This window comes from Mesorhizobium loti (genome assembly GCF_003148495.1).
Lineage (GTDB): Bacteria > Pseudomonadota > Alphaproteobacteria > Rhizobiales > Rhizobiaceae > Mesorhizobium > Mesorhizobium loti.
Genome location: NZ_QGGH01000008.1, coordinates 1 through 57,174, shown reverse-complemented (window position 1 = coordinate 57,174; position 57,174 = coordinate 1). Strand labels below are relative to the sequence as shown.

52 protein-coding genes and 1 pseudogene (1 of these 53 only partly in view) are annotated in these 57,174 nt (G+C 62.3%); 33 read left to right on the top strand and 20 right to left on the bottom strand.

Features of this window, described 5'->3' with window-relative positions; all coding sequences use genetic code 11:
* On the bottom strand, positions 1–88 hold the beginning of the coding sequence (locus tag C8D77_RS25090) for a glycerophosphodiester phosphodiesterase (protein ID WP_109669354.1). 641 nt of this gene lie to the left of the window's left edge; only the first 88 of its 729 coding nucleotides appear in the window; it begins with the start codon at positions 86–88; the stop codon falls past the left edge of the window.
* 14 nt (positions 89–102) lie between these two features.
* Positions 103–567: a RidA family protein gene (locus tag C8D77_RS25085; RefSeq protein WP_109669061.1), complete on the bottom strand. Its 465-nt coding sequence runs from the start codon at positions 565–567 to the stop codon at positions 103–105.
* 138 nt (positions 568–705) lie between these two features.
* Between C8D77_RS25085 and C8D77_RS25080 the strand changes: the two genes are divergently transcribed.
* The 5 genes from C8D77_RS25080 (at position 706) to tsf (ending at position 5,307) form a co-directional block, all read left to right on the top strand.
* Positions 706–1,533 carry a cell envelope integrity EipB family protein gene (locus C8D77_RS25080; protein WP_109669059.1) on the top strand — a complete coding sequence of 276 codons (828 nt, stop codon included), beginning with the start codon at positions 706–708 and terminating at the stop codon, positions 1,531–1,533.
* Positions 1,534–1,649: 116 nt separating this feature from the next.
* Positions 1,650–2,948, top strand: coding sequence for a lysophospholipid acyltransferase family protein (locus C8D77_RS25075; RefSeq protein ID WP_109669056.1), 1,299 nt, complete (start codon positions 1,650–1,652; stop codon positions 2,946–2,948).
* A 58-nt stretch (positions 2,949–3,006) separates the two neighbouring features.
* Positions 3,007–3,285, top strand: a complete 279-nt coding sequence (locus C8D77_RS25070) for a DUF4031 domain-containing protein (protein WP_109669352.1) — start codon at positions 3,007–3,009, stop codon at positions 3,283–3,285.
* 203 nt (positions 3,286–3,488) lie between these two features.
* Complete coding sequence (gene rpsB, locus C8D77_RS25065; protein ID WP_023812937.1) at positions 3,489–4,277, top strand: 30S ribosomal protein S2; 789 nt, start codon at positions 3,489–3,491, stop codon at positions 4,275–4,277.
* Between the two features lie 109 nt (positions 4,278–4,386).
* Entirely contained in the window at positions 4,387–5,307 is a 921-nt protein-coding gene (gene tsf / locus C8D77_RS25060; protein WP_109669054.1) for a translation elongation factor Ts, read from the top strand.
* 21 nt (positions 5,308–5,328) lie between these two features.
* Here tsf and C8D77_RS25055 read toward each other — a convergent pair whose 3' ends face one another.
* Positions 5,329–6,255: a LysR family transcriptional regulator gene (locus tag C8D77_RS25055; protein WP_109669052.1), complete on the bottom strand. Its 927-nt coding sequence runs from the start codon at positions 6,253–6,255 to the stop codon at positions 5,329–5,331.
* Positions 6,256–6,368: 113 nt separating this feature from the next.
* Between C8D77_RS25055 and C8D77_RS25050 the strand changes: the two genes are divergently transcribed.
* From C8D77_RS25050 to lpxB, 12 genes are all read left to right on the top strand, one after another.
* Entirely contained in the window at positions 6,369–7,475 is a 1,107-nt protein-coding gene (locus tag C8D77_RS25050) for an aldo/keto reductase (protein ID WP_109669050.1), read from the top strand.
* Positions 7,476–7,624: 149 nt separating this feature from the next.
* The gene (gene pyrH / locus C8D77_RS25045; RefSeq protein ID WP_091574801.1) at positions 7,625–8,347 is read left to right on the top strand and encodes a UMP kinase; all 723 of its coding nucleotides are present in this window, start codon (positions 7,625–7,627) and stop codon (positions 8,345–8,347) included.
* A 107-nt stretch (positions 8,348–8,454) separates the two neighbouring features.
* Positions 8,455–9,009: a ribosome recycling factor gene (frr, locus tag C8D77_RS25040; RefSeq protein WP_013531759.1), complete on the top strand. Its 555-nt coding sequence runs from the start codon at positions 8,455–8,457 to the stop codon at positions 9,007–9,009.
* Positions 9,010–9,043: 34 nt separating this feature from the next.
* Complete coding sequence (locus tag C8D77_RS25035; RefSeq protein ID WP_109669048.1) at positions 9,044–9,778, top strand: isoprenyl transferase; 735 nt, start codon at positions 9,044–9,046, stop codon at positions 9,776–9,778.
* Complete coding sequence (locus tag C8D77_RS25030) at positions 9,775–10,590, top strand: phosphatidate cytidylyltransferase (RefSeq protein ID WP_109669046.1); 816 nt, start codon at positions 9,775–9,777, stop codon at positions 10,588–10,590. The genes C8D77_RS25035 and C8D77_RS25030 overlap by 4 nt, the downstream gene beginning before the upstream one ends.
* A 104-nt stretch (positions 10,591–10,694) precedes the next feature.
* Positions 10,695–11,837 (top strand): RIP metalloprotease RseP, encoded by a 1,143-nt coding sequence (gene rseP, locus C8D77_RS25025; protein WP_109669044.1) that lies wholly within the window; start codon positions 10,695–10,697, stop codon positions 11,835–11,837.
* 217 nt (positions 11,838–12,054) lie between these two features.
* Positions 12,055–14,418: an outer membrane protein assembly factor BamA gene (gene bamA, locus C8D77_RS25020; protein WP_109669041.1), complete on the top strand. Its 2,364-nt coding sequence runs from the start codon at positions 12,055–12,057 to the stop codon at positions 14,416–14,418.
* Between the two features lie 75 nt (positions 14,419–14,493).
* Positions 14,494–15,552: a UDP-3-O-(3-hydroxymyristoyl)glucosamine N-acyltransferase gene (gene lpxD / locus C8D77_RS25015; protein ID WP_109669039.1), complete on the top strand. Its 1,059-nt coding sequence runs from the start codon at positions 14,494–14,496 to the stop codon at positions 15,550–15,552.
* Positions 15,545–16,012 (top strand): 3-hydroxyacyl-ACP dehydratase FabZ, encoded by a 468-nt coding sequence (fabZ, locus tag C8D77_RS25010; RefSeq protein WP_027036657.1) that lies wholly within the window; start codon positions 15,545–15,547, stop codon positions 16,010–16,012. The genes lpxD and fabZ overlap by 8 nt, the downstream gene beginning before the upstream one ends.
* A 13-nt stretch (positions 16,013–16,025) precedes the next feature.
* On the top strand, positions 16,026–16,859 hold the full coding sequence (gene lpxA, locus C8D77_RS25005) for an acyl-ACP--UDP-N-acetylglucosamine O-acyltransferase (RefSeq protein ID WP_109669349.1): 834 nt from the start codon (positions 16,026–16,028) through the stop codon (positions 16,857–16,859).
* The gene (locus tag C8D77_RS25000; protein WP_109669037.1) at positions 16,831–17,748 is read left to right on the top strand and encodes an LpxI family protein; all 918 of its coding nucleotides are present in this window, start codon (positions 16,831–16,833) and stop codon (positions 17,746–17,748) included. The genes lpxA and C8D77_RS25000 overlap by 29 nt, the downstream gene beginning before the upstream one ends.
* Positions 17,741–18,913 carry a lipid-A-disaccharide synthase gene (gene lpxB, locus C8D77_RS24995; protein ID WP_109669034.1) on the top strand — a complete coding sequence of 391 codons (1,173 nt, stop codon included), beginning with the start codon at positions 17,741–17,743 and terminating at the stop codon, positions 18,911–18,913. The genes C8D77_RS25000 and lpxB overlap by 8 nt, the downstream gene beginning before the upstream one ends.
* A gap of 31 nt (positions 18,914–18,944) precedes the next feature.
* Here lpxB and gltA read toward each other — a convergent pair whose 3' ends face one another.
* Complete coding sequence (gene gltA / locus C8D77_RS24990) at positions 18,945–20,273, bottom strand: citrate synthase (RefSeq protein WP_109669032.1); 1,329 nt, start codon at positions 20,271–20,273, stop codon at positions 18,945–18,947.
* 184 nt (positions 20,274–20,457) lie between these two features.
* Entirely contained in the window at positions 20,458–21,882 is a 1,425-nt protein-coding gene (gene gltX, locus C8D77_RS24985; protein WP_109669347.1) for a glutamate--tRNA ligase, read from the bottom strand.
* A gap of 102 nt (positions 21,883–21,984) precedes the next feature.
* Here gltX and C8D77_RS24980 point away from each other — a divergent pair, with 102 nt between their 5' ends.
* Positions 21,985–24,450 carry a ComEC/Rec2 family competence protein gene (locus C8D77_RS24980; RefSeq protein ID WP_109669030.1) on the top strand — a complete coding sequence of 822 codons (2,466 nt, stop codon included), beginning with the start codon at positions 21,985–21,987 and terminating at the stop codon, positions 24,448–24,450.
* Here the strand turns inward: C8D77_RS24980 and lexA are convergent.
* The 4 genes from lexA to C8D77_RS24960 form a co-directional block, all read right to left on the bottom strand.
* Complete coding sequence (gene lexA, locus C8D77_RS24975) at positions 24,444–25,181, bottom strand: transcriptional repressor LexA (protein WP_109669027.1); 738 nt, start codon at positions 25,179–25,181, stop codon at positions 24,444–24,446. The two genes, C8D77_RS24980 and lexA, sit on opposite strands and share 7 nt — an antisense overlap.
* Positions 25,182–25,618: 437 nt before the next feature.
* The gene (kynU, locus tag C8D77_RS24970; RefSeq protein WP_109669025.1) at positions 25,619–26,866 is read right to left on the bottom strand and encodes a kynureninase; all 1,248 of its coding nucleotides are present in this window, start codon (positions 26,864–26,866) and stop codon (positions 25,619–25,621) included.
* A gap of 81 nt (positions 26,867–26,947) precedes the next feature.
* Positions 26,948–27,784: a tryptophan 2,3-dioxygenase gene (gene kynA / locus C8D77_RS24965; protein WP_109669023.1), complete on the bottom strand. Its 837-nt coding sequence runs from the start codon at positions 27,782–27,784 to the stop codon at positions 26,948–26,950.
* The gene (locus C8D77_RS24960; protein ID WP_109669020.1) at positions 27,781–29,406 is read right to left on the bottom strand and encodes an AMP-binding protein; all 1,626 of its coding nucleotides are present in this window, start codon (positions 29,404–29,406) and stop codon (positions 27,781–27,783) included. The genes kynA and C8D77_RS24960 overlap by 4 nt, the downstream gene beginning before the upstream one ends.
* A 310-nt stretch (positions 29,407–29,716) precedes the next feature.
* Here C8D77_RS24960 and C8D77_RS24955 point away from each other — a divergent pair, with 310 nt between their 5' ends.
* Positions 29,717–30,547, top strand: coding sequence for an alpha/beta hydrolase (locus C8D77_RS24955; RefSeq protein ID WP_109669018.1), 831 nt, complete (start codon positions 29,717–29,719; stop codon positions 30,545–30,547).
* A 48-nt stretch (positions 30,548–30,595) separates the two neighbouring features.
* On the opposite strand, the gene C8D77_RS24950 is transcribed toward C8D77_RS24955, so the two are convergent.
* Genes C8D77_RS24950 through C8D77_RS24930 form a run of 5 tightly spaced genes read right to left on the bottom strand, consistent with a single transcriptional unit; the run spans position 30,596 to position 36,001 of the window.
* Entirely contained in the window at positions 30,596–31,801 is a 1,206-nt protein-coding gene (locus C8D77_RS24950; RefSeq protein WP_109669015.1) for a molybdopterin molybdotransferase MoeA, read from the bottom strand.
* Entirely contained in the window at positions 31,801–32,283 is a 483-nt protein-coding gene (gene moaC / locus C8D77_RS24945; protein ID WP_109669013.1) for a cyclic pyranopterin monophosphate synthase MoaC, read from the bottom strand. The genes C8D77_RS24950 and moaC overlap by 1 nt, the downstream gene beginning before the upstream one ends.
* A 2-nt stretch (positions 32,284–32,285) precedes the next feature.
* On the bottom strand, positions 32,286–33,098 hold the full coding sequence (gene trpC / locus C8D77_RS24940; protein ID WP_109669011.1) for an indole-3-glycerol phosphate synthase TrpC: 813 nt from the start codon (positions 33,096–33,098) through the stop codon (positions 32,286–32,288).
* Between the two features lie 3 nt (positions 33,099–33,101).
* Positions 33,102–34,112, bottom strand: coding sequence for an anthranilate phosphoribosyltransferase (gene trpD / locus C8D77_RS24935; RefSeq protein WP_109669008.1), 1,011 nt, complete (start codon positions 34,110–34,112; stop codon positions 33,102–33,104).
* Positions 34,109–36,001, bottom strand: a complete 1,893-nt coding sequence (locus tag C8D77_RS24930; protein ID WP_109669006.1) for a SurA N-terminal domain-containing protein — start codon at positions 35,999–36,001, stop codon at positions 34,109–34,111. Before C8D77_RS24930 ends, trpD begins: the two co-directional genes overlap by 4 nt.
* 144 nt (positions 36,002–36,145) lie before the next feature.
* Here C8D77_RS24930 and tpiA point away from each other — a divergent pair, with 144 nt between their 5' ends.
* The 5 genes from tpiA (at position 36,146) to C8D77_RS24905 (ending at position 41,318) form a co-directional block, all read left to right on the top strand.
* Positions 36,146–36,913, top strand: coding sequence for a triose-phosphate isomerase (gene tpiA, locus C8D77_RS24925; protein ID WP_109669004.1), 768 nt, complete (start codon positions 36,146–36,148; stop codon positions 36,911–36,913).
* Positions 36,914–37,083: 170 nt separating this feature from the next.
* Positions 37,084–37,554 (top strand): preprotein translocase subunit SecG, encoded by a 471-nt coding sequence (gene secG, locus C8D77_RS24920; protein WP_109669002.1) that lies wholly within the window; start codon positions 37,084–37,086, stop codon positions 37,552–37,554.
* 211 nt (positions 37,555–37,765) lie between these two features.
* Entirely contained in the window at positions 37,766–38,893 is a 1,128-nt protein-coding gene (locus tag C8D77_RS24915; RefSeq protein WP_109668999.1) for a L,D-transpeptidase, read from the top strand.
* A gap of 137 nt (positions 38,894–39,030) precedes the next feature.
* Positions 39,031–40,668, top strand: a complete 1,638-nt coding sequence (locus C8D77_RS24910; RefSeq protein WP_109668997.1) for a CTP synthase — start codon at positions 39,031–39,033, stop codon at positions 40,666–40,668.
* Positions 40,669–40,772: 104 nt separating this feature from the next.
* Positions 40,773–41,318: a DUF1697 domain-containing protein gene (locus C8D77_RS24905; protein WP_109668994.1), complete on the top strand. Its 546-nt coding sequence runs from the start codon at positions 40,773–40,775 to the stop codon at positions 41,316–41,318.
* A 61-nt stretch (positions 41,319–41,379) separates the two neighbouring features.
* Here the strand turns inward: C8D77_RS24905 and C8D77_RS24900 are convergent, their stop codons facing one another.
* Both C8D77_RS24900 and C8D77_RS24895 read right to left on the bottom strand, forming a co-directional pair.
* Positions 41,380–42,837: an NCS1 family nucleobase:cation symporter-1 gene (locus C8D77_RS24900; RefSeq protein WP_109668992.1), complete on the bottom strand. Its 1,458-nt coding sequence runs from the start codon at positions 42,835–42,837 to the stop codon at positions 41,380–41,382.
* 257 nt (positions 42,838–43,094) lie between these two features.
* Positions 43,095–43,997: a LysR family transcriptional regulator gene (locus C8D77_RS24895; RefSeq protein ID WP_109668990.1), complete on the bottom strand. Its 903-nt coding sequence runs from the start codon at positions 43,995–43,997 to the stop codon at positions 43,095–43,097.
* Between the two features lie 237 nt (positions 43,998–44,234).
* Here C8D77_RS24895 and C8D77_RS24890 point away from each other — a divergent pair, with 237 nt between their 5' ends.
* The 8 genes from C8D77_RS24890 to C8D77_RS24855 all read left to right on the top strand — a co-directional run bounded on the left by C8D77_RS24890 (position 44,235) and on the right by C8D77_RS24855 (position 52,791).
* Positions 44,235–45,749 (top strand): leucyl aminopeptidase, encoded by a 1,515-nt coding sequence (locus C8D77_RS24890; RefSeq protein ID WP_109668988.1) that lies wholly within the window; start codon positions 44,235–44,237, stop codon positions 45,747–45,749.
* A gap of 54 nt (positions 45,750–45,803) precedes the next feature.
* Complete coding sequence (locus tag C8D77_RS24885) at positions 45,804–46,709, top strand: proline iminopeptidase-family hydrolase (RefSeq protein ID WP_109668986.1); 906 nt, start codon at positions 45,804–45,806, stop codon at positions 46,707–46,709.
* A gap of 18 nt (positions 46,710–46,727) precedes the next feature.
* Positions 46,728–48,389: an ABC transporter substrate-binding protein gene (locus C8D77_RS24880; RefSeq protein ID WP_109668984.1), complete on the top strand. Its 1,662-nt coding sequence runs from the start codon at positions 46,728–46,730 to the stop codon at positions 48,387–48,389.
* 22 nt (positions 48,390–48,411) lie between these two features.
* Positions 48,412–49,428 (top strand): ABC transporter permease, encoded by a 1,017-nt coding sequence (locus C8D77_RS24875; RefSeq protein ID WP_109668982.1) that lies wholly within the window; start codon positions 48,412–48,414, stop codon positions 49,426–49,428.
* Complete coding sequence (locus C8D77_RS24870) at positions 49,428–50,399, top strand: ABC transporter permease (RefSeq protein ID WP_109668980.1); 972 nt, start codon at positions 49,428–49,430, stop codon at positions 50,397–50,399. Before C8D77_RS24875 ends, C8D77_RS24870 begins: the two co-directional genes overlap by 1 nt.
* Entirely contained in the window at positions 50,396–51,355 is a 960-nt protein-coding gene (locus tag C8D77_RS24865) for an ABC transporter ATP-binding protein (protein ID WP_109668977.1), read from the top strand. Before C8D77_RS24870 ends, C8D77_RS24865 begins: the two co-directional genes overlap by 4 nt.
* Positions 51,356–51,363: 8 nt before the next feature.
* Positions 51,364–52,350 (top strand): ABC transporter ATP-binding protein, encoded by a 987-nt coding sequence (locus C8D77_RS24860; RefSeq protein ID WP_109669345.1) that lies wholly within the window; start codon positions 51,364–51,366, stop codon positions 52,348–52,350.
* Positions 52,351–52,488: 138 nt separating this feature from the next.
* Positions 52,489–52,791 (top strand): DUF982 domain-containing protein, encoded by a 303-nt coding sequence (locus tag C8D77_RS24855; protein ID WP_109669342.1) that lies wholly within the window; start codon positions 52,489–52,491, stop codon positions 52,789–52,791.
* Between the two features lie 169 nt (positions 52,792–52,960).
* Here C8D77_RS24855 and C8D77_RS24850 read toward each other — a convergent pair whose 3' ends face one another.
* The 4 genes from C8D77_RS24850 to C8D77_RS24830 all read right to left on the bottom strand — a co-directional run bounded on the left by C8D77_RS24850 (position 52,961) and on the right by C8D77_RS24830 (position 56,755).
* On the bottom strand, positions 52,961–53,608 hold the full coding sequence (locus tag C8D77_RS24850) for a helix-turn-helix domain-containing protein (RefSeq protein WP_109668975.1): 648 nt from the start codon (positions 53,606–53,608) through the stop codon (positions 52,961–52,963).
* Between the two features lie 147 nt (positions 53,609–53,755).
* Complete coding sequence (locus C8D77_RS24845) at positions 53,756–54,202, bottom strand: pyridoxamine 5'-phosphate oxidase family protein (RefSeq protein ID WP_109668972.1); 447 nt, start codon at positions 54,200–54,202, stop codon at positions 53,756–53,758.
* Between the two features lie 395 nt (positions 54,203–54,597).
* Positions 54,598–55,212: a response regulator FixJ gene (gene fixJ, locus C8D77_RS24835; protein WP_109668969.1), complete on the bottom strand. Its 615-nt coding sequence runs from the start codon at positions 55,210–55,212 to the stop codon at positions 54,598–54,600.
* A complete protein-coding gene (locus tag C8D77_RS24830) occupies positions 55,202–56,755 on the bottom strand; it encodes a PAS domain S-box protein (RefSeq protein WP_109668967.1) in 1,554 nt (517 codons plus the stop codon). Before C8D77_RS24830 ends, fixJ begins: the two co-directional genes overlap by 11 nt.
* A 191-nt stretch (positions 56,756–56,946) precedes the next feature.
* Here C8D77_RS24830 and C8D77_RS24825 point away from each other — a divergent pair.
* Positions 56,947–57,174, top strand: a pseudogene (locus C8D77_RS24825) (universal stress protein); the annotation flags it as partial.

Genomic DNA, 57,174 nt, shown 5'->3' with positions numbered 1-57,174 from the left:
AAAGCGTGTTTTCCCAGCGCGTCTTGTTCATGTCGTGAAAGCCGCGATGGGCGACGGGCCGGGCGGTCAGCCAGGATATGTCGGTCATGATCGTCCCCTGGCTCATTCGACTTCGAAGATGGCTTCGATTTCCACTGCGGCATTAAGCGGCAGGCAGGCCGTGCCGACAGCGGAACGGGCATGCTTGCCGCGCTCGCCAAGTGCCGCGACCAGGAAGTCTGAGGCGCCGTTGGCAACCAGATGCTGCTCGACAAACTCAGGTGTCGAGGCGACGAAAACGGTGATCTTCACCAGCCGGCGGATCTTCTCGAGGTCGCCGAGCGCTGCCTTGGCCTGCGCCAGGATGTTGATCGCGCAGTACTTTGCGGCGTCCTTGCCGCCTGCCGTGTCGACATCGCGGCCAAGCAGCCCGCTCGCCTGCAGCTTGCCGTCCTTGAGCGGCAATTGGCCGGCGGTGAACAGCAAATTGCCGGTCCTGCAATAGGGCACGTAGTTGGCGGCGGGCGCGGCGGCGACAGGAAGCGCCACGCCCAGATCGCTTAGCCGCTTTTCGATTGTTTCACTCATGGTATTTCCCTATTGCTTGGTGACGCCGCGCGGGCCGGGCCGAAATTGCTATTTTTGCCTCGCTTCCGCCACGACTTTTTTTAAGCTGGACCATCTTTCCCTGCGGCTTGCCATTAGCCGCGACGATCGGAGTACCTCATGCGCGCAACGCGCCTTGCATTCCATGCCGTCCTGTTGTCGGGGGTCTTCTCGATAGGCCCAGCCTTTGCCGTGCCGGCGCTGCAAGCCCACCGCGCCGTTTACGACCTTACCCTCAAGAAGGCGTCCGATCAGTCCGGCATCACAGGCATATCCGGCCGCATGGTCTATGAGTTCAACGGCTCGGCCTGCGAAGGCTATACGGTGAAATTCCGCTTCGTCACCCAGATCGTCACTGCCGACAACACTAGGCTGACGGATCAGCAGACGACCACTTTCGAGGACGCTGAAGGCAAGACGTTTTCATTCGTGACGAAATCCTTCGTCGACCAGAACCTCGACAAGGAGGTCAAGGGCGTCGCCACGAAAGAGACCAAGGGCCTGAAGGTCGATATCGACAAGCCTGAAAAGAACAGCGTCGAGCTGGCGAGCACCCAATTCCCGACCCAGCACCTAGTCGAACTGATCGGCAAGGCCGAAAAGGGCGAGAACTTCTACGAAACCAACCTGTTCGACGGTTCCGAAGACGCCAACAAGGTGATGACCACCACCGTCGTCGTCGGCAAGAAAACCAATTCCGACAAGGCCGACCCGGAGGCTCCGGCACTGGCGAAGCTCGCCACCGACAAATACTGGCCGGTCGACATCGCCTATTTCGACGACACCGACAAGACAGGCGAAGAGGTGCCGGAATACCGCATCAGCTTCAAGCTGCATGAGAACGGCATCACCCGCGATCTCGTCATGGACTATGGCGACTTCTCGATGACCGGCAAGCTGGTCAACCTGTCGCTGTTCGACCAGACGAAACCCTGCCCGGCAAAATAGGGCTTCATCCGGCCGGTTGATTAACCTCGGCACGGCGTGGCCGTGTCGAACGACTTGAACGTGCCGCAATCGTCTCTCAACCTCTATCCCAGCGTCCAGGCGCAAGGGGGAGCAGCTTGAGCAAGATCGATGTCTTCGTGGCGCCGCGGCCCAACCCGGCACTGATCAGAGCCATGACATCCGTCAACCGGATCGTCATGCTGCACGGCATTCCCGGATTTCGTGATCTGTTGCCGTTCAACCGCCTGGCCGGTCTGCGCGGCGTCGCCAATGTCCGTCACATCGCCTTTCCCGACGCTGACCTCGAACGGCTGAAGGCCAGTTGCGGGGCAGGGAAGGCGACTTTCATCACGCCCAACCATCCCGAATTCTTCACCGACTGGATGATCGACAAGGAGATCGTGTCGCAGGTCAGCCCGCTCACTGCCTCCTGGGCGACGAACGGTGTCGTCAACGGTCTCGGCCGGCTGATGCAGAAATTCTGGCTGGCCAACAACCTGATCGCCCAGATTCCCGGCAACAGCGGGGCAGCCAAGGAACACTCCGTCGCCTGGGCCTTGAAAGGTCATGGCGTGCTGCTGCATCCCGAAGGCGGCGTTGGCTGGCACGCCAATATCGTCGCGCCGTTGCTGTCGGGTGCCGTCGAGATGGGGCTTGAGGCCCTCAAGCGCGGCCGGGCCACGGATCCCGATTTCAAGGTCTGGATCGCGCCAGTCGTCTGGAAACTTGCCTTCACCGGGAATGTCGAAGCGGCGCTGGCGAAGGAATGCGCCTATGTCGAGAAAAGCCTGAACATAGAACGCCACGCGACCGACACGCTGCCGCAGCGCATCCACCATATCTATTCGACGCTGCTGACCCGCGACGAAGCCGCATGGGGCATGCCGTCTGACGAAGGCCAGACCTATGCCGAGCGCCAGCAGGGGTTGATCATCGAACTCGCCCGCCGGCTCGGCGAAAGTATCTCACCCGAAGCTGCCATCACCGACACCACCGAGCTTCTGCGGCGGGCGCGTCGCTGGCAGCGCGAAAACACCGGCGATGCGGAAGGGCAAAAGCAGGTCCGCACGCTCGCCGACGCGGTCCAGAGGTTGCAACGTGTTGGGCCCTGGGCCTCGGCCAACCCGCGCATCACCCAGGAGGAGATCGCCGAACACCTGAAGCGTATCCGCAACGACTATTGCCGGGGCGGACTGCGCGACACGATGAACCGGTTCATTCCGCAGCCGGCCGGGCCGCGTTGCGCCTATATCCGGGTGCCGGAGGCGATCGGCCTGCATGCCTATGCTGGCTCGATCGACGATGCGGTTGCCGAGCTGCACCGTCGCATGCAGGAAACCGTCACCAGCACCGTGACCGAGCTTGCAGCCAAGGGCAGCTTCATTTTCTATCCGAATCCATTCTATCGTCGCTGACATCCGACGGGCCATGTGGCCGACTGTCGTGACGGATGGAAGGCAGACAGCAAGCTTCATGGCAGTCTATGTCGACGCAGCGATCTGGAACTGGGCCGGCCATCGCTGGTGCCATCTGTTGGCCGACGACACCGACGAGTTGCATCGCTTTGCCGCACAGCTCGGTATCAAGCGTTCATCCTACCAGGGGCCGCCCAAGACATCGGCGCCGCATTATGACATAACCGGCTTCGAGCGCGACCGTGCGGTGCGGCTTGGCGCCACCGAATGCAGCCGCGAGGAGATCGTCGCGGTCTTCCGGCGGGTTCGGGTGCCGAACGGGAAGATAAAGCGCTGACAGCAGGGTGCGGATCGTCGCACGCGGCACTACAGATCCCGTGGCGCTTGCGTTTGTTGCGCATCCCCTCTATATGCGCGCTCATTCCACACACGGACTTTGGTGTCTGCCCGGGAGAAATCCGGCTGAAACCTCCGGTGGCGTTCGAGGACAAAGTCCAAAAATGCCTGTGTCCGTGGAGGCTAACCGGAAAGGAACTTTGAATGGCACTGCCTGATTTCAGCATGCGCCAGCTTTTGGAAGCTGGCATTCACTTCGGCCACCAGACCCACCGCTGGAACCCGAAGATGGCGCCCTACATCTATGGCGCCCGCAACAACATCCACATCATCGACCTCTCGCAGACGGTGCCTTTGCTGCACCAGGCGCTGAAGCAGGTTTCCGACACCGTCGCCAAGGGCGGCCGTGTGCTGTTCGTCGGCACCAAGCGCCAGGCGTCCGACATCGTCGCCGATGCGGCACAGCGTTCGGCCCAGTACTATGTCAACTCGCGTTGGCTCGGCGGCATGCTGACCAACTGGAAGACGATCTCGAACTCGATCCAGCGCCTGCGCAAGCTCGACGAGATGCTGGCCGGCGAAGCCCAGGGCCTGACCAAGAAGGAGCGTCTCAACCTCGACCGCGAGCGCGAGAAGCTCGACAAGGCGCTGGGCGGCATCAAGGACATGGGCTCGACGCCCGACCTGATGTTCGTCATCGACACCAACAAGGAAGCGATCGCCATCCTCGAGGCCAAGCGCCTCGGCATCCCGGTTGTCGCCATCATCGATTCGAACTGCGATCCGGACAAGATCGACTTCCCGATCCCCGGCAATGACGACGCGGCCCGCGCCATCCAGCTCTATTGCGACCTGATCGCCAAGGCTGCGATCGACGGCATCGCCCGCCAGCAGGGCGCGCTCGGCGTCGACATCGGCGCTTCGGTCGAAGCTCCGGTCGAACCTGCGCTCGACCCGGCCCCGGCCCCAGCGTCGGAAGCCCCCGAAGCTTGATAATCGAAGGCCGGTTGCGGCCTTCATCTTTCTCATATTTTGGCACGCTAAACAGACGCACCATCGAACACCGATGGTGCGTCGGTGCATTTAAAACAAAGAGGCGACAATGAGCATTTCGGCTGCACAGGTCAAAGAACTCCGCGACTTGACCGGCGCGGGCATGATGGACTGCAAGGCGGCGTTGACCGAGACCAACGGCAACATGGAAGAGGCCGTCGACTGGCTGCGCAAGAAGGGTATTTCCAAAGCCGACAAGAAGGCTGGACGCACTGCAGCGGAGGGCCTGATTGGTGTTGATTCCGGCGTTCGCGAAGCGGCCGTCGTAGAAGTAAATTCCGAGACCGACTTCGTTGCTCGCAACGCCGCGTTTCAGGAAATCGTCGCCAACGTTGCCAAGGTCGCTCTGGCCTATGGCACGACAGAGGCTGTAGCCGCCGCAAAGTATCCCGGTTCGGACAAGTCGGTTGCCGACACCATCAAGGACGCTGTCGGCACCATTGGCGAAAACATGGGCTTCCGCCGCTCTGCCAAGTTGACCGTTCCGCACGGTGCCGTCGCGACCTATGTCCACAACGCGGTTGCCGATGGCCTTGGCAAGCTCGGTGTTCTGGTCGCCATCGAGACCACGGGCAACGAGCATGCGGCCAATGCCTTCGCTCGTCAGGTCGCCATGCATGTCGCTGCCACCAATCCGATGGCGCTGACCGCAGAGCAGATCGATCCGGCCGCGGTCGAACGCGAGAAGGCGATCTTCTCCGACCAGGCGCGCCAGTCCGGCAAGCCGGAAGCCATTATCGAGAAGATGGTCGAAGGCCGTCTGCGCAAGTTCTACGAAGAGGTTGTGCTCCTGAAGCAGGCCTTTGTGCTCAATCCCGACATCACCGTCGAGAAGGCGCTGAAGGATGCCGAGAAGGACATCGGCGCGCCGGCCAAGATCACCGCTTACCTGCGCTTTGCGCTGGGCGAGGGCATCGAGAAGGAAGAAACCGATTTCGCGGCGGAAGTCGCGGCTGCGGTCAAGAAGTAAGCCGCCAACCGGCTTTTCGGCTCAGGCAACTCGGCCGGGCGCTCGCAAGGGCGTCCGGCCGATTTCTTGTGCGATGTCGACAAAGGCGCGCAGCTTCGGCGCCATCGCCGCCCGGCGCGGAAAGTAGAGAAACAGGCCTGGTTCCTCGATTGCCGACTGCGGCAGCACCTGGACAAGTCGACCGGCGGCCAGGTCGGCGCGCACCAGCGGCTCGAACACATAGGCCAGTCCCATCCCCGACAGCGCCAGGTCGATGGCGGCAAGGGAGTCGGTGACGACGGCGGTGCCGCGCGTTTCCACGGCCACGTCCTTGCCGTCCTCCGTCAAATCCCAACGATAGAGCGCGCCGGATCGCACCAGGCGGTAGCCGATGCAATTGTGGGCGGCGAGATCGGCCAGGCTGCGCGGGCGACCACGCCGGCCGATATAGGCTGGCGAAGCGACGATGATTACCTGGAAGGGCGGTGTCATCCGGATCGCGATCATGTCCTGCGCGATCATTTCGCCAAGTCTGATGCCGGCGTCAAAGCCTTCGCCGACAATATCGACCAACCCTTCGTTGGCAAAGATTTCCACCGTCACATCCGGATAGCGCTCCGCCATGGCCGTCACCACTGGCGTCACCGCCATCGGGACGGCGACATGCGAAACGTTGATTCTGAGCAGTCCGGCCGGGCGACCCTTGATGCCGCGGATACGCTCCATCCGCTCCGCGATATCCTGCAGCGCCGGCTCCGCCGTCGCGACAAGCGCCTGACCGGCCTCGGTCAGTGAGACGCTCCGCGTCGTGCGGGCAAAAAGCGGCTGGCCGATGCGCTCCTCCACCAGTCTGACCGCATGGCTGACCGCCGAAGGGCTCATGCCAAGCTCTGCCGCCGCGGACGCAAAGCCGCCGCGTCGGGCCACGGCAACGATGACGGGAAGATGGCCCAGCAGATCGCGATCCATTCATGCATGATATCGCATAGTTCATGCAGATAATGCAACATTATCAAACGAAGTGAGCTGGGGCATCTAACGCTGCATCAACGCCGTTTGGCGAAGCAGCAAGGAGACGTTCCATGACCATGTCCTACTACACCCTTGGCAGCAGCGGGCTGCGTGTCACCCGGTTGGCGCTCGGCACCATGACCTTCGGCACCGAATGGGGCTGGGGCGCCGACAAGGATACGGCACGCGTCCTGGTCGATGCCTATGTCGAGGCAGGCGGCAATTTCTTCGATACGGCCGACGCTTATACCGGCGGTACCTCCGAGACCTGGCTTGGCGAGTTCATTGCCGAACGCGGCCTGCGCGGCAAGGCGGTGATCAGCACCAAGTTCAGCATGAATCTGGAGCAGGGCAATCCGAATGCCGGCGGCAACGGCCGCAAGAACATCATCCGCGCCGTCGAAAGCTCGCTGAAACGGCTCGGCACCGATTATATCGACCTCTATATCCTGCATGCCTGGGACAGGCTGACTTCACCGGAAGAGGTGATGCGGACGCTGGACGATCTGGTGCGCGCCGGAAAGATCCGGCATGTCGGCCTCTCCGACGTCCCCGCCTGGTACGCAAGCAGGGCGCAGTCCATCGCCGAACAGCGCGGCTACGAGCCGGTTTCGGCGCTGCAGCTCGAATATTCGTTGGCCGAGCGCAACATCGAGCATGAATTCGTGCCGTTCGGCACGCGCTACGGCGCCGGCATCATGGTGTGGAGCCCGCTGGCCAGCGGCTTGCTGAGCGGCAAATATCGTTCAGATACAATCAGCAAGGCGGGCGGGCGACTGGAGACGATGCGCGGTTCGACCAATCCCGGTTTCCAGAAATTCACCGCCCGCAACTGGGCAATCGTTGCCGAACTGGAAAAAATTGCCGGTGAGCTTGGCCGCGGCATGGCCCAAATCGCCTTGAACTGGGCCGCCACACGGCCCGGTGTCGCTTCGGTGATCATCGGTGCGACGAGACTCGATCAGCTCAAGGACAATCTCGGCGCGCTCGATTTCGAGGTTCCCAAGGAGCTTTTGGCAAGGCTCGACGCTGTCAGCCAGCCGGTCACGCCGTTCCCGTACTCGTTCTTCGGCCCGGAAATCCAGGGCGGCCTCACCGGCGGTCAGGCGGTCGGCGACAAGCCGGCGGGCTACTTCCCGGACCTGCTCATGGAAGGTGCTTTTGCCGGCGTGAGTTGACAAAAGGCGAGGGAATTCCGGGTCGGGCGCCGCGTGACATCGCGGCGCCCTTCGTGTATCGGAACACGGCATCGCGCCATTGTTTCGGGGCGGCGCCTGCGCGAGGGTAGCCACCCGGAACGCGCCACATGCAAAATGAAGAGGCCCAGATGACGGTGAAGCCCCTCTACCGACGTGTTTTGCTGAAAGCGTCGGGCGAAGCATTGATGGGCGAACAGCATTTCGGCATCGACGTTTCGGTCGTCGATCGCATCGCCGGCGACATCGCCGAGGCGCGTGCACTGGGCATCGAGGTTGGCGTCGTCATCGGCGGCGGCAACATTTTTCGCGGCGTGGCCGTTGCCTCCAAGGGCGGCGACCGTGTCACCGGCGATCACATGGGCATGCTTGCCACGGTGATCAATTCGCTGGCGTTGCGCACGTCATTGAACAAGATCGGTGTCGACGCCGTGGTGCTTTCGGCGATCGCCATGCCCGAACTTTGCGAGAGCTTTTCGCAGCGCCAGGCGACTGCCTACATGAACCAGGGCAAGGTGGTGATCTTTGCCGGCGGCACCGGCAATCCGTTCTTCACCACTGATTCGGCCGCCGCACTTCGTGCGGCTGAGATCGGCGCCGACGCGCTGTTCAAGGGCACTCAGGTCGACGGCGTCTACTCGGCGGACCCGAAGAAGGACCCGAATGCGACGCGTTTCGAGCGCATCAGCCATGGCGAAGTCATAAAACGTGGTCTTTCCATCATGGATACGGCAGCGATTGCACTTGCGCGCGAAAACAACATTCCGATAATCGTTTACTCGATCCACGAAAAAGGTGGTTTCGGCGATATTCTGAGGGGCGGCGGCCGCTGCACGGTCGTCGCGGACGATTGATCGAGGGCCTGATCCGGAAAGGGAAGCCGGTTTTCGAAAGTCAGGCTCGAATACGGGGCCTTGCCCCGAAGCATTGAACCCGCGTTAGACGGGTCGAGGAGATAGAGATGAGTGGTGAGTACGACGATCTCAAGCGGCGCATGGATGGGGCGATCGCCGCGTTCAAGCATGATCTGGCTTCGCTGCGGACCGGTCGCGCCTCCAGCAATCTGCTCGATGCGATCCAGGTGCAGGCCTATGGCACCACCATGCCGATCAATCAGGTCGCCAACGTCTCGGTGCCGGAGCCGCGCATGATCTCGGTATCGGTTTGGGACAAGTCGATGGTCGGCGCGGTCGACCGCGCTATCCGCGAATCCAATCTGGGTTTCAACCCGATCGTCGACGGAACCAACCTCAGGATTCCACTGCCTGAACTCAACGAACAGCGCCGCAAGGAGCTGGTCAAGATCTCGCACACCTACGCCGAGAATGCCCGGGTCGCCGCGCGCCATGTGCGCCGCGACGGCATGGACTTTCTGAAGAAGGCGGAGAAGGACGGCGACATCAGCGAGGACGATCAGCGCAAGCGCTCGGATCAGGTCCAGAAACTCACAGACGAAACGATCAGCACCATCGACCACCTGCTTTCCGATAAGGAAGCTGAAATCATGCAGGTTTAGGGTCTTGGCCAGCGGCTGACCCGAAAGCGAGAACATGGCAACGCCCGCGCATGTCGCGATCATCATGGACGGAAACGGACGCTGGGCCAAGGCGCGTGGCATGCCTCGTCTTGCGGGCCATCGTGCCGGTGTCGAGGCGCTGCGCAAGACGGTGCGCGCAGCACCCGGACTCGGCATCTCCTACCTGACCGTCTACGCTTTCTCGTCGGAGAACTGGTCGCGGCCGAAGTCCGAGGTCAGCGACCTGATGGGTCTCCTGAAAATGTTCATCCGCCGCGACCTGGCCGAATTGCACCAGAGCGGCGTGCGGGTCAGGATTATCGGCGACAGGGCAGGGCTGCAGTCCGACATCAGGGGCCTGCTCGACGAGGCCGAATCGCTGACTGCCGCCAATGAATCACTGACGCTGGTGATCGCCTTCAACTACGGCGGACGCGACGAGATCGTTCGCACGGCGCAAAAGCTTGCGTCGGCCGTGGCGCGTGGCGAACTCGACAGCGAGGCGATCACCGCCGAGAGTTTTGCCGGCGCTCTCGACACGCATGGCATTCCCGACCCGGAGCTTGTCATCCGCACCAGTGGCGAACTCCGGCTGTCGAACTTCCTTCTGTGGCAGGCCGCCTATAGCGAGCTCGTCTTCCTGCCTTGCTACTGGCCCGATTTCAGCCGCGAGCACCTTGCCGAGGCCTTGCGCGAATTTGCCAGCCGCGAACGCCGTTTCGGCGGACTTGGGACCCAGGCCGTTGCTTCGCGACCGGCCGCAGGATGAGCAATCTCCAGCTGCGTGTCATTTCGGCTGTCGTGCTTGCCATCATCACCCTTGGTTTGACCTGGCTCGGCGGTCTGCCGTTCCGGCTGCTGTGCGCCGCAATGGTGGTGGTGATCTTCTATGAATGGACCCGTATGTCGCGCCCGACCGGGGCCGCGGGTCTGGGTTTCCTGCCGGAAGCGCTGCTGGTTGTCTTCATTGGCGTCTTGCTTGCCGGCCTTGCCACCTCCTGGCTGCTGCCGCTTGTCGTGGTCATGGTTGCCGCAACGGCGATTGCCGCCTCGGTTCGCAAGACTGGGCAGTGGGATGCGAGCGGCCTTGCTTATGCCGCGGTCTCAGGCCTGTCGCTCGCCTTGCTGCGCGATGGCGACCGCTCGGGCCTCATTGCCATCCTGTTCCTGTTCGCGGTCGTCTGGGCCACCGATATCTTTGCCTATTTCGTCGGCCGAGCGGTTGGGGGACCGAAGCTGGCGCCGGCGATCTCGCCTGGCAAGACACGCAGCGGCGCGCTCGGCGGCGCTGTTGGTGGCGTCGTCGCGGGGCTGGTCCTCGCTGCCGCTGCTGGTGTCGGCAATCTGGCATTGCTCGGCCTTGTGGCGCTCGTGCTATCGATTGTCTCCCAGGCCGGTGACCTGTTTGAATCCTGGGTCAAGCGCCGCCACGGCCGCAAGGATTCGGGTGCGCTCATCCCAGGCCATGGCGGCGTCATGGATCGTGTCGATGGGCTTGTCGCGGCGGCTTTCGCCCTATACGTCATCGGTTGGATCTCGGCGACCGCCGATCATCCGGCGCAGGGGCTGTTTCCCGTTTGAGTGGTGCCATTTCAGGGTCCGATGCGCGGTGCGCCTTGGATTCGTCCGGATTGGTGTCACAGTCACGGCACACTCTGCGCCGTGGAAGAATTTGAGGGTTTGTCTTGAACGAGATTCTTCACGCGCTTTTCAGCACAGAAGGCTTTGTCCTCGGAACGCTCGTGCCGTTCGTGTTTGTGCTGACCGTGGTCGTGTTCGTCCATGAAATGGGCCATTACCTTGTCGGGCGCTGGTGCGGCATCGGCGTCAAGGCCTTCTCGATAGGCTTCGGCCCGGAACTCTTCGGCTTCAACGACAGCCACGGCACGCGCTGGAAACTGTGCGCGATACCGCTTGGCGGCTATGTCAAATTTGTCGGCGACATGAATGCCACCTCGAGCCAGCCCACTTCGGCAGAGATCGAAACGCTGACCGAGGCGGAGCGCAAGGTCGCCTTTCACACGCAGCCGATCTGGAAGCGCGCGGCGACCGTGGTGGCCGGGCCGCTGTTCAATTTCCTGCTGACGATCGTCGTCTTTGCCGTGCTGTTCACCACCTATGGCCGTTATGTCGCGGAGCCCATGGTGGCCGAGGTGACCGCCGACAGCCCGGCGGCGAAGGCCGGCATCCTGCCCGGTGACCGATTCGTCAGCGTCGACGGCAACAAGGTCGAAACCTTTGGCGACGTCCAGCGCCTGGTCTCGGGCCGCGCCGACGACACCATCACCTTCGTCATGCTGCGCGACGGCAAGGAGGTCACGGTGACCGCGGCGCCGCGGCTGATGGAACAGGAAGACGCGCTCGGCAACAAGGTCAAGGTCGCCGTGATCGGTGTCGTCAACAACAAGGAACTCGGCCAGCCGCGGCTCATCACCTACACGCCGGTCGGAGCGGTCGCGGCGGCGGTCGAGGAAACCGGTCACGTCATCCAGCGCACGGGCCAGTTCCTGCAGCGCTTTGTTGTTGGGCGCGAGGACAAATGTCAGCTGGGCGGCCCGGTGAAGATCGCCGACATGGCCGGCAAGGCGGCGAAACTAGGGTTCGAATGGCTCGTGCAACTGGTCGCAATGCTGTCCGTTGGTATCGGGTTTCTAAACCTTTTGCCGATTCCCCCCCTCGACGGCGGCCATCTCTTGTTCTACGGGGTGGAGGCCGTCATTCGCCGTCCAGTGTCGGAACGGATGATGGAAATGGCCTATCGGGCCGGGTTGCTTCTGGTGCTGTGCTTCATGGGGTTCGTTTTCTGGAACGATCTGTTTGGGTGCTGAAATCATGAAGAAATTTGGCTTCCGCATGGACGATGTTGAGACACCGTTTACCATGCACGGGGATATGAGTGACGCGAAAGCCACGCCGCAGGGTTAAGTAAATACAAATTAACCAGAAGCCTTGCGTGTAGGGAAAATCCGGTTAATACGGTAGGGGAAATTACCGCACGTCCGGTTTTCTCGCCGTGGGGACTACGAGAAAAGGTTATTAAGCCCGATGAAGGCAGCATCCAAGTTTCTGAGCGCCGCGTCCGCGGTGACCCTGTCCGCGGCTCTTGTCGTGCCAGGCGCGCTCGCAGTGCAGTTCGTTGCCACATCGGCGGCCGAAGCCGCTGTCGTCAGCAGAGTTGAAGTGAGCGGCAACCAGCGTATCGACGCTGACACCATCCGCAATTACATTGCCATCAAGCCGGGCAAGGCCTTCTCCAGCTCCGATATCGACAGTGCGGTCAAGGCGCTGTTCGGCACCGGCCTGTTCTCGGATGTGCAGATCAACCAGGTCGGCTCGACACTGGTGGTTAAGGTTGCCGAGTACCAGGTCGTCAACCAGGTGCTGTTCCAGAACAACAAGAAGCTCAAGGACAACGCGCTTGCGGCGGCGGTGCAGCTGAAGCCGCGCGGGACGTTCTCGCAGGCGACACTCGATGCCGACGTCGAATCGGTCAAGGCTGCCTACAAACGCATCGGCCGCGACGATGTGACTGTGACCACGCAGGTCATGCAGCTTGGCGACAACCGCGTGAACGTGGTCTTCAACATTACCGAAGGCGATCGCACGCAGATCGCGGCGATCAATTTCGTCGGCAACAGCGCCTATTCCAGCCGCCGCCTGTCGGATGTCATCAATACCAAGCGTTCGTCCTGGCTTTCCTTCGTCCTGCGCGACGACGTCTATGACGACGACAAGCTGCGCGCTGACCAAGAGCTGCTGCGCCGCTTCTATTACAATCACGGTTACGCCGATTTCCAGGTCGTATCCGCTGTCGGCGAACTCGACAGCGCGACGAACAAGTACACGGTCACCATCACCGTCCAGGAAGGCGACCGCTACACATTCGGTGACGTCAGCGTCGAAAGCACGATCCCGGAAGTCGACAGCAAGTCGCTGGAATCTGTGGTCGAGACCCAAAAGGGCGACGTCTACAACGCCAAGGACGTCGAGGATTCCATCATCGCCCTGACCGAGAAGGTGGCCGGTTCCGGCTACGCCTTCGCGCAGGTGACGCCACGCGGCGACCGCAATTTCGAGAACCACACCATTTCTGTGGTCTACACGGTCGACCAAGGCACCAAGGCCTATATCGAGCGCATCGAGATCCGCGGCAACGACCGCACGCGTGACTATGTCATTCGCCGCGAGTTCGACGTCAGCGAAGGCGATGCCTTCAACCAGGTGCTCATCCAGCGCGCGAAAAAGCGCCTGGAAGCCCTCAATTACTTTGACAAAGTCGATATTTCGACAGTGCCGGGCTCGCAGCCCGACCAAGTCGTGCTGGTGGTTGACGTGGTCGAGAAGTCGACCGGTGAATTCTCGGTCGGCGCCGGTTATTCGACCGGTGGCGACACGGCCGGTCCGTCGGTCGAAGGATCGATCACCGAGCGCAACTTCCTCGGCCGTGGCCAGTTCATCAAGCTGTCAGCTGGCGGTGGCAAGAATTCGCGCGACTACAGCATTTCGTTTACAGAGCCCTATTTCCTCGGACGGCGCATCGCCGCCGGCTTCGACGTCTTCAAGCAGACGAGAAATTACGATCACTACGACAGCGATACCCTGGGTGCGACGGTGCGCTTCGGCCTGCCGATCACCAACAGCATCTCGACCCAGCTTGCGTATAATATTTCGCAAGAGAAGTATAAGCTGGATGATGGCTGCGTAACCGCCGGCGTCTATGATCCCTCAAAGTGTAGTGTTTCTACAGCCATCCTAGATGGTATAGAGCAAAGTCCGTGGATCAAGTCGTCGATTAGCCTTGGGCTGGTCTACAACACAATCGACGACATGAAGAACCCACACGAAGGCATTTACGCCACTACAACGGCTGAATTTGCAGGTCTCGGCGGCGATGCCAAGTATGTGAAGGTGACCGGACGCGGCAGTATCTACCAGACGCTGTCAGAACAGTTTGACTTGGTGGGCCTCATTTCGGCTGGCGCAGGACATGTGCAAGGCTACGGCAGCGACGGCGATCTGCGTATCTTCGATCAGTTCCAGAGCACCGACCGCATGATCCGTGGCTTTGCTTATGGTGGCATTGGCCCTGTGGATCCTCTCACGGGTGACCATCTCGGCGGCACCACCTATTTCAATGCCTCCGCGGAAGCCCAGTTCCCGCTGCCGGTCATTCCGGAAAGCTTTGGTCTGCGCGGCGCCGTGTTTGCCGACGCGGCTACACTCTACGGCAGCAAGATCACGAGCGTTGCTCAGGAGTCGACCGACCTGAAGTTGCGCGCCTCGGTCGGCCTCGGCCTGATGTGGGCGTCGCCGTTCGGCCCGATCCGTATCGACTATGCGATCCCGGTCAAGAAGGAAGCGCGCGACGACGTGCAGGAATTCAACTTCGGCATATCGACCCGCTTCTGATCGGCGGTTAACGATGCTCCCGGGTCTTTCAGGTCCGGGAGAAATGTTCCGACCTAGCTGGATATAGCTTCTGGAATGACCGATCCGGTGTTCTTCGCGCCATCACGCCGGTACACGGCGGGCGAAGTCGCGAATCTGACCGGCTCGGTGCTTGTCGATTCCGGCCACTCCGATATTTCGATCGAGGCACTCGCGCCAGCGAGCGATGGCGGCGAGAATGCGCTGGTCTTTGTCGACGGCAAGCGTAATTCCGCGCTGATGCCGTCGCTGCGGGCGGCCGCGGTCCTGTGCCCGGCGGAATTTGCCGGCAAGGCGCCGGCCGGCGTTGCCGTTCTGGTTCATCCGCGTCCGCAACAGGCCTTCGCATTTGTCGGGCGCCTGCTGTTTCCAAGGGCGGCGACGCCAGGGCCGATGACCAGCGAAACCGGCGTCTCGCCGCATGCTCATGTCGATGTGACCGCACATGTCGAATCCGGTGCCGTCATCGAGGCCGGCGCGGTCATCGGGCCGGGTGCTTCGATCGGCAGCGGTACCGTCATCGCGCCCAATGCCGTCATCGGCCAGTCCTGCCAGATTGGCCGTGACGGCTATGTCGGTCCGGGCGCCAGCATCCAGTATGCCTTGATCGGCAACCGCGTCATCATCCATGGCGGTGCCAGGATCGGCCAGGATGGTTTTGGCTTCGTCGGCGGCGCCAAGGGACCCGAACGCGTGCCGCAGATCGGCCGTGTCGTCATTCAAGACGACGTCGAGATCGGCTCCAACACCACCGTCGATCGCGGCGCCATGTCCGATACGATCATCGGCCAGGGCACCAAGATCGACAATCTCGTACAGATCGCCCATAACGTCCGCATCGGCCGCAATTGCATAATAGCCGGGCTTTCGGGTATTTCGGGTTCCGTGGTCGTGGGTGACAATGTCACCATGGGCGGCGGCGTCGGGCTTGCGGATCACCTGACCATCGGGTCCGGGGCCAAGCTTGCCGCCAGAAGTGGATTTATGAGCAATGTCCCTGCAGGCGAAATCTGGGGCGGTTATCCGGCACAGCCGATGGCGGAAGCGATGCGGGAGATAGCCATGCTGCGCAGGCTCGCCAGGACCCGCAAACAGGGCGAGGGAGGCAATGGCTGACATGATCGCGTCGACGACGCTGGAAGCGGTCGACATTATGGGGCTGATGAAGCTCCTGCCGCACCGCTATCCGTTCCTGATGATTGATCGCATCGTCGACATCGACGGCGACGAGTCCGCTGTCGGCATCAAGAACGTGACCATAAACGAGCCGCATTTTCAGGGCCATTTCCCCGAGCAGCCGGTCATGCCGGGTGTGCTCATCGTCGAGGCGATGGCGCAGACCGCCGGCGCCATCTGCATCCGCAGCCTGGGCACTGAAAAGCCGTCGCTGGTCTATTTCCTGACCATCGACAACGCCAAATTCCGCAAACCGGTCGTTCCCGGCGACCAGTTGAAGATCTATGTGAAGAAAATCAAGAAACGCGGCAACCTGCTCAAATTCGCTTGTGAAGCCATGGTCGACGGCGCCAAGGCGGCCGAGGCCGAGATTTCAGCCATGATGGTCACCAGCGACTGACGATCGAATGCTTATGAAAATCAAGACATCCATCCATGCTTCCTCCGTTGTGGAGGAAGGCGCCCAAATCGGCCAAGGCGTGCGCATCGGACCGTTCTGTCACGTCGGCGCCGATGTGGTGATCGGCGATGACGTCGAACTGGTCAGTCATGTCTCGGTGATGGGCGCGACATCGATCGGTGCCTCGACCAAGGTCTACCCGATGGCAACATTGGGCGCACCGCCGCAGAACACCAAGCACAAGGGCGGTCGCACCACCCTGGTCATTGGCAAGAACTGCACGATCCGCGAAGGCGTGACCATGCATCTCGGTACCGATTCCAGCCGCGGCGAAACGACGGTCGGCGACAATGGCAATTTCCTCGCCTACGCCCACATTGCCCATGATTGCGTCGTCGGCAACAACGCGACCTTCGCCAATGGCGCGACACTGGGCGGCCACTGCGAGGTCGGCAACAACGTCTATATCGGCGGCCTGACCGCTGTGCATCAGTTTGTCCGCATCGGCGACAACGCCTTTCTGGGTGGCTGCTCCGCGATCGTCGGCGATGTCATTCCCTATGCCATCGCGGTCGGCAACCGCGCCAGCCTGCGCGGCCTCAACATTATCGGCCTGAAGCGCTCCGGCCTGCCGAGGTCCGAAATCCTTGTGCTGCGCAAGGCTTACAGGATGATCTTCGATCGTTCCCGCACCGTTGGCGAGAACATCGAGTTCGCCAAGGCGGAGTTCGCGTCGTCGCCGACCGCCATGAAGATCATCGATTTCATCACCAGTCGCGGCAAGCGGCACTATGCTGTGCCGTCGCTCAAGGGCGGCGATGGCGACGATGTCGATGACGAAGACTGAGGCAGCGGCAGCGCGTCTTGATCTCTCGCCGGGCTCCAGGGTCGGCATCATCGCCGGCGGCGGCAGTCTGCCGGTCGAAGTCGCGGCCGGTTCGGCTGAACAAGGCTATCCGCCCTTTGTCATCGTGATGGAAGGCGAGGCCGACCGGATGGCGGAGCTCTCCCGGTATGAGCATGAAAGCCTCGCCCTGGAAGGTATCGGCTCGCTGATACCGTTGCTGAGGCGGCACCGGATCACCCATCTGGTGCTTGCCGGCGAGATCAAGCGCCGGCCAAGACTGACCCAGCTCCGTCCAAGTCTCAGCCTGCTCGCAGTGATACCGGTTGTTGTCGCGGCGCTGGCGCGTGGCGACGATGGCCTGCTGAAGGTCCTGGCGCGAGGTCTCGAATCGCGTGGAATAAAGGTCGTCGGCGCCCACGAAATCGTGCCGAACCTTGTCGCCACCGAAGGCGTCCTGACCAAAGCCATCCCGCGGAAATCGGACTGGCGCGACATCGAGGCAGGCCTTGCAGCGGCAAAGGCCATCGGCGCGCTGGATATCGGCCAGGCGGCGATTGCGGTCGGCGGTCGAACGATCGCGCTGGAAGGCATCGAGGGGACGGCCGGACTGCTCGACCGTGCGAAGCTGCTGCGCGGCCATGGCCGTATTGCGGGGAAGACCCGCGGCGTTCTGGTCAAGTGCGCCAAGCCTGGTCAGGAACTGCGCGCGGATCTTCCTTCCATCGGCCCGCAAACGGTCGAAGCCGTGCATGCGGCCGGGCTTGCCGGCATTGCCGTCGAGGCGGGACGTTCGCTGATTCTCGAAGGCCCCGAAACCATCGCGCGCGCCAACGCACTCGGTCTGTTCGTCATTGGTCTGCCTGCCGCGACGGAGCCACACAATGGCTGACAGGGCATTGAAGATCGCGATCGTTGCCGGAGAGGAGTCTGGCGATCTGCTCGGCGCCGACATCGTGCGTTCGCTCAAGCAGGCTACCGGGCGCGAGGTGCAACTCGTCGGACTCGGCGGCCGCCATTTGCAGGCGCTGGGACTGGCCTCGCCATTCGATGCCGGCGAGATCGCCCTGATGGGGTTCAGCGCCATCTTGCGCGACCTGCCGCGCCTGATGCGGCGGATCAGTCAGCTGGCCAGGACCGTTGAGGACGAAAAGCCGGACTGCCTCGTCACCATCGACAGCCCGGACTTTTCGCTGCGCGTCGCCAAAAAGGTGCGGGCGGCCAATCCATCGATCCCGATCATCCACTATGTCTGCCCGAGCGTCTGGGCGTGGCGGCCGGGCCGGGCGGTGGCGATGAAGCCCTATGTCGACCATATCCTCTGCATCCTGCCGTTCGAGGTGAAGGAGCTCGAGCGGCTGGGCGGCCCACCGGGCACCTATGTCGGGCATCGCCTGACCCATGATGCTGGCGTGCTCGCCGCGGCCAAGGCGCAGGACCTGCCGCGCGACCTTTCTCCTGATCGCGTCAAGACCCTGCTTGTCCTGCCCGGTTCGCGGCGCGGTGAGGTGCGGCGCCTGCTCGACCCGTTCGGCGAGACGGTGTCGATGCTGCGCGCGCGTGGACATCGCCTGCGCCTGCTGCTGCCGACGGTTCCGCATGTCGCCGACCTGGTCAAATCCTCGGTTAACCGCTGGGATGAGAAGCCTGAGGTCATCGTCGATTCCCAGCGCAAATGGCAGGCCTTCGGCAAAGCCGATGCCGCGCTGATCGCGTCCGGGACAGTATCGCTGGAGCTGGCGCTGGCCGGCGTGCCGATGGTCTCCTGCTACAGGCTCGATCCCGTCGCCCGAGTCGTGGCGCCTTACCTGCTGTCCGTCTGGTCGGCGCTGCTGCCCAATCTGATCTCGGATCGAGCCTTAATTCCGGAATTCTACAATGAGTATGTCAAGCCGAACAATCTGGCCCGGCAATTGGAAGCGCTGTTTGCAGACAGTGGGATGCGCGCCTGGCAGGAGCAGGGCTTCGCCGAGATCACGCGGCGCATGGCGACCAACAAGCCTTCAGGCGAGATCGCGGCGGGCGTTGTGCTGCGTCACATAAAAAAGGCGCCCTGACGGGCGCCTTTTTCAATCCAGAAAGCCTCGATCACCGCTTTGCGATCGGCACATAGTCACGCTCCGGCGCACCGGTATAGAGCTGGCGCGGGCGGCCGATCTTCTGGCGTGGGTCCTCGATCATCTCCTTCCACTGCGCGATCCAGCCGACGGTGCGGGCGACCGCGAACAGCACGGTGAACATGGTGGTGGGGAAGCCCAGCGCCTTCAGCGTGATGCCGGAATAGAAGTCGACGTTCGGGTAGAGCTTCTTCTCGATGAAATAGGAATCTGTCAGCGCGATCTTTTCCAGTTCCATGGCGATGTCGAGCAGCGGATCGTCCTTGATGCCAAGCTCGCCCAGAACCTCGTGCGCGGTCTTCTGCATGATCTTGGCGCGCGGATCGTAGTTCTTGTAGACACGGTGGCCAAAGCCCATCAGCCGGAACGGGTCGTCCTTGTCCTTGGCGCGGGCGATGAACTCCGGGATGTGATCGACATGGCCGATCTCGCCCAGCATGTTGAGCGCCGCTTCGTTTGCACCACCATGCGCCGGGCCCCAAAGGCAAGCGATGCCGGCAGCGATGCACGCGAACGGGTTGGCGCCCGACGATCCGGCGAGACGAACGGTCGAGGTCGAGGCGTTCTGTTCGTGATCGGCGTGAAGTATGAAGATGCGCTCCATGGCGCGCGCCAGCACTGGATTGATCTTGTACTCCTCGCACGGCACGGCAAAGCACATGTGCAGGAAGTTGGCAGCGAAATTCAGCTCGTTCTTCGGGTAAATGAAGGGCTGGCCGATGTGGTATTTATAGGCCATCGCCGCGATCGTCGGCATCTTGGCAATCAGCCGCATGGAGGCGACCATGCGCTGGTAAGGGTCGGAAATGTCGGTGGAGTCATGGTAGAAGGCCGACAGCGCGCCGACCACGCCGCACATCACCGCCATCGGATGCGCGTCACGGCGGAAGCCGGTGAAGAAGCGCGACATCTGCTCATGCACCATGGTGTGGCGCGTCACGCGATAATCGAAATCGTCCTTCTGCGCCTTGGTCGGCAATTCGCCGTAGAGCAGGAGATAGCAGACCTCGAGGAAGTCGCCGTGTTCGGCCAACTGGTCGATCGGATAGCCGCGGTGCAACAGGATGCCGGCGTCGCCGTCGATGAAGGTGATTTCGGATTCGCAGCTTGCCGTCGAGGTGAAGCCGGGATCGTAGGTGAAGGCGCCGGTGGTGGAGTAGAGCGAGGCGATGTCGATGACATCAGGCCCGACCGAACCGCTTCGCACCTTGAATTCGTGAGTCTTGCCGGCGAATTCAAGCGTTGCCGTGGCCTCCTGGGTCTTGCCGCCCAAATCCAGTTTTTTCGCAGCTTCGGTCATTGCAAACTCCTTGTTGTTTCCTCATGCCGGCAAAGGCAAAATCTTGCAAAGCGACACTTCGAAATCACCGCAATGCGCGTATTCGCCACCGCATTTCAGGAGGTGCGTGCCAGATTGGGCCAAGGCCTAATGTTGCACTGCGAAACCCGCCTTTCAATGCCAATCTTCTTGGGCCAGTTTGCTCCTAATCGATTTGATCGGTTATGCGCGCCAGGCTTTCCTCGCGGCCGAGCACGGCGAGCACATCGAACACGCCCGGCGAGGTGCTCTTGCCGGTCAAAGCGGCGCGCAAAGGCTGGGCCACGGCGCCGAGCTTGTGGCCACCAGCGAGTGCAACCTCGCGGATCGCGGCCTCCGCTGCAGCGGCCGTCCAGTCACCTGTAAGCCCGTTCAAAGCTTCGTGAGCACCGCGCAGGATCTTGCGGGCATCGTCATTGAGCAGAAGGGCGGCCTTGTCATCGATCGGCAGCGGTCGCGTGGCAAACAGGAAGGCTGCGCCATCGACGAGTTCGACCAGCGTTTTGGCGCGCTCCTTCAGGCCCGGAAGTGCTGCCAGCAACTGCGCCTTGTTGGCGTCGTTCAAGCGCGAGGCCATTGCCGGGCCACCCTCCAGATAGGGTAGGGTGGCGATGAAGATATCGAACAGCTCGGCATCGCTCATGCGGCGCATATGCGCGCCGTTGATCGCCTCGAGCTTGGCGAAGTCGAACCGGGCCGCGCCCTTGTTGACGTCGCCGATGTCGAACCAGGAGATCATGTCCTTGATCGACATAATCTCGTCGTCGCCATGGCTCCAGCCGAGGCGCGCCAGGTAGTTGAGCAGCGCCTCCGGCAGGTAGCCCATGGCGCGATAGGCCTCGACGCCAAGCGCGCCGTGCCGCTTCGACAGCTTGGCGCCGTCGGCGCCATGGATCAGCGGAATATGCGACATGGACGGTACGGCCCAGCCCATGGCGTCGTAGATCACGGTCTGCCGGGCGGCGTTGGTCAGGTGATCGTCGCCACGGATGATGTGGGTGACGCCCATGTCATGATCGTCGACGACGACGGCATGCATGTAGGTCGGGTTGCCGTCCGAACGCAGGATGATGAAATCGTCGAGGTCCTTGTTGGGAAAGCGCACCTCGCCCTGGACGCGGTCATGCACCACCGTCTCGCCCTCGGTCGGCGCCTTGATGCGGATGGCGCCCTTGGCGCCTGCAGGCGCCTCTGAGGGGTCACGGTCACGCCAGCGACCGTCGTAGCGGGGCGGCAGGCCTTTGGCTCTGGCGGCCTCGCGCATCGCCTCCAGCTCGGCTGGCGTAGCGTAGCAATAATATGCCTTGCCCATGCGCACGAGGTCCTCGGCTACCTCGCGATGGCGCGGCGCACGCTCGAACTGCGACACCGGCTCGCCGTCCCAGGTCAGGCCGAGCCAGGTAAGTCCGTCGAGGATGGCAGCCGTCGCGGCTGGGTTGGAGCGTTCGCGGTCGGTGTCCTCGATGCGCAGCAGCATCGTGCCGCTGGTGTGCTTTGCATACAGCCAGTTGAACAGCGCCGTGCGCGCACCGCCTATGTGCAGGTAACCGGTGGGCGAGGGGGCAAAACGGGTGACGACCTTGTCGGACATGGAACTCTCGGAAACCATCTGAAGCGGGGTGCTGTCGCGCGGACTTTCGCGCGGTTGGCGTTCATGTAGCATAGGGTGTCGAGGGCGCAAGGGGCAGACCCGATGGCTGGACGAGGCAGGGGCTCGGATCAGGGCGAGGACGCCGCTATTGGCGTCAGCGAACGGTCCCTCTTTGCGCCTCTGCCAGCCCCGCTGCCGCCGCCGTCGCCCCTTGTGCCGGCTCCCGGCAAAGCGCCGTTACAAGCGGATGTCGGCGCCTCTGTTCCAGTTGCCGAAACCGGCAGGATCGTGCGCGTGCGCCGGCAAATCGGCCGGATTTCGCTGCCTCGCTTGCGCCATAGCGTAGCCACAGCAGCGGGCCTGGAACTCGACCGAGGCGTGGCCTTCCTGCTGGTGCCGGTCTGCCTGGCGATCGGAGCGATCGGCTATTTTTCGCTGACGGCGGAGCCTGACTTTGCCAAGCCCGTCGCGGTCGTCGCCCTGGCGGCGCTCTGTGCGCTGGTCTCCCGTTCATGGCCGAAGACCCATCTGTGCTTCATGGCCGCGCTGCTGTGTGCGCTCGGGCTACTCGCCGCAAAGGTCGAAACGTGGCGCGCGGGCACGCAGATGCTGGGTTCGGAAATCTCGACGCAGGTGACCGGCCGGGTCGTCTCGATCGACCAGATGGAGAGCGGCCGCATCCGGCTGACCATCGACGTGACTTCGACCGCAAGGCCGAAATTGCGCTATATGCCGGAGCGGGTGCGGCTTTCGGCACGCAAGATCCCGGCAGACATGACAGCCGGATCCCTGATCATTGGATATGCCAAGTTGTTGCCGCCGACCGGTCCGGTGCGGCCGGAAAGCTACGACTTCTCCTTTGACAGTTATTTCGCCGGCATCGGCGGCAGCGGGTTCTTTCTCGGCAATCCAAAGCTTGTCGTCACCGATGACGGCGACATGCCGCTATCGGCCCGCCTTTCCTCAAGCGTAGAAAATGCCCGAGAAGCGATTGCCGACCACATCAGGGCCAGCATTGGTGGCGCCGAAGGTGAGATCGCCGCGGCGCTGATCGTCGGCGTGCGCGCCGGCATTCCCGATGAAATCAATGAAGCGATGCGGCGTACAGGCATCTACCACATCATCTCCATTTCAGGACTGCACATGGCGCTGGTCGCCGGCACCATCATGGGTCTGCTGCGCGGCGCCTTCGCCTTGTTTCCCGACTTTTCCGCGCGTCGTCCGGTCAAGAAATATGCCGCCGCCGCGGCACTGTTCTCGATCGCTGCCTATCTCATCATCTCTGGCGTCGTCGTTGCCGCCGAGCGCAGCTTCATCATGCTGGCGGTGATGCTGATTGCCGTTCTGTTCGATCGGGCGGCACTCACCATGCGCAATCTGGCGATCTCGGCGATCGCCGTCATCGTGGTGTCGCCGCACGAGGTGGTCGGCCCGAGCTTCCAGATGTCCTTCGCGGCAACCGCAGCACTTGTCGGCGCCTATGCCGGCTGGTCGGATCATCGCGCGGGGAAAACCAGACCGCCGCCGCCGAAGCGATCCTTGCCCGGCTTCCTGACACGAAAATTCCTCCTGGCGGCGGGCGGCTTGGCCATGACATCCATTATCGCCGGCGGCGCCACGGCGCTGTTTGCTATCTGGCATTTTCAGCGTGTGTCGCCGCTAAGCCTGTTCGCCAATCTGGCCATCATGCCAATCGTGTCACTGGTTGTCATGCCTTTCGCCGTCCTCAGTGCGCTGGCGATGCCCTTCGGCGCCGATGGTCCATTCCTTTATGTGATGGGCAAGGGCCTGACCGCGATGATCGCCATGTCCGGATGGATTTCCGAGCGTTCGCCCGTCGATGGAGTCGGATTGATTTCGCAGCAGTCTGTCCTGCTGGTGGCGATTGCCCTGGTCATCGCGACGATGGCGACGACATGGCTGCGGCTCGTCGCTCTTCCCTTCGCGCTTGCCGGCCTGCTGACCGTTTCGGATACGCGCACACCCGACGTGCTGATCTCCGAGGACGCTCGACTGGTTGCGTTGCCGATCGGCGGCGGCGAGTTCGCCGTCAGCCGCGCACGGCCGAACGAATTCACCGTCGACAACTGGAAGCGCGCACTGACATCCGAAACCATCGTCGTGCCGGAAGTCTTCACCCAAGGAGACGCACAATTCGAGATCGCGGATGCCCCGGAACTGCCGCCGGGATCGCCGTTCTATTGCACTTCAGGCGTTTGTCTCGCCAAGCACACGTCCGGCGCGATCATTGCTTATGTCGAGGATCGCAAGGACACGTGGAAAGCCTGCGGCTTCGCCGGGCTGATCGTCATCAATGACGCGACGGCCTATGACGCTTGTCACAATCCGCTGGTTCTCGTCATCACTAAGCGACAACTGGCCCGCAAAGGTAGCGCTGCCGTCTTCTTCGATCGCCAGTCGGCGACCACGCCGGCAACCGTCAGCTTCGCGGTGGACAGGCCCTACCGGCCTTGGCATGAACAACGCAAATTCTCACGCGAGGCGAGGGGACTGCCGCCCTTCAAGAGACCCGAGAAGCCAGTGGTTAAACCGCAGCTGTCTCAGTAGCGTCGGATCAGGCCGACGAGCTTGCCTTGCACCTTGACCCTGTCCGGCCCGAAAATACGGGTTTCATAGGCCGGATTGGCGGCTTCGAGAGCAATCGAGGCGCCCTTGCGGCGGAACCGCTTCAGCGTCGCTTCCTCTTCATCGACCAGCGCCACGATGATTTCGCCGGGGCTCGCCGTGTCGGCATTGCGGATGATGACGGTGTCGCCGTCGAAAATGCCGGCTTCGATCATCGAGTCGCCCTTGACCTCCAGCGCATAGTGCTCGCCGCCCATGATCATGTCCGGCGGCACCGAGATCGAATGCGTCTGATGCTGAATGGCGTCGATCGGCACACCGGCAGCGATGCGGCCCATCACCGGGATCGACACCGCGGAGACCACGTCGTCGTCATTGCCGGCCGAAGACATCCGCGAAAGCGCCGGCTTGATCTGCCGGCCAAGGCCGCCTTGACCAAGACTGCCCTGGATGACGCTTGGCGAGAATTTTTTTGCCGCGTTGAGGCCGGGCGCGATCGAATCCGGCAGCCGCAGCACTTCCAGCGCGCGTGCCCGGTTGGGCAGCCGGCGAATGAAGCCGCGCTCCTCCAGTGCCGTGATCAGCCGGTGAATCCCGGATTTGGAGGCAAGATCGAGCGCCTCCTTCATCTCATCGAAGGATGGCGGAATGCCGCTTTCCTTCAGGCGTTCATGGATGAACATCAACAGTTCGTGTTGCTTGCGCGTCAGCATGGCGGCCCCCAGGGTACCTGAAACCAGAATCAGAAAAACAAACCCAGAACAAACACTATCTGTTCCAGTTGTGTTCTGCAACCGTTTAAAGTTTAATGAATTTGTTAAGGTGGCGGAAATTATTCCGCGGTTGCAAGCGGATCTCGTCGACGCCTGCATGCCGTCGCAGTGCGCTTTCCGACATTGAAATTGTTATGGTTAATAGCCTGTGGCCCATCCCGAGATCAGGCCTGGCATGGCTGCCGACAGGCCCCTCGACGGTGGGCTTTCCAGCTTTCGTTTGCCGTGAACGAAACGAAGCCAAAACGCCAACCTTGGTTAATTATTGTAGCCTGCGCTGGCCACCAGCAACGAACGCATGTGCGAGCTGGAAATTCGTCTCTTCGTCATCCGACCAAGGGGAGAGCCGATGACAACAGATCGTCGAGACGGCTGCGTTAGGTAACGGCCTCCTTGGCGGCGAAACGCTGGTCCTTCCATGCACCCGTGCGCAGAATGTCTTCCAGCACCTCGACCGCCAGCCACACATCCTTGTAGCCGACATAGAGCGGCGTGAAGCCGAAACGGATGGTCGATGGCGCGCGGAAATCACCGATCACGCCACGCTCGATCAGCGCCCGCATGATTTGATAGCCATGATCGTGAAGGAACGACACCTGGCTGCCGCGGCTGGTCGCGTCGCGGGTGGTCTCCAGCGTGAGACCATAGGCGCCGCACTTTGCTTCGACGAGCTGGATGAACAGTTCGGTCAGCGCGACGCTTTTCTTTCGCAATGCCGCCATGTCGACGTCGTTCCAGATGGCAAGCGCACCCTTGAGCGCCCGCATCGACAGGACCGGCTGCGTGCCGCACAGAAAGCGGCGGATACCGGTGCCGGCCACGTAACCCTGTTCGAAGGCAAAGGGCCGCGCATGCCCCCACCAGCCGCTGAGTGGCTGGCTGATCTCGCCGTGGTGGCGCCGGGCGGCATAGATGAAGGCCGGCGCGCCCGGACCGCCGTTGAGGTACTTGTAGGTGCAGCCGATGGCGAAGTCGGCATTTGCGTGATCGAGCTCGACCGGCAGAGCGCCGGCGGTGTGGCATAGATCCCAGACGACCAGCGCTCCGGCCGCATGAGCCTTGCGCGTCAGCGCCGCCATGTCGCGCAGTTCACCCGATTTGTAATTGACGTGGTTGACCAGCACCACCGCGACGCTTTCGTCGATCAGTTCTTCGATGGTTGGCGCGTCGACGCCCGCGAGGCGCAGCAGGACGCCATCCCGGGTCGAGGCCACGCCTTCGGCGACGTACAGGTCGGTGGGAAAACTGTCGCCCTCGGCGACGATGGCCAACCGGCCGGGCCGCATCTCCAGCGCCGCATGCAGCACCTTGTAGATGTTGGTCGACGTCGTGTCGCAGACGACGGTCTGGCCGGCCCCGGCTCCTATCAGGCGCCCGAGCTGGTCACCGAGTTCGATCGGCATCTCGAACCATCCGGCTGTATTCCAGGCCCGGATGAGACCCTGGGCCCATTCCTGGGTCGCCGCCTGCTGCAGCTCGCCGAAAACGGCATGCGACGCTGCCCCAAGTGAATTGCCGTCGAGATAGATCACGCCTTCCGGCAGGATGAAACGATCGCGCATGGCACGCAGCGGATCCGTGGCATCCATCGCTTCGATTGCAGCGAGATCAGGAATTCCACTCATGGTCGGTCAGTCCTCGGTTGTTCGCGAAGGTTTTCCGCCACAGAGCGTCCCCTCAGTGAGCTTGTTTTCATTTCGATGATGTCAGAGCCGGGTGCGGACCGTCCACAGCTCCGGGAACAGCACGACCTCGAGCATCTTCTTGAGATACGAAGCACCCGACGTGCCGCCGGTGCCGCGTTTCAGACCGATGATGCGCTCGACCGTGGTGACGTGGTTGAAGCGCCAGCGGCGGAAATAGTCCTCGAAGTCGACCAGCTTCTCGGCCAGTTCGTAGAACATCCAGTAACGCTGCGGATCACGGTAAATGGTCTGCCAGGCGACCAGAACCTCTTCATTTTCGGTTCGCGTTTCACGCCAGTCCGTGCGCCTGGCATCAGTGCCGATGTCGAATCCGTTGCGCGCCAGAAGCAGCAGCGCTTCGTCGTAGAGCGATGGCTCGGCCAGGATCGCCTCCAGCTTTCCGCTGAGGTCAGGCCGGTGCTTGTGCGGCCCGAGCATGGCGAGGTTGCGGTTGCCGGCCATGAACTCGATGGCGCGATACTGCCAGGACTGAAAACCCGAGGACTGGCCGAGCGCGTCGCGGAACTCGGTGTATTCGCTGGGGGTCATCGTCCGCAGCACGTCCCAGGCGTTGTTCAACTGCTCGAAGATGCGGGCGACGCGCGACAGCATCTTGAAGCTCGGCTCGAGCCGGTCGGCGCGGATAGAACGGATCGCAGCGCCAATCTCGTGCAAAGCGAGCTTCATCCACAGTTCGGAGGTTTGATGCTGGATAATGAACAGCATCTCGTCGTGCGCCGACGACAGCGGCGTCTGGGCCTCCAGCACTTTCTCAAGGTGCAGGTAGTCGCTGTAGGACATGCGCTCCTTGAACGACATCTGTGCGCCTTCGGACGCCGGATCGTATGGCTCGCTCAATTGATTTTCTCCGTGCGCAGCCGGAAGCGCTGGATCTTGCCGGTCTGGGTCTTGGGCAGAGCGGCGATGAATTTCACCGATCGCGGGTATTTGTAGGGCGCGATCGTTGCCTTGACGTGGTCCTGCAGGCGCTTGGTGGTCAACGCGTCAGGCGCCACGCCCTGCGCCAGCACGACATGCGCCTCGACGATCTGGCCGCGTTCGGCATCGTCTGCGCCGATCACCGCGCATTCGGCGACGTCGGGATGCGACAGCAGTGCTGCCTCGACCTCGGGGCCGGCGATGTTGTAGCCGGCGCTGACGATCATGTCGTCGGAGCGCGCGGCGAAATGGAAGAACCCGTCTTTGTCCTGCGTGAAGGTGTCGCCGGTGAGGTTCCAGCCGTCGCGGACGTATTCCTTCTGCCTGTTGTCGGCCATGTAGCGGCAGCCGGTCGGGCCGCGCACCGCCAGCCTGCCGGTTGTGCCGCGCGGCACCTCGCGCATCTCGTCATCGACGATGCGCGCCTCATAGCCGCCCACCGGCTTGCCGGTCGACGCGGGCTTCATGTCGTCAAAGCGGTTGGAGATGAAGATGTGCAGCATTTCGGTGGCGCCGATGCCGTCGAGGATCGGCTTGCCGGTCTTTTGCGTCCACTCCTCGAAAACCGGAGCGGGCAAGGTTTCGCCGGCCGAAACGGCGACGCGCAGCGACGACAGGTCGGCTCCTTCATCCATGGCCTTCAACATGGCGCGGTAGGCGGTCGGCGCGGTGAAGGAGATCGTCGCTTTGTAGGTTTCGATGATGTGGATCATGTTGGGCGGCGTCGCCTGCTCCAGCAGCGTTGCCGCAGCACCGAAGCGCAGCGGGAAGATGGCGAGCCCGCCAAGGCCGAAGGTGAAGGCCAGCGGCGGCGAGCCGACAAAGATGTCGTCCGGCGTCACCTTGAGGATCTCGCGGGCGTAGGCGTCGGCGATGATCAGGAGGTCGCGGTGGAAATGCATCGTCGCCTTCGGCACGCCTGTCGTGCCCGAGGTGAAGCCGAGCAAGGCGACGTCGTCGCGGCCTGTGTTGACGGAAGTGAATGTCACCGGCTTGTCGAGCGCGGCACGATCGAGTTCGGCATCATGGTTGGCGGTGCCGTCGAAGCCTATGACCTGTTTGAGGAATACGCTGTCCTTGGCGCAGGCGGTCATCTCGTCCATCAGCCTGGTGTCGCACAGCGCGACGGTGATCTCCGCCTTGTCGACGATCTTGGCGAGTTCGCCGGCGCGTAGCATCGGCATAGTGTTGACGACCACGGCGCCGACCTTGGTGGCAGCCAGCCAGCAGGCGACCATGGCGGGGTTGTTGGCCGAGCGGATCAGCACCCGGTTGCCCGGCTTGACGCCATAATTCTCGACCAGTGCGTGGGCCAGCCTGTTCGTCCAGTCGGACAGTTCCTTGTAGGTGCGGCGGCGGCCATTGCCGATCAGCGCGGTGTGGTCGCCCAGGCCTTTCTCGACCAGCCTGTCGGTCAGTTCGACGCCGGCGTTGAGGCGTTCGGGATAGTCAAAGCCATCGAGCAGGATATCGGGCCATTGCTCCGGCGGCGGCAGGTGATCGCGCGTGAACGTGTCGATATGCGCTGAAGGCCCAAGCATGTCGCCGCTATCCCATCTGCTGGACGGCCAGTGCCGAGGCGCCTGGCCGGATGTGGTGGATCTAAAGGTCCTGCTTTTGAGGAGGCTCCGTGCCGCCGTTGCCCCTGCTCGGGATGCCACCAGAAAGAGTGCACATCTGCAGGTTTTGGGCAGCACAGCAGACCTCCCATTGTCGGCTGTTCGTCAGGGCAGGATCGCACCAGTCGAAATTTGTTTCAAGCCTAAAATGTTTTTGGTCTGGAGCATTGACGCATGGCATGGCGGTGGCCATTGCTAGCGCAGAAACGAGCCATTCCGGGGGAGGGTGCCGATGTTCGAACGTCACATTGCCGATTGGGACAGCGCCTATGCCAACGGTGCGAACATCGCCGGCAGCGACCGCTGGCCAGCCGCCTGGGCGGAACCGGCGCAAGCGTTTCGCAATGCGCTTTCGGTAGAGGGCCGGGCACGGCTCGACATCGCCTATGGTGACGGGCCGCGCAATCGGTTCGATCTTTTCCTTCCCAAAGCCGCTCCCAAGGGGCTCGTGGTGTTCATCCATGGCGGTTACTGGCTGGAGTCCGACAAGAGTACCTGGTCGCACCTCGCCAACGGCGCGGTCGGCAATGGCTTCGCCGTGGCGATGCCGTCCTACACGCAGTGCCCGGACATCCGCATCGCCGGCATCGTCAGCGAAATCGGTACAGCGATCGGCAAGGCAGCGGCAATGGTCGGGGGACCGCTGATGCTGACCGGACATTCGGCCGGCGGACATCTCGCCAGCCGCATGGTGACCACATCAACTCCTCTGACAGCCGATGTGGCGCGGCGCATACGCCATGTCGTCTCGATTTCAGGCCTCCACGACCTGCGTCCGCTCATGCGCACGGGGATGAACAAGGCACTGGCAATCGACGAAGAGGAGGCGCTGACTGAAAGCCCGGCGCTGCTGCGGCCGATGGATGGTGCCCGCATCACCTGCTGGGCCGGTGGCGGCGAGCGCGCCGAATTCCTGCGCCAGAATGCGCTGCTCGCCAATATCTGGACCGGCCTAGGCGCCACCACCAGCACCGTGGTCGAGCCCGACCGGCATCATTACGATATTGTCGACGGCCTTGCCGATCCGGCGCATCCGCTGACCCGGGCCTTGATCTCGGAATAGGGCCGAGATCGTTTTCTCGTCTCTTATGAAGAGCTTGGCTGGGATTCCTCAGCGCAGCATCAGCACGCTGCAAGCCTCGCCCGCAGCTGCCGCGGGGGTAAACGGCGGCCGGACGATCAGCCCATTGGCGTCGGCCAGCATTCTCAGCATAGAGGAATCCTGGATGCCGAACGGCGTCGCCACCAGCGCGCCGTCATCTTCCCTGACCACGGCCCGCACATAGTCCTGGCGCAGGTCATTAGCCGGCATTGCAGCGCCCAATCGCGCGGGGCGGATGTCCTGGCGATGATTGCGGCCGCCGAGCCGCGCCAGCAGCGGCTTCAGGAACAGCTGCGAGCAGACCAAGCTTGCCACCGGATTGCCGGGCAGGCCGATACACCTGATATCGCCGAGGCGGCCGAACATCAGCGGCTTGCCGGGGCGCATGGCGATCTTCCAGAAGCCGAGCGTCATGCCTTCGCCGGTCAGCACGTCATGGATCAGGTCGTGGTCGCCGACCGAGGCGCCACCAAGCGTCACGATGACATCCGCGCCGGCCGCGACCGCTTGTCTGATCAGCGCGGCAATGGCCTCCTTGCGATCGGCGGCAATGCCGAGATCGAGCGCGCGGGCGCCAACCGACTGTGCGGCGGCGGCAACGCCATAGGCATTGGACGAGATGATCTGGTCCGGCCCGAGTTCGCTGCCGGGCGGCAACAATTCGTCGCCGGTGGCGATGATGGCGACCAGCGGCCGTTTTACCACGCCGACCCGGGGGTGGTTGGCCGATGCCGCCAGCGACAGCGCCGCCGGGTCGAGCACGCGGCCTTTTTCCAGCAGCACGTCACCCTTTGAAAAATCGAGCCCGATGCGGCGGATGTTGCGTCCTTCAGCGGTCGGTTCGGTCACTTCGATGTCGCCGCCGCCGAGATCCCTGACATTTTCCTGGATGACGATGGTGTCGGCGCCTTCGGGAAGCGGCGCGCCGGTGAAGATGCGCACCGCCTGTGCCTTGCCGACCACGCCGTCAAAGCCACGCCCGGCCGGGGCCATTCCGATCACAGAAAGTCTCGATGGCACCGACGCCACATCGGCGGCACGCGCCGCATAGCCGTCCATGGCGGAAGCGTTGAAGGGCGGTTGGGTGCGCAGCGCAATAACCGGTTCCGCCAGCACACGATCCACGGCCTCGAAGAGCGGAACGCTTTCGCCGGCCAGCGGCGCAGCGCCTTCCAGCAGGCGTTCGAGCGCCTCGGCGACCGGAACCAGCGCCATCAGGCGCCAGCCTTGTAGTCGCCAGATTTGCCGCCAGTCTTTTCGACCAGCCGGATGCCGGAAATGGTCATGGCGCGATCCACCGCCTTGGCCATGTCGTAGATGGTCAGGCAGGCGACGGAGGCGGCCGTCAAAGCTTCCATCTCGACGCCCGTCTTGCCGGTGACACGCGCAAGCGCGGTGACCTTCAGGCCGGGCAAAGCATGGTCCGGCTCGATGTCGACGGAAACCTTGGTCAGCAGCAGCGGATGGCAGAGCGGGATCAGTTCATGCGTCTTCTTCGCCGCCATGATGCCGGCGATGCGCGCGGTGCCGAGCACATCGCCTTTCTTGGCGTTGCCGGCGAGGATCGTCTTCAGGGTCTCGGGCTGCATCGCGACAAAGCCCTCAGCGATCGCCGTGCGCGTCGTCTCTTCCTTGTCGCCGACATCAACCATGTTGGCCTCGCCCTGCGCGCCGAGATGGGTGAGGGCCGATGTCATCGTCAGACCACCTCGGCCGCTGCCTTGCCCGTCAGCAGCAGGCGCGTGGCCGCGGCGACATCCTGTTGCCGCATCAGGCTCTCGCCGACGAGGAAGGTGTCGATGCCGGTCTTCTGCATCCTGAGGCAGTCGTCATGGCTGAAAATACCGCTCTCGCTGACCAGCAGGCGGCCGCCCGGCACCATCGGCGCCAGCCGCTCGGACGTTTTAAGGCTGGTTTCGAATGTTCTCAGATTGCGGTTGTTGATGCCGATCAACTGCGATGACAGTTTTACCGCGCGCAGCGTCTCGGCCTCGTCATGCACCTCGATCAGCGCATCCATGCCGAGTTCGAATGCCGTTGCCTCAAGCTCGCTCGCCAGGGCGTCATTAACGCTCGCCATGATGATCAGGATGGCATCAGCGCCCCAGGCGCGGGCTTCGTAGACCTGATACGGATCGAACAGGAAATCCTTGCGCAGTGCGGGCAGGGCGACGGCGGCTCGCGCCTTGGTGAGAAACTCCGGCGCGCCCTGGAAAGACGGCGCGTCGGTCAGCACCGAAAGACAGGCGGCGCCGCCTTTCTCATAGGCCTGCGCCAATGCTGGCGGATCGAAATCGGCCCGGATCAACCCCTTGGAAGGGCTCGCCTTCTTGATTTCGGCGATCAGGGCGAAGCTGCCCGATCTCTGCTTCGCCTCGAGCGCTGCAAGAAAGCCGCGTGGTGCATCGGCGTCTTTTGCGCGCGCCTTGATCTCGGCCAGCGGCATGCGTGCCTTGGCCGCCGCGATCTCGTCGCGCTTATAGGCCTCGATCTTGCGCAGGATGTCAGACACGGTTCACCCGTTCGAAATTTCGACCAATCGGTCGAGCACCTGCAGGGCCCGGCCGCTGTCGATGGCTTGCGCGGCGAACGCGATGCCGTCACCAAGCGTCGTCGCTTTGCCCGCAACGACCAGGCCGGCGCCGGCATTCATCAGCACGGTGTCTCGATAGGCGCCGGCAGCACCGCCCAGCATATCGCGCAATGCCGTGGCGTTGTAGGCCGCGTCGCCGCCGCGCAATTCATCCTTGGTATGGCGCGCCAGCCCAACCGCTTCAGGGGTTAGCGTGAAGCTGCGGATCTCGCCGCCGATCAGTTCGGCGACCTGCGTCTCGCCGGTGGTGGTGATCTCGTCATAGCCGTCGCCATGGGCAACCCAGGCATGCTCGGCGCCCAGCGCCTTCAGCGTCTCGGCCACCGGCAGGATCCATTCCGGCAGGAACACGCCGACCATCTGCCGTTTGACGCCAGCCGGATTGATGAGAGGCCCGAGCAGGTTGAAGATGGTGCGGGTGCCGAGCTCGACTCGGGTCGGCCCTACATACTTCATTGCCGGGTGGTGCGCGGGCGCGAACATGAAGCCGACGCCCGCTTCATGGATGCAACGGCCGATGAATTCGGGCGAGATGTCGATCTTGACGCCAAGCGCAATCAGCACGTCGGCGGACCCTGTCAGCGAGGACAGACCGCGATTGCCATGCTTGGCGACGGGCACGCCGCTGCCGGCGATGACGAAGGCCGATGCCGTCGAAATGTTGACACTGTGGGAATTGTCGCCGCCCGTGCCGACGATGTCGATGGCGCCGTCCGGTGCGTCGACACGCAGCATCCTGGCGCGCATGGTGGCGACGGCGGCGGAAAGCTCGCTCACCGTCTCGCCGCGCACGCGCAGCGCCATCAGGAAGCCGCCGATCTGGCCGGGCGTGGCGTCACCCGACATGATGATGTCGAAGGCCTCGCGCGCTTCCTCGAAGGAAAGCGCGCTGCCGGTCGCGACCTTGGCGATATGGGTTTTCAGCGCGCTCATCTTGTCGAGGCTTGGGCAACGGCGGCCTGGTCGATGCGAACGTCGTACTGCGTCTGCAACTGCGCCACCAGCTGATCGAGCAGGTCATCCGACATGCCGGAGGTGAAGGATTTCTGCGCATCGTCCGGCACCGAGCTGGCATCGGCCCCGGCGGGCTCGAACACTTCGGCGACCTTGTATAGGACCTGACCGTCGCCGGTGGGCGAGGGGATCAGGCCGGTGCCGCCTTCGCCGACGCCGAACATCGCCGCCGCACCCTCCTTGCCGAAATCGACATCGTCGGCCTCGCGCTTGACGCCGCGCTTGGTCTGCTTCTCCAGCTTGAGCTCACTGGCAATAACGTCGAGCGTGGCACCGGCCTTGAGCCGCTTTTCGAGCTCGTCAGCCTTGGCGGCGAGCCGCTTGGTGGTCTCAGCTGCCGTCCAGTCGGCGACGGCTTTCTGATGAACCTCGTCCAGCGTGCGGTCGCGAGCCGGCGTGACGGAAGCCACTTCGTAGAAGACAAAACCATTGTCTGCCGTGGTCAAAGCTTCGTTCTCCGTGCCGGGTTCGGCATCGAAGACAGCCTTGATCAGTTCCGGCGATTGCGGCAGGTCCTTGACGATGCTCGCGTCAGGCCGCAATCCGCTGCGATCGATGGCGTCGATGGTGATGAGCTTCAGCTTCAGCTTGGTGGCGGCGTCGGCCAGCGAACTGCCGGCGGCGCGGGTATCTTCATAGCTGTCACGCACGTCCAGAAGGATGCGGCTTGCCTCGCCCAGCGCCAGGTCCTTGCGTATCTGGTCGGACACCTCGGTCAGCGGCTTCACCACCTCGGGCTTGATTTCGGTCACGCGCAGCAGTACCGGGCCGAAGGCGCCCTGCACGACCTGACTGACTTCGTTGGCATTGAGCGCGAAGGCCGCGTCGGCGACCGCCTTGTCGGCGATCTTATCCTTGGCCAGCGTGCCGAGCAGCGTATCGGCCGGGGTCTTGCCTTCCGCCGTGACGAGCTTGTCGAAGGTGGCGCCGGCCTTGAGCGAATCGAGCGCGGCCTTGGCCGCATCCGGCGTCTTGAACACAAGCTGCTCGATGGTGCGCAGTTCCGGCGTGGTGTAGCGCGCCTTGTTCTTGTTGTAGTCGTCGCTGACCTGGCTGTCGGTGACGGCGGTCGTATCCATGATGTCGACCGGTTCGAGGCGGACATAGGAGAATTTGCGGTATTCAGGCGCGGCGTATGTCTTCTTGTTGGCTTCGAAATAGGCTGAAAGCACGCTGTCGGAAGGCGCCTGGATCGGCTCCACCAGTGCCTTGGGCAGGGTCAAATAGTCGATGGTGCGGTCTTCGCCGCGATAGAGCGCAACCGCCTTGAAGAAAGTGTCCGGAGTCTTGAGGCCATCCGAGACCGCTTCGACGATCTGCTGGCGCACCGCCACCTGGGCACGGTTCTTCAGATAGTCCTCGGGCCGCATGCCAACCTGCCGCAGCATGTATTCGAATGTTTTGCGGTCGAACTGGCCGCCTGGGCCCTTGAATGCCGGGTCTTCGCGCGTCAGCTCGGCCAGCCGATCCTTGGAAAGTCCGAGGCCCAGTTTGCGTGCCTGTTCGTCGAGAACGGCGCCCGAAACGAGCTGAGCCAGCACCTGGTTGTCGACGCCGAGCGCCTTTGCCTGTTCGTGGCTGAGACGCTGGCCGAACTGCTGCGACATGACGGCGAGCTGGCGATCATAGGCGAGACGGTATTCGTTGATCGACACTTTGGTGCCGCCAGCGGTTATAACCGAATCATGGCCGGCGAAACCGCCCATCAGCCGTCCGGAAATGCCCCAGACCAAAAAGCTGAGCACCAGCAACACCAACAGCCCCTTCGCGACCCAGGTGCCTGCCGCGCTTCTCAATATACCAAGCATTTTTACTTCCGATTTATGCGCATTTTCGCATGCGCCGAGTCTGAAACAAGCGCAATAGCGCCCTTCCGGTCCACTGTCGATTGCTTTGTGGCCTGATTTTGGTAGTGAGGTCCAGAGCCCGATATTGCCCGGAGAAGCAAACCCATGACACCAGGAATTCGCCCGCTCGTCGCCGGCAACTGGAAAATGAACGGCACCAGTGCCTCCCTCAACGAGCTCAGGATGATCGGCAACGGTTTCATGAGCGGGCTCGATGCGGAGACCGAGGCGCTGGTTTGCGTTCCCGCGACCCTGCTTGCCCACGCCGCGGAGATCCTGTCGCGCACGCCGGTGCATGCCGGCGGCGAGGATTGCCACACCAAGGAGAGCGGCGCCTACACCGGCTGCATCTCGGCGGAAATGCTCAAGGATGCCGGCGCCAGCCATGTCATCGTCGGCCATTCGGAATGCCGCGAGCAACGCGGCGAGGATGACGCGACGGTCCAGGCCAAGGCCTCCGCCGCCTGGCGCGCCGGGCTTGTGGCCATCATTTGCATTGGCGAGACGCAGCAGCAGCGTGAATCGGGCGCGACGCTCGACGTGCTGTCGCGGCAGGTCGACGGCTCGGTGCCGCCAAGCGCTACCCCGTCCAACACCATCATTGCCTATGAGCCGGTATGGGCGATCGGCACCGGCCTGACGCCGACCGCCGCCGATGTGGCTGAAGCACACGCACATATCCGCGAAAAGCTGTCGGAAAAGCTCGGCAGCGTTGCGGCGAAGGTGCGCATTCTCTATGGCGGCTCGGTCAAGCCCTCCAACGCGGTCGAACTGCTCGGCGTCAGGAATGTCGACGGCGCCCTTGTCGGCGGCGCCAGCCTGAAAGCGGCTGATTTTCTCGCCATCGCCGAGGCTTATCGCAATATTGCTTGAAGACATTTGCCACGCCGGACGGGGCTTCCGGCGCCGGAAATCGTTGCAAAGGGCGGGTTGCTTCCCATATTCCGGCCACGGGCTTGGAAATGCCGTCAAAGCATTGTATTGAGCCGCCTCCAATTCACCGGTCGTGTCCGCGGCCGGGCAAGGCCTTGCCAGGATAAACTATGGAAACCGTACTGATCGTCATCCATCTCATGGTCGTGCTCGCCCTTGTCGGCGTAGTGCTGCTGCAGCGTTCCGAAGGCGGCGGCCTCGGCATCGGTGGCGGATCCGGCTTCATGACCGCGCGCGGCGCGGCCAATGCGCTGACGCGTGCGACGGCGATCCTGGCGGCTGCCTTCTTCGCCACGTCGCTGACACTGTCGATCGTTGCCCGCTACGGCGAGAAGCCGATCGACATCCTCGACCGAGTGCCGGCGACATCGGATGGTGCCGGCAAGGGCGTGCTCAACCAATTGCCCGGCACGACCACCCCGGCGCCTGCCGGTAACGCCAAGCCGACGCCGCCATCCGGCAACGACGCTGCGGCTCCGGCGACTGCCCCGGCCATGGCGCCTGCCGCTGGTTCGGCGCCGCCGGCAACCAATGGCGCCGCTCCTGCCGCGCCGGCGACTCCGCAGGTCCCGAACCAGTAGTCTTCGGCGCCTGAAGCCGCGATATGTGCTCGTTTGAACACAGTCGCGGCAAATGCAGCAGGATCACAAAGATTCGACTGGGTGAGGCACGACCTCACGCTTGAGGCCCCCGCGCTTATTCGACTATAGATTGCGCGCGGCATTTCCGGCGCCCTTGGGGGGCGCTGGGCGACGCCGTGGGCAACAAGCATAGAACGATCGGATCTTCGCCATGCAGCTTCGTAGCTTCATTTTCCTGGGACTTTGCGCCGCACTCGGCATGAGTTCCCCCGCTTTCGCTGGCGTTCCGGCCAATATGGCCGCACAGCCTTCGGTTGAAACAACCTCCGCCATCAACGTCGCCGTCAAAAGTGATGCGACGCAGTTGAAGCTTCTCAAGAAGAAGAAAAACCCGACGCCGGACGACCTCGCCCAGATCAAGAAGATCGAGGCCAAGATCGTTGCCGACAAGGAAGCCGCCAAAGCCAAGGCGCTCGAAGCCAGGAAACTGGCGATGCGCGAGGCGGCCAAGGCCAAGGCCGACGCGGAACGGCAGGCGTTCCTGGCCAAGAGGGGCAAGAACGCGCAGGCGACCGAGGTGGCCGATGCCAAGCCGGCCAAGAAGCAGGCTGCCAAGATCGTCGAGCCAATCGAATCGATCGCGCCGATCCAGTCGGCCGAGCCGCTTCCCGCGGAGGCGATGAACGTCGCCTTGACCGGCAATAATGGCGAGCTGCGCAGCGAGGTCATCGGCCAGAAGCAGCCGAGCAGCGGCGGTCTGTTCGCCGGTCTCTTCGGCGGCACCTCGTCCGGGTCGTCGATCTCATATCTTCCCGAGACACGGGCTCTCGACCAGGCTCTCGCCAAGAAGGAAGCCAAGAAGCAGTTCAAGGTGAAGCCGGAATTCGTGCCGCAGGACGTGGAGTTTACCGGTTACGATGCCGGCACCATCGTCATCGACACCAGCGCGCGGCGCCTCTACCTCGTCGAATCGTCCTCGACCGCGCGCCGCTATGCCATTGCGGTCGGCCGCGAAGGCCTGCAGTTCAAGGGCACGGTTGCGGTCGGCGACAAGCAGGAATGGCCGCGCTGGATCCCGACGCTGGACATGCAGAAGCGCGAGCCGAAGCATTACGGCCAGTACAAGGACGGCATGCCTGGCGGTGGTCAGAATCCGCTCGGCGCACGCGCTATCTATCTCTATGACGGCAAGAAGGACACGCATCTGCGCATCCACGGCACCATCGCGCCGCAGTCGATCGGAACCAGCGCCTCGAATGGCTGCTTCCGCATGATCAACGAGCACGTCATGGACCTCTACAGCCGCGTCAGGGTCGGCACCAAGGTCGTTATCATCTGACGTTTCCATCATTCTGCCGAAAGGGCCGGCTCAGCCGGCCCTTTTGTTTTGCCCTGTTCACGACCCGAGCGCCTTCTTGGGAAAAAACCTTCGCGGTGGTTTTTTCTCTGGCGGAATCAATCCGGCCGCGTTAAGCGATGACTCCCATGGCGCGATATGTATTCATCACAGGCGGCGTGGTTTCCTCACTTGGAAAAGGCATAGCCGCAGCGGCCCTTGGGGCTCTCCTGCAGGCGCGAGGCTATCGCGCACGCATCAAAAAACTCGATCCCTACCTGAATGTCGATCCGGGCACGATGTCGCCGTATCAGCATGGCGAGGTTTTCGTCACCGACGACGGTGCGGAAACCGATCTCGATCTTGGCCATTACGAGCGCTTCACAGGCCGCTCCGCCAATCAGCAGGACAACATCACCACCGGCCGGATCTACAAGAACATCATAGAGCGCGAGCGGCGCGGCGACTATCTCGGCGCCACCGTGCAAGTCATTCCGCATGTCACCGACGAGATCAAGAATTTCGTCCTCAACGGCAATGACGACTATGATTTCGTGCTGTGCGAGATCGGCGGCACGGTCGGCGATATCGAGGCGATGCCGTTCCTCGAGGCTATACGCCAGCTCGGCAACGACCTGCCGCGCAACAACGCCGTCTACGTCCATCTGACGCTGATGCCCTACATCCCGACGGCCGGCGAGTTGAAGACCAAGCCGACCCAGCATTCGGTCAAGGAACTGCGCGGCATCGGTATCGCGCCCGACATCCTGCTGGTCCGCGCCGATCGCGCCATCCCCAAGGAAGAGCGCAGAAAGCTGTCGCTGTTCTGCAATGTGCGCGAAAGTGCCGTGATCCAGGCGCTCGACGTGCCGCATATCTACGATGTGCCGATGGCCTATCACAAGGAAGGGCTCGATTCGGAAGTGCTGGCCGCCTTCGGCATCGATCCGGCGCCGAAGCCGCGCATGGAGCCCTGGCAGGCGGTGTCCAACCGCATCCACAATCCCGAAGGCGAGGTCACTATCGCCGTGGTCGGCAAATATACCGGCCTCAAGGATGCCTACAAATCGCTGATCGAAGCGCTCTCGCATGGCGGCCTGGCCAACCACGTCAAGGTCAAGCTCGACTGGATCGAATCGGAGATCTTCGAAAAGGAGGATCCGACGCCCTGGCTGGAAAAGGTGCATGGCATCCTGGTTCCCGGCGGCTTTGGCGAGCGCGGCTCCGAAGGCAAGATCCTGGCGGCGAAATTCGCGCGTGAGCGAAAAGTGCCGTATTTCGGCATCTGCTTCGGCATGCAGATGGCTTGCATCGAGGCGGCGCGGTCGCTGGCCGGCGTGGAGCATGCGTCCTCGACCGAGTTCGGTCCGACTGAGGAACCGGTCGTCGGCCTGATGACCGAATGGCTGAAAGGCAACATGCTGGAGAAGCGCCGCGAAACCAGCGATCTCGGCGGCACGATGCGGCTCGGCGCCTATCAGGCCGAGCTCGCCAAGGGATCCAAGATCGCCGAGATCTATGGCGACACGCAGATTTCCGAGCGCCATCGCCACCGCTACGAGGTTAATGTCGACTACAAGGAGCGGCTCGAGGATTGCGGCTTGGTGTTTGCCGGCATGTCGCCCGACGGCGTGCTGCCGGAAACGGTCGAGTATCCCGACCATCCCTGGTTCATCGGCGTGCAGTATCACCCGGAACTGAAAAGCCGGCCGCTCGACCCGCATCCGCTGTTTGCCAGTTTCATCGAGGCGGCGGTGGAACAGAGCCGACTAGTGTAGCTCTAAATCAAAGAGATAGAGCATGATGTCTGGACAAACGGTGCCCGTTTGTCCGAGAAAACCGCTTCACACTTTTCGGCATCATGCTCTAGGCCGGTCGGACTATGCAGACCTATGTCGCGCTGCTTTACAGCATCATCCTGGGCGAGGGGCGACGGGTCGTCATGGCCGACCTCAAGGCCATGGCCGAGGAGCTCGGGCTGAACAACCCGCGCACGCTGGTGGCGACCGGCAATCTGTTGTTCGAGGCGCCGGCAACGGACATCGCCGATCTGGAACGGCGGCTGGAAGCAGCCTTCGAAAAGACCTTCGGCCGCCATGTCGATATCATCGTGCGCGGTGCCGAGGACTGGCTGAAGCTTGCCGCCGGCAATCCGTTTCCGGACGAATCCGCCGAGGCAGGCGACCAGGTGGCCGTGCGGGTGATGCGCAAACCTGCACCCGTGGACGCCGTGGCGGCGCTCCAAACCTATATCGCCGAGAACGAGAAGGTTGTGTCGGTCGGCGGAGACATCTGGGTCGTCTTTTCACGCGAGAGGCCAAGTTCGCGGCTGCTTACGGCGACCAACCACAAACGCATGGGCATCGGCACCTCGCGCAACTGGAACACCGTGCGCAGACTGGTCGAGATGGTGGACAGTAGGCAGTAGGCAGTAGGCAGTAGGCAGTAGGCAAGCTGTTCTCTGCTCGCCAGCACCTACTGCCTCATTTTCAAGCCTTTGCCGTCTTCGCTCCGGCGCCCAAAGCGGCGGTGCGCAGCACATAGTAGATGATGCCGGCAATCGCCACGCCGAAGAACCAGCCATAGACGCCCCACCAGGACGGCAGCCAGTTGGTGAAGTTCGGCAGGATCGATGAGAAAATGGCGCCGATGCCGGCTGCGATGAAGGCGTTGACGTGCCAGCCGCCCTGGAAGCGGAACTCGCCGTCCTCGCGATAGAGCGCCTCGACGTCGACCTCGCCCTTCCGGATCAGATAGTAGTCGACCATCATCACCCCGAAGATCGGCCCCATCGTCGCGCCGATGATGTTGACGAAGGAAGCTGCACTGCCTTCCCATGGCGCAAAGGGATAGAGCACGAGCGCGATGATGGCCGCGATGTAGCCGCCCTTCTTGAAGTCGATCTGCCGGGGAAAGACGTTGGAGAAGTCGAAGGCCGGCGAGACGAAGTTTGCCACCACATTGATGCCGAGTGTTGCTACTGCAAAGGTCAAGGCTGCGAGTGCTGCCAGGAACCAGCTGTCGAATTTCGCCGAGATCTGGTCGGGATGCAGCAGCACTTCGCCATAGACGTCAAAGGCGGCAATGGTGGTGACGCCGGCGACCAGCGAGAACAGGATCAGGTTGATCGGCAAGCCCCAGATGTTGCCCTTACGCAGCGATGCCTTGTCTGGCGCGTAACGGGCGAAATCGCAGAAATTGAGATAGAGCGCGGAAAAGTAGGTGACCCAGATCGCCGCCACCGCAAACAGCGATGTCCAGGAACCCGGCGTGCCGGGCACGCCCGCATCCTTGGTCTTGTCCAGCAGCACATCCATCGGGATGTCGCTGGTGAAGGCAAATCTCCCGGATTTGACGCAGAGATAGATCGCCAGCACCAGCATCATCACCCAGACCGCTGGCCCGGCCCAGTCCTGAAAGCGGCGCACTGTTTCCATGCCGTTCTGGATGATCAGCAGTTGCAGCGCCCAGATGACCACGAAACAGATCACTTCGAGGCCAGTATGGCCGAGGAAATGCGTGCTGGCGTTGAAGTCGGCGAACCATTGTGAACGGATCAAAAGCGCCACGATGGCGCCGGAGGCGGCGGCCGTCTGTGCGCCATACCAGAAGCAGGCGACGACGGCGCGCACCAGCGCCGGTATGTTGGCGCCCCAGATACCGAAGGAGGCGCGGGCTAGCACGGGGTAGGGCACGCCGGTCTTGACCCCGGCATAGCCGACCATGTTCATCATCACGTAGATGATCAGCGAACCGATGCCGATGGCGATGATGAAGTTGACGAAGCCGCCGCAGAACAGGAACAGGCTTGCCGCCAGATAGTAGCCCCAGAGGCTGTGAACGTCCGACGTCCAGACGTTGAAGATCGAGAATGGTCCCCAGTTTCGGATTTTGGCTGGAGCCAGATCCTCGTTGTACAGATCAGGTGAAGCACCCTGTATTGTCATTGCAATGTTCCCCTTTTGCAGCACGCGCCCTCACGTGTTGGCCGCGTGCAGGTTAAGCCTGACGCAGGGGAACGGACAAGCAACCTATTTGCCGGCTTTGGCCTTAAAGATATTCAATGCGAACTGCGATTATCGACGGGCCGCGATGGTGGGCCGCCTCTGCACTTGGCGATCGATGATTCGAAATTCGACGTTGGGATTTCAATCTGAAGCAGCTCCCGGCACTCCCGACATCCGCCGGCAACGGCAGAGTCCGTCTAAGCGAGGGTCATCACCCGCTTGTGGTCCGCGACTTCGGCGAGCAGCCAATCCTGAAACAGGCCGGTGCCTGGCTTGTTGCCGATGCTGCGGCGCTGATGCAGGTAAATGCCGGCCGGGTAGGTGTGGCGGGCACGGAACGGGGCGACAAGTTTGCCTTGCTGCAGAAAATCTTGCGCCATCATCGTGTCCGCAAGCGCTATTCCGGCGCCATTGATCGCCTCGCGCATGATCAGCGTGCAGTCATCCAGTGTTGTGCTGGATTTCGGCGTCGTGTCCAAAACACCTTCCTGCTCCAACCACCGCTTCCACCTCATGGTCTCGCATTCATGGATCAGATGATGATTGACCAGATCGGCTGGCGATCGCAGCGGCACCGGCCCCTCCAGCAGCGAAGGCGCACAGACCGGCGTCAGCAGCAGTGGGATCAGCAGTGTCAAAGCCGGGCCGGCCTTGTAGACGAACTCGTCGACAATGGCCAAATCGAAATTGGCCCGCTTGCCTGAAGTGGAGATCTCCAGATCCACGGACGGATGCAACCGGCGAAAGTTCGGTAACCTGTCCGCCAGCCAAAGGTTCAGAACGGCCGGTACGCACAAGACCCGGACACGTTGGATCTTGCTGTGGCGCGAGCCCTCGGAGAGGCTGACGTCGTCGGTGGCGCGCCAGATGGCCTCGAACGCCTCGGAGAGGCTACGCGCATAGTAAGAGCCCCTGATGGTTGGCGTTATCTGGCGAAAGCCGCGCTCGAACAGGTCCTGGCCGAGGTTCCTTTCAAGCGCACGGATGTGGCGGCTGACAGCTGAGGGCGTCAGATGCAATTCTTCCGCCGCGTCCTTGACGCTGCCGAGGCGAGCGGCGGCCTCGAAAGCGCGCATGCCATTGAGTGAGGGTAGGGCCATTGGCCGATCATGAATTGTCAGTTGAGTTTTTGTCAATCGACATGGACAGAATTGGCGTTTGATCGCCTGCCCCATTAGGGGATACCCAAAAGGCAAGAGCAACTAAGTCGTCTCAAGAAACGACTATTTGGGGACACCGGCACCATACCATCAACGGCTGAGGCCGGCTTGACCAGTCTCACCGGTGGAGAGCGAAGCTTTGCTCGGTATCGCCGCAATTGGAGAGAAAACCAGCCTATGTCTCAATCGCCAGCGCCGGTCTTCGAAACCGCGGACGAGATTTCCGCGGAAACCTCCGTCGTCGTAATTTTGCAAACTGCCCAAACAGGCTTTGGCCCCCAGGCAGCGGCTCTCGACGCTGAGATGAGCGGGATCCTGTCGCGTGCCTGCTCCGAGCCGGCCGCCTTGGCCGAATCCGGCACCTGCATCGATCTTATCGCCCCGCAAGCGGTATCGACCAAGCGCGTGATCGTCCTGGCCTTGGGCAAAGCTGAAGCCGTAACGACCCTGTCTTTGGCGCGCGCCGGCGGTTTGCTTGCCGCGCATCTGGAAGGCAAGGGGGAATGCGCGGCCACCCTGGTCCTGGACCCGATCACCGGCGTCGACCTGTCCGGTGCCGAAATCCTGGCGCGTGTCGCGCTTGGCATGCGGCTGCGGCGCTATCGTTTCGACATGCGCAACCGACGGCAAGGGGCGGGAGCGGATCGAACCTTGCGGGTGAAACTGGTCGGGGCAAGCGGCCCGGACCTGATCCCGGCGCTGGCGCGGATCAATGCCATCGCCGATGGTGTCGAATATGCACGGACCCTGGTCAACCTGCCGCCGAACCATCTCCACCCCGACAATTTCCACGACCATCTGGAACCGCTGCGTGAAGCCGGCATCGACATCGAAATGCTCGATGCCGCGCAACTGAAAGAGCTCGGCATGAATGCGCTCCTGGCCGTTGGATCGGGCTCGGCACGGCCGCCACGGGTCGCTGTCCTGCGCTATCGTGGCAAGGGTGCTCCCGCCCAACCGCTCGCTTTCGTCGGCAAGGGCGTCTGTTTCGATTCAGGTGGCCTCTGCATCAAGGGCGGGACGCAGATGTTCGACATGAAGGCCGATATGGGTGGGGCGGCGGCGGTGGTCGGCCTGCTGATAGCGCTCGCCCGACAAGGCAGCCCGGTACACGTTGTCGGCGTTCTTGGCATCGCCGAGAACATGCCGTCCGGCACCGCGCTCAAACCGCGCGACATCATCACGACGGCCTCGGGACAGACCGTGGAAGTGTTCGACACGGATGCGGAAGGACGCCTGCTTCTGGCCGACTGCCTCCACTATGCGGCCACGCGCTTCAACCCTTCGGTGATCGTCGATCTGGCGACGCTGACCTATTCGGTGACACGTGGCCTGGGGTCGATATTTGCCGGCCTGTTCAGCACCGACGATGCCATCGCGTCACAGATGATCGCGGCCGGAGAAACGGTCGGCGAGCGATTCTGGCGGCTGCCGCTCGACCGGGCCTACGATGAGGGTCTGCAATCGCCATTCGCCGACCTGCGGCATCATGCCAAGGACATGGAAGACGGCGACGCTCCCTATGCCGCGGCCTTCCTGCGCCATTTCACGGAAGATCGCCCCTGGGTGCATCTCGACATCGCCAGCAAGGAACTGACCGATACGGATCGGCCTCTTGGTAGGCAAGGTGCCACGGCATTTGGCGTGCAGATGCTGGAAGAGTGGGTGCAGGTCACCCGCAACATGAGCTAGGCGCCCGCCGTCACGGACAAATACAAGATGCCTTCAATCGCACTGGGAACTGGGATGTCATCTGAAATCATCGGCAAGGAAGGACGGGCCGCTTTCGGTGCCTACGAGACTTGGTATCGAATCTCCGGCGAACTTGGTGGCGAAAAGGCCCCGGTGGTGATCCTGCACGGCGGGCCGGGTGTCGCCCACAACTATGTCGATGCCTACAGGCTTCTTGCCCGAAGAGATCGCGCCGTCATCCACTACGACCAATTGGGCTGCGGCAATTCCACTTTGTTGCCTGAGAAAGGCGCCGATTTCTGGACACCTCGGCTCTTCATCGATGAGCTTGAAAACCTGGTCGACCACCTTGGCATTCGGGTCGGCTTCCACGTGCTCGGCCAGAGCTGGGGCGGCATGCTGGGTGCCGAATATGCGGTCACGCGGCCGCAGGGTCTGAAGTCGCTGACCATCGCCAATTCGCCCGCTTCCATGAAGCTGTGGGTCGAAGAGGCCAACCGGCTGCGCGCCGACCTGCCGGGGGATGTGCAGGAGACACTGACCCGGCACGAGCAGGCCGGCACGACGGACGATCCGGCGTACCAGGCGGCGACGATGGCGTTCTACGAGCGGCATGTCTGCCGGGTCGTGCCTTTCCCGCCTGAAGTCACCGAGAGTTTCGCCCAGGTCGTGCGCAATCCGACAGTCTATCATCTGATGAATGGGCCGAACGAGTTCCATGTCATCGGAACGCTGAAGAATTGGAGCATCGTCGACCGCCTGCCGGCCATCGATGTTCCCACACTGATCATCTCCGGACGTCACGACGAGGCCACGCCCGCGACCGTGCAGCCCTACAAGGACGGCATCAGAGGGTCGCGCTGGGAGATATTCGAGCATTCCAGCCACATGCCGCATGTCGAAGAGCAGGATCTATGCATGCGGGTGGTGGGAGACTTCCTGGACCACAACGACAACTGAAAAAAGGGGAATAAAGGCATGAAGAAACTGCTTCTGGCGGCGTCAGCCGCGGCATTGCTGGCCGGCACATGGCTGGCCCCGGCACAGGCCGAATATCTCAAGGAGCACCGCGGCGGCACCATTCGCCTTCTGGCCCGCTCGGCAGCGGGAACGCTCGATCCGCACATCAATTACACCGACCAGGGCTGGCAGATGTATCAGCCGATCTATGACGGCCTGGTGGCTTTCCGAAAGGCCGAGGGCATGGACGGCTTCACGATTGTGCCCGACCTGGCCGAGGCCCTGCCGCAGGTCAGCAATGACGGCAAGACCTTCACCTTCAAGCTGCGCAAGGGCATCAAGTTCTCCAGCGGCCAGGATCTTGGCGTCAAGGACGTTGTCGCTTCCTTCCAGCGCATCTTCAAGGTTTCCGGGCCGACCTCCGGCACTTTCTATGCCGGCATCGTCGGCGCCGACAAATGCCTGGCCGACACCAAGAGCTGCACGCTGGAAGGCGGCGTTGTCACTGACGAAGCGGCCGGCACCATCACCATCAACATCACCAAGCCGGATGCCGAGCTGCTCTACAAGCTTGCCTTGCCCCATGCCGTGGTCCTGCCGGCGGATACGCCCGCGGAAGACATGGGTTCCAAGCCCATTCCCAGCACCGGCGCGTACATGATCTCCGCCTTCGACCCCAACAAGGGCATGACGGTTTCCCGCAACCCCAATTTCAAGCAGTGGAGCGAGGAAGCGCAGCCGGACGGCTATCCGGATGTCGTCCAGTATGATTTCGGCCTGTCCGAGGAAGCAGCCGTCACGGCGATCCAGAACGGCGAGGCGGACTGGATGTTCGACGCGCTGCCGAGCGACCGCCTGGGCGAACTTGGCAGCAAGTCCATGGACCAGCTGCACATCTCGCCGCTCTCAGCGTGGTGGTACGCGCCGCTGAACAACCGTCTTGCGCCGTTCGACAATGAAAAGGCCCGTCAGGCCGTTGCCTATGCGATCGACCGCAACACGCTGGTCAAGCTGTTCGGTGGCAAGGTGCTGGCCTCGCCGGTCTGCCAGGTCCTGCCGCCGGACTTCCCTGGCCATGAAGACTATTGCCCCTTCACCAAGGACCCCGGCGCCAAATGGTCGGCACCCGATCTCGACAAGGCAAAGCAGCTCGTCGAGGACTCCGGCACCAAGGGCCAGAAGGTGACCATCATCGTCGAGGACACCGCCATTTCGCGCTCCATCGGCGTCTATCTGCAGACCGTGCTGACCAGCATCGGCTATGTCGCCGACGTCAAGCCGATCTCGTCCAACATCCAGTTCACCTACATCCAGAACACCAACAACAAGGTGCAGATGTCCGTCACCCAATGGTACAAGGATTATCCGGCGGCTTCGGACTTCCTGAACATCCTGTTCAGCTGCGCCTCCTTCCGTGAAGGTTCGGACGCTTCGATCAACATCGCTGGCTTCTGCGACAAGGAGATCGATGCCAAGATGCAAAAGGCATTGGACCTCGGCGTCACCGATCAGGCAGCCGCCGACAAATTGTGGGCTGAAGTCGACAGGCAAGTCACGGACAAGGCACCTGCCGTCGGCCTCTTCACGCCGAAGCGGCTTGACTTTGTCAGCAAACGTCTTGGCAACTTCAAGTTCAACCGGCAGTTCAACTGGATGATCACCCAGTCCTGGGTGCAGTAACGAATTGCGGAGGGGCACGTCCGTGTCGAACGTAGCTGTCGCCGCGCCGCGCAAGACGCGAGGGCCTTGGGCCGTCGCGTTTGCGAAGCTGGCAAGGGACAGGGCTGCCATGGCATCCTTGGCCGTGTTCCTCCTCATCGTTCTTGCCTGCCTCAGTGCGCCTCTCTACGCGAAATGGGCAGGCGTAGACCCATTCGCCTCGACGCTCGACGCCGTCATCCAGATCGACGGCGCCGACGTTCCGGTGATGGAGCAGTCGACAGAGGGGCTCGGGCTTGGCTACACGCCGCTCGGCCCGACCTGGCGGCTCGGCAATTACTTCCTTGGCGCCGACAGCCAGGGGCGCGATGTCATGGCCAGGATGCTCTATGGCGGCCTCAGCTCGCTGCTGATCTCCGGAGCGGCCACCATCTTCACCCTGATCCTGGGCACGGCGGCGGGATTGATCGCCGGCTATTTCGGCGGCATCACTGACACGGTGCTGTCGCGCTTCCTGGACGTCCTGTGGGCTTTCCCGATCTATCTCCTGGCGATTTCACTTTCCATCGTCACCATCGCGCATGGCATCACGATCGGGCCGATCGAGATCGAGTCCGGCAGTCTGTGGCTGCCGGTCATCATCATCGGCATCGTCTACGTGCCCTATGTGGCGCGCCCGATACGCGGTCAGGTTCTGTCACTGCGCAACAGTGAATTCGTGCTGGCCGCGATAAATCTGGGCGTGCCGGGGCCGCGGATCCTGTGGCGCGATATCCTGCCCAACGTCACCACCACGCTCATCGTCTTCGTGCCGCTGATGATGGCGCTGAACATGCTTACGGAATCAGCTCTTTCCTTCCTTTCGATCGGCGTGCAGCCGCCCGCCGCAAGCTGGGGCACCATTATCCAGGACGGACAGGCGCTGCTTTACACGCGGCCGCTGGTGGCGCTGGTGCCGGGCCTGGCGATCGCGGTTTCCGTCATGGCGCTCAATGTCTTCGGCGACGGCCTGCGCGATGCGCTCGACCCGCGCTCCAAGGTTCGGCTGGGGCGCGACTGATGATCTACGCAATCCTGCGCCGTTTCGGTCAGATGCTGTTCGTGATGTTCGGCATCTCGGTCATCGTCTTCCTGATTTTCTTCGCAACGCCGGGCGCCGACCCGGCAGCGCGCATCGCCGGCCGCAATGCATCGCCCGAAGTGCTGGAAGCGGTGCGCCACAGCTTCGGCTTCGACCGGCCGCTCTACGTACAATATGTGAAGATGATGGAGAAGATCTTCGTCACAGGTGATCTGACCTCCTTCGTCAATCGCGGCTGGAAGGTGGTGCCGGCGGTGCTGGATTCGATCCCCGTCACGCTTTCGTTGGTGTTCGGGGCGGCGATCCTGTGGGTCGTTGTCTCCATCATCATCGGCATCGTCGCCGCCGCCACGCGCGACAGCTGGCTGGACAAGCTTCTGATGGCGCTGGGGCTTCTCGGCATTTCCATGCCGGTCTACTGGCTGGGCGAGGTGATGAACCTGATCACCCAGAGCCGCTACCACGACAGCTGGGCGTTCTCCTGGGTGCCACCGCTCGGCTACAAGAATTTCTCCGACGATCCGAAAGGCTGGTTCCTGACCCTGGTCATTCCGTGGATCACGCTGGCCATCCTCTACATCGGCATTTACGGGCGCGTGCTGCGCGCGGCGATCATCGAAACCCTGCAGGAAGACTATATCCGTACGGCCCGGGCCAAGGGCCTGTCGGAGACCCGCATCCTGCTGCGCCATGCCTTGCGCACGTCGCTCATTGCGTTCGTCACCCTGTTCGGCCTGGACTTCGGCGCGCTGGTGGGAGGCTCCGCTTTGCTGACGGAGGTGGTGTTCGGGCTGCACGGCATCGGCAAGCTCACCTATGACGCGCTGCAGAATCTCGATCTGCCGATGATCATGGCAACGGTGATGTACGCGTCCATGTTCGTGGTTATCGCCAATGCGGTCATTGATTTCGTCTACATCCTTCTCGATCCGCGCCTGAGGACATCATGATATTGTCGGTGCGCGACCTCAGGGTGTCCTTCCGCACCAATGACGGCCTGGTGCGGGCCATCGATGGCGTTTCCTTTGACCTCGAAGAGAGCGAGATCCTCGGTGTCGTCGGCGAATCCGGTTCCGGCAAGACGGTGTCGCTGCTGGCCGTCATGGGCCTCATCACCGATCCCAACGCCGACATAGAAGGCTCGATCCGCTACAAGGGCCGCGAACTCGTGGGACTGCCAGCGCGGGAACTCAGGCGGTTGCGCGGCAACGAGATCGCGATGATCTTCCAGGATCCGATGACCGCCCTGACGCCTGTCTACACGATTGGCTGGCAGATCGCGGAACAGATCCGCGCGCATCGCAACATCAGCAAATCCAAGGCGATGGATCGCGTCGAAGAACTGCTGGCCGAGGTGAATTTTCCGAACCCGCACGAGGCGATGTCGCGCTACCCGCACCAGCTTTCGGGCGGCATGCGTCAACGGGCGGTGATCGCAATGGCTTTGTCGTGCAATCCGGCACTGCTGGTGGCCGACGAGCCGACCACGGCGCTCGACGTCACGGTGCAGGCCGGCATTCTCGACCTGGTGCGCAAGCTGCGGGCGACGCACAAGTCGGCTGTGGTCTTCATCACGCATGACATGGGCGTGGTCTCCGAACTCGCCGACCGGGTCATGGTCATGTATGCGGGCCGTGTGGTGGAGCGCGGCAGTCGCGCGGAACTGTTTTCCGACCCCCGACACCCCTATACACGCGCGCTGCTCGGTTCGATCCCGCCGCTGACCGGCGAGAAACCACGGCGCCTGCCGGCCATTCCCGGTTCGCCGCCGTCCTTGCTGCGATTGCCGCAAGGCTGTGCTTTCGGCCCGCGATGCCCGGTTCACTACGAGCCCTGCGCGACCGGCAAGCCCGATCTTGAGGGCGACACCCACGCCGCCGCATGCTTCAGGGTGGCACAGGCATGAGCGGACCGATGACTGACAAAGACCGCCCGATCCTCGAGACGCGTTCGCTGGGCAAGCGTTTTTCGATCGGCACCCGTTTTTCCGCTGAAGGCAAGCGAACCGTGCATGCGGTCGACAATGTTTCCCTGACCGTGTGGCGCGGCGAGACGGTCGGGCTGGTTGGCGAATCCGGATGCGGCAAGTCCACGCTGGCACGCTGCCTGGTGAGGCTCTACGACATATCGGACGGCGAGCTTCTTTTCGAAGGTGAAGACATCACCTCGAAGTCGCTGTCCGAACTCCGGCCGCTCCGGCGCCGCCTGCAAATGGTTTTCCAGGACCCGTCGGCGTCGCTCAATCCGCGCCGGCGCGTCGGCGACCTGGTGGCCGAGCCGCTGCGTATCCATAGCAAGCTTTCGTCGAGCGAGATCAAGAAACGCGTCGCCGAACTGTTCGACCTCGTTGGATTGCTGCCGGATCATGTCATGCGGTATCCGCATGAATTTTCCGGCGGACAGCGCCAGCGTGTCGGCATCGCGCGGGCCATTGCGTTGAACCCCGATCTCGTCGTGTTGGACGAACCCGTCTCCGCCCTCGATGTGTCGGTGCAGGCGCAAATCGTCAACCTGCTTGCCGACCTGCAGGAGAAGCTGCACCTCACCTACATCTTCATCGCTCACGACTTGTCCGTCGTGCGCCAGGTGTCGACCCGCATCGCGGTCATGTATCTCGGCTCGATCGTCGAGGAAGGGCCGGCGGAGGAGGTGTTTGCAGCACCAGCCCATCCTTATAGCCAGGCGCTGATCTCGGCGGTTCCCGTTGTGGAGACGACGCCCAGCGGAACGCGCAAGCGCATCATCCTCACCGGCGACGTACCGAGCCCGCTCAGCCCTCCGTCCGGGTGCCGCATCCACCCCCGATGCCCGATCGCAGCGGAGCGCTGCCGTTCGGAGCGGCCGCAACTGAGGGAATACCGACCGGGTCGCAAAGTCGCCTGCCACTTCCCGACGGTATAGGCGACATTTATCACCGCGCGCGGTGATCGCATTCGCTTGACAGATTTTTAAAGATTCCATTTTTTTGTGGAACCAACTGGCGGATTGTGCGTTTGGTGGGGTTCGATCGAGCGCATCGCGGTCGACCGGGAGGAAACGATGGATTATCTGCATTTCTTTTCGCCTGTGCGAATTTCGCGCGGGCAGGGGCATCCTGCTGAAGAAATCGATAGTGTTGCCGAGGCCATGGTGTTCTTGCGGAAATGGCCGACGGGACGGCGCGGTCCGGTTTATCGGTGCGCGCTGAATTGCTGCTCGGCCGCTTTGTCGGGCCAGATGTCGGCCGAGGAAGCAAGGAAAGCGTTCACGGGCTTTGCCCGCATCACGCGCCTTCTCGATGATGACATGGCGCTGCCGATGGCCGGCGAAAACATGGCAAGCGTGTACGCGCTGCGGCGTTAGCCGCCTGTTGTCTTGACGGTTTTGCGAGGTCTCGCGCCGCGGCAGCGCGGGTCTTGTCTTGCGCCGTTGCCGATGCCCAGTCGTCAATACCCCGAGGATGATCGCCTTCGTATCCACGGCCGATCACTGCGGAGGCCGAGGCGGCGGTCGCTTGACTGAATACCGCAGATCATTCGCTCATATTGTGAAGCGCATCGTGCTTGACGATTTCGACGCTGCGCAGGTTGAGCAGGCGGATGACGCCCTTGTCCTTCAGTCGGGTGAAAACCCGCGACACGGTCTCGATGGTGAGGCCGAGATAATCACCGATGTCCATACGCGACATTGGTAGTTCCACCTGCCGCAATCCGCCCTGCCGCTCCGCTATGTCGACGAGGAACGCGGCGACGCGTTCGATGGCGCTCTGGCGACCCAGGACCAGAAGGTGTTCCTGAGCTCTGGTCAACCCTTTTAGCGCCAGGGGCAGCAACTGATGGGACATGTCCGCTCCAGCCGTGAGGCGGAAGACGCGGACCCCGGTGGAATTGATCGCTTCAGCAAAGAAATGGTGCGTCGTGTCGGCTTCGAAGCCGAATGTCTCTCCGGCGAGGTGAAAGGCACTGATCTGCCGGCGGCCGTCGGCAAGCAGGCGGTAGACGCGGACGGCGCCGAATTCCACCTGGTAGAAGGCTCCGGCCTTTTCGCCCTGGGCGTAGATTTCGGCGCCGGCGGGATAGAAGCCGAGTGGTTGCAGCAGCGCGGGCTCGAAAGCCTCCGGCCGGTTGGGCAGGGCAGACCGTGAAGGCAGCGAAATTCTGGAGGCGGTGTAGGCGTGCATGGCTGTTTCCCGGTTGATCCGTGACACAGCAATCGCGCGAATCCGTGGGTCGCGAAATTCGGTTTTATCCCTACGGGAAACTACCTAGAGCCGCTCCTCTTGAACCGGTCCAGCCATCGCTTTCGCCGGTCGCGGCAGTGAAGACAACTATTCACCCGCCTCGCGGCCCGACACCTGCTCGATCAAGATACGAAAGAAAACGTGGGGTGCGCTGTCCGACACCGGAGGCATGACCGGCTTGAGGGCGCCGGGCTCCCACCAGTCAGCGTGCTTGCTCAACACCGACCATGCGTGGTCGCGCTCGAGCTTGTGACCAATCCGGTCCGGCAGTTCTTCATAGCGGCCATCGACGGCGACGCTTCTCCAGCCTCGCCCCTGGCCGCGTTCGCCCACCTGGACGGACACCAGTGGATTGGCGCGCATCCAGTCGATCTTCTTGCCGGGCATGGAAAACGCGTAGAGGTGGTTGTCGGCGTGCGCATAGTGCACCGGCACCACATAGGGCTGCCCATCCTTCGCGCACGCCAGATGGCCGACACGGTTGGCGGTCAGCATTTTCGTGCATTCTAGGGCGGATAATGTGCGGATCAGCATGTGCGAGCTCCTGAGTTTATTGGCCGTCCCACAGACTGTTGGCCCAGTCGCCGGGGGGCGGTCATTGATCGCGATCAAGGCAGGCTTACCGCTCGCGGGCAGCGGCATGAGCGGCAATTTCGCAAAATGATTCAAATCAAGGCGCGGCTTGCCGCTTCCCCCGATCATGGGGAGATGTGGAAGCCAATCCTGAGCGCTCCGTTTGGTCGCGAACTCGAACTCGCCGTCTTCGACGAGGATGGCGAACATGCGCTCGTATTTCCCTGTATAAAGGGCCAGCAGGGTTGGAAGAATGCTGGGACTGGCGTGCGCGTCGATATCCGCCCGACCCATTGGCGCTACTGGAAGTCGAAGGCAGTGCCGACAGACGACGGCAAGTCTCTCGGGGACGCTTGCTAGGGTTTGGATTCCACGATCAATGCCATGCGCACGAGATGCGACAGGCTGCCCGCGGCCATCTTGCTCATCACATTGGCACGATGAATCTCGACGGTGCGCGGACTGATACCCAGATCATAAGCGATCGTCTTGTTGGGCAGACCCGAAACGAGCCCGTCCAGAACCTGCCGCTCCCGCTCCGAAAGTGTGGCCAGGCGCGCGTAGATTTCCGCGGATTGCGGATGCGTTGCGCCTACCTGATCGCGGTTGTCCAACGCCGAGCGGATCGCATCGATCAAAACCTGGTCGTCGAACGGTTTTTCAATGAAGTCGGAAGCCCCTTCCTTCATCGCCTGAACGGCCAGCGCCACATCGGCGTGCCCCGTCATGACGATCACCGGAAGTGTATGGGAGCGCATTCTGAGTTGGCGCAGGAACTCGATGCCGTCAATGCCAGGCATACGCACGTCGGTCACGATGCAACCGTCGATCTGGCCTGTCGCCGTGGACAGAAAGGCGGTGGCCGATTCGTGCAGGCGCACGGCGAAGTCGGCCGTTCCCAGAAGAAAGCCAAGCGATTTGCGGACGTCCACATCGTCGTCGACCACATGCACGACATCGTTACCGGCCATTGGCAACCTCTTCCCTTTCAACGATGCGCAAGGTGAAGCGGAAAGCCGTCCCTCCGCCGGGAACGGCTTCTGCCCAGATGTGGCCGCCATGCGACTCGACGATGGTACGACAAATGGAAAGACCGACACCCATACCCTGCTTCTTGGTGGTGACAAAGGGTTGGAAAAGCTGGGCCGAGACTTCCGGCGCAATCCCTGTACCCGTATCGATCACGCTTACCTCGGCCATCCCGTCATTCCGGGCTACGGTCATGACGTGCAATTCGCGACGCGGTACACCTTGCATGGCCTCCACCGCGTTGCGCATCAAATTCAGCAGAACCTGCTGAATCTGGATGCGGTCAGTCAGGACCAGTTCGGCGGCGGGATCAAGCTTGTAGCTGACGCGCATATCGATTTCCCGTGCACCGACCAAAGCAAGTGAGGAGGCTTCCTCGATCAGCACCGGCAGATGCTCGACCTGACGCTCGCTCTCGCCTCTCGCGACGAAATCCCTGAGGTGTCGGATGACATCTCCGGCGCGCAAAGCCTGCTCGGCGGCCTTTTCGACGGCCTCACGCAGCATCGGCGCGTGCTCATCAGAGCTCTTCTCGAGCAGTCGGCGGCTGCCCTTGAGGTAGTTCGTGATGGCGGTGAGCGGCTGGTTGATCTCATGTGCAAGCGTCGAAGCCATTTCGCCGAGCGCGGTGAATCGTGCCATGTGGAGCAGTTCCAGCTGCTGTTCCTGGATTCGCGCTTCCGCCCTGTGGCGCTCGGTCAGGTCGCGGCAGAAGCCGGTAAAGAAGCGCCCGGTTCCAGGATTCATCTCGCCGACGGAAAGCTCCATCGGGAAAGTCGTGCCATCCTTGCGTGCCCCGGTCACAGTGCGGCCGAGCCCGATGATCCGGCGCTCTCCCGTCGTCAGGTAGCGAAGCAGATAGGCGTCATGCTCGTCGCGGTAGGGCGAGGGCATCAGCATTTTCACGTTTTGACCGATGACTTCGCCTGACTGGTAGCCGAACAGCGCTTCGGCAGCGGTGCTGAAGGATTGAATCCCACCTTGCTCGTCGATGACGACCATCGCGTCCGGCACTGTTGCCAGGATCGACCGCAAATGGTCCTCACGCAGCCGAAGTGCTGCGTTCGCAAAGGAGAGTTCGCTGACATCAGTACCTTCAATGAAGATCGCGGTGATGCGGCCATCGTCAGCCTTGACTGGCTGATAGACAAAATCAAGGATGCGCTCTTCGACCGGGCCGTCAGCTGTGTTGCGAAGGCCAACCTTCACCCCGTGGCCGATATAGGGCTCGCCGGTCGTGTACACATGATCCAGATGTTCGAAAAACTCATTCCCTTCGAGCTCGGGAAAGGCGTCCCGCACTGACTTTCCAATCACTTGCCTGTGGCCAGTCAATCGCTGGTAGGCGGCATTGGTCAGCTCGAAAATGTGACCTGGCTCGCGCAGCAGCGCTATAAAGCCGGGAGCCTGATCGAACATTTGAGACAACAGTGATTTCAGTGTCGTCCCGCCGGGTGACAAACTGAGCGCTTCGTCTTTGATCACCTAAAGTTCCTGGGTTCGAGACGGTGCTACCGGGGCTAACTATCACTTCTCTCCATACACGCAAAACGGATCGAGGCCGACGTTTTCGCATGCAGATGCAATTGGCTGGTTCCTTGACGTGCATCAAAGCCTCGGGCGCTGGCGAATGCAATTCATCGCGTATTCGACCGCATCATCGAAAGGCGCCTGCAATGTCCTACAAGTCGATTATCGTGAACCTCGCGGTAGATGCACCTCCGGCGGCCATGGTGAGATTGGGGATCGAGCTCGCGGAACGGTTTGGCGCCCGTCTCATCGGTCTGGCGGCAGCGGATGTCCCGCCCTTGGTCGCGACAGGCGACGGCATGGTCTACGAAGGCGAGATCATGCAGATCCAGCGCACGGAAATCGAAAAGCGGCTTGCCGAACTGCGTGCCGAG

What these genes read in the sequence shown, in the direction of transcription:
- C8D77_RS25085 (WP_109669061.1), bottom strand. Translation starts at nt 567, where the DNA reads ATGAGTGAAACAATCGAAAAGCGGCTAAGCGATCTGGGCGTGGCGCTT.
- C8D77_RS25080 (WP_109669059.1), top strand. Translation starts at nt 706, where the DNA reads ATGCGCGCAACGCGCCTTGCATTCCATGCCGTCCTGTTGTCGGGGGTC.
- C8D77_RS25070 (WP_109669352.1), top strand. Translation starts at nt 3,007, where the DNA reads ATGGCAGTCTATGTCGACGCAGCGATCTGGAACTGGGCCGGCCATCGC.
- rpsB (WP_023812937.1), top strand. Translation starts at nt 3,489, where the DNA reads ATGGCACTGCCTGATTTCAGCATGCGCCAGCTTTTGGAAGCTGGCATT.
- tsf (WP_109669054.1), top strand. Translation starts at nt 4,387, where the DNA reads ATGAGCATTTCGGCTGCACAGGTCAAAGAACTCCGCGACTTGACCGGC.
- C8D77_RS25055 (WP_109669052.1), bottom strand. Translation starts at nt 6,255, where the DNA reads ATGGATCGCGATCTGCTGGGCCATCTTCCCGTCATCGTTGCCGTGGCC.
- C8D77_RS25050 (WP_109669050.1), top strand. Translation starts at nt 6,369, where the DNA reads ATGACCATGTCCTACTACACCCTTGGCAGCAGCGGGCTGCGTGTCACC.
- pyrH (WP_091574801.1), top strand. Translation starts at nt 7,625, where the DNA reads ATGACGGTGAAGCCCCTCTACCGACGTGTTTTGCTGAAAGCGTCGGGC.
- frr (WP_013531759.1), top strand. Translation starts at nt 8,455, where the DNA reads ATGAGTGGTGAGTACGACGATCTCAAGCGGCGCATGGATGGGGCGATC.
- C8D77_RS25035 (WP_109669048.1), top strand. Translation starts at nt 9,044, where the DNA reads ATGGCAACGCCCGCGCATGTCGCGATCATCATGGACGGAAACGGACGC.
- C8D77_RS25030 (WP_109669046.1), top strand. Translation starts at nt 9,775, where the DNA reads ATGAGCAATCTCCAGCTGCGTGTCATTTCGGCTGTCGTGCTTGCCATC.
- bamA (WP_109669041.1), top strand. Translation starts at nt 12,055, where the DNA reads ATGAAGGCAGCATCCAAGTTTCTGAGCGCCGCGTCCGCGGTGACCCTG.
- lpxD (WP_109669039.1), top strand. Translation starts at nt 14,494, where the DNA reads ATGACCGATCCGGTGTTCTTCGCGCCATCACGCCGGTACACGGCGGGC.
- fabZ (WP_027036657.1), top strand. Translation starts at nt 15,545, where the DNA reads ATGGCTGACATGATCGCGTCGACGACGCTGGAAGCGGTCGACATTATG.
- lpxA (WP_109669349.1), top strand. Translation starts at nt 16,026, where the DNA reads ATGAAAATCAAGACATCCATCCATGCTTCCTCCGTTGTGGAGGAAGGC.
- C8D77_RS25000 (WP_109669037.1), top strand. Translation starts at nt 16,831, where the DNA reads ATGGCGACGATGTCGATGACGAAGACTGAGGCAGCGGCAGCGCGTCTT.
- lpxB (WP_109669034.1), top strand. Translation starts at nt 17,741, where the DNA reads ATGGCTGACAGGGCATTGAAGATCGCGATCGTTGCCGGAGAGGAGTCT.
- gltA (WP_109669032.1), bottom strand. Translation starts at nt 20,273, where the DNA reads ATGACCGAAGCTGCGAAAAAACTGGATTTGGGCGGCAAGACCCAGGAG.
- gltX (WP_109669347.1), bottom strand. Translation starts at nt 21,882, where the DNA reads ATGTCCGACAAGGTCGTCACCCGTTTTGCCCCCTCGCCCACCGGTTAC.
- C8D77_RS24980 (WP_109669030.1), top strand. Translation starts at nt 21,985, where the DNA reads ATGGCTGGACGAGGCAGGGGCTCGGATCAGGGCGAGGACGCCGCTATT.
- lexA (WP_109669027.1), bottom strand. Translation starts at nt 25,181, where the DNA reads ATGCTGACGCGCAAGCAACACGAACTGTTGATGTTCATCCATGAACGC.
- kynU (WP_109669025.1), bottom strand. Translation starts at nt 26,866, where the DNA reads ATGAGTGGAATTCCTGATCTCGCTGCAATCGAAGCGATGGATGCCACG.
- C8D77_RS24960 (WP_109669020.1), bottom strand. Translation starts at nt 29,406, where the DNA reads ATGCTTGGGCCTTCAGCGCATATCGACACGTTCACGCGCGATCACCTG.
- C8D77_RS24955 (WP_109669018.1), top strand. Translation starts at nt 29,717, where the DNA reads ATGTTCGAACGTCACATTGCCGATTGGGACAGCGCCTATGCCAACGGT.
- C8D77_RS24950 (WP_109669015.1), bottom strand. Translation starts at nt 31,801, where the DNA reads ATGGCGCTGGTTCCGGTCGCCGAGGCGCTCGAACGCCTGCTGGAAGGC.
- moaC (WP_109669013.1), bottom strand. Translation starts at nt 32,283, where the DNA reads ATGACATCGGCCCTCACCCATCTCGGCGCGCAGGGCGAGGCCAACATG.
- trpD (WP_109669008.1), bottom strand. Translation starts at nt 34,112, where the DNA reads ATGAGCGCGCTGAAAACCCATATCGCCAAGGTCGCGACCGGCAGCGCG.
- C8D77_RS24930 (WP_109669006.1), bottom strand. Translation starts at nt 36,001, where the DNA reads ATGCTTGGTATATTGAGAAGCGCGGCAGGCACCTGGGTCGCGAAGGGG.
- tpiA (WP_109669004.1), top strand. Translation starts at nt 36,146, where the DNA reads ATGACACCAGGAATTCGCCCGCTCGTCGCCGGCAACTGGAAAATGAAC.
- secG (WP_109669002.1), top strand. Translation starts at nt 37,084, where the DNA reads ATGGAAACCGTACTGATCGTCATCCATCTCATGGTCGTGCTCGCCCTT.
- C8D77_RS24915 (WP_109668999.1), top strand. Translation starts at nt 37,766, where the DNA reads ATGCAGCTTCGTAGCTTCATTTTCCTGGGACTTTGCGCCGCACTCGGC.
- C8D77_RS24910 (WP_109668997.1), top strand. Translation starts at nt 39,031, where the DNA reads ATGACTCCCATGGCGCGATATGTATTCATCACAGGCGGCGTGGTTTCC.
- C8D77_RS24905 (WP_109668994.1), top strand. Translation starts at nt 40,773, where the DNA reads ATGCAGACCTATGTCGCGCTGCTTTACAGCATCATCCTGGGCGAGGGG.
- C8D77_RS24900 (WP_109668992.1), bottom strand. Translation starts at nt 42,837, where the DNA reads ATGACAATACAGGGTGCTTCACCTGATCTGTACAACGAGGATCTGGCT.
- C8D77_RS24895 (WP_109668990.1), bottom strand. Translation starts at nt 43,997, where the DNA reads ATGGCCCTACCCTCACTCAATGGCATGCGCGCTTTCGAGGCCGCCGCT.
- C8D77_RS24890 (WP_109668988.1), top strand. Translation starts at nt 44,235, where the DNA reads ATGTCTCAATCGCCAGCGCCGGTCTTCGAAACCGCGGACGAGATTTCC.
- C8D77_RS24885 (WP_109668986.1), top strand. Translation starts at nt 45,804, where the DNA reads ATGTCATCTGAAATCATCGGCAAGGAAGGACGGGCCGCTTTCGGTGCC.
- C8D77_RS24880 (WP_109668984.1), top strand. Translation starts at nt 46,728, where the DNA reads ATGAAGAAACTGCTTCTGGCGGCGTCAGCCGCGGCATTGCTGGCCGGC.
- C8D77_RS24870 (WP_109668980.1), top strand. Translation starts at nt 49,428, where the DNA reads ATGATCTACGCAATCCTGCGCCGTTTCGGTCAGATGCTGTTCGTGATG.
- C8D77_RS24865 (WP_109668977.1), top strand. Translation starts at nt 50,396, where the DNA reads ATGATATTGTCGGTGCGCGACCTCAGGGTGTCCTTCCGCACCAATGAC.
- C8D77_RS24860 (WP_109669345.1), top strand. Translation starts at nt 51,364, where the DNA reads ATGACTGACAAAGACCGCCCGATCCTCGAGACGCGTTCGCTGGGCAAG.
- C8D77_RS24855 (WP_109669342.1), top strand. Translation starts at nt 52,489, where the DNA reads ATGGATTATCTGCATTTCTTTTCGCCTGTGCGAATTTCGCGCGGGCAG.
- C8D77_RS24850 (WP_109668975.1), bottom strand. Translation starts at nt 53,608, where the DNA reads ATGCACGCCTACACCGCCTCCAGAATTTCGCTGCCTTCACGGTCTGCC.
- C8D77_RS24845 (WP_109668972.1), bottom strand. Translation starts at nt 54,202, where the DNA reads ATGCTGATCCGCACATTATCCGCCCTAGAATGCACGAAAATGCTGACC.
- fixJ (WP_109668969.1), bottom strand. Translation starts at nt 55,212, where the DNA reads ATGGCCGGTAACGATGTCGTGCATGTGGTCGACGACGATGTGGACGTC.